General features: G+C 60.0%; 54 protein-coding genes and 1 pseudogene (2 of these 55 only partly in view). 22 read left to right on the top strand and 33 right to left on the bottom strand.

The window, feature by feature from the left end:
- Positions 1–1,264, bottom strand: partial view of an MFS transporter gene (locus tag L0U82_RS35580; protein WP_233838395.1) — the 5' portion only. It extends 74 nt beyond the left edge of the window; the window shows 1,264 of its 1,338 coding nt (coding positions 1–1,264); the start codon lies at positions 1,262–1,264; its stop codon lies beyond the left edge, outside the window.
- 55 nt (positions 1,265–1,319) lie between these two features.
- Between L0U82_RS35580 and L0U82_RS35575 the strand changes: the two genes are divergently transcribed.
- On the top strand, positions 1,320–2,240 hold the full coding sequence (locus L0U82_RS35575; RefSeq protein ID WP_233838393.1) for a LysR family transcriptional regulator: 921 nt from the start codon (positions 1,320–1,322) through the stop codon (positions 2,238–2,240).
- 17 nt (positions 2,241–2,257) lie between these two features.
- On the opposite strand, the gene L0U82_RS35570 is transcribed toward L0U82_RS35575, so the two are convergent.
- From L0U82_RS35570 to L0U82_RS35560, 3 genes are read right to left on the bottom strand one after another with little or no spacing between them, the layout of a single operon-like run.
- Complete coding sequence (locus L0U82_RS35570; RefSeq protein ID WP_233838391.1) at positions 2,258–3,784, bottom strand: efflux transporter outer membrane subunit; 1,527 nt, start codon at positions 3,782–3,784, stop codon at positions 2,258–2,260.
- A complete protein-coding gene (locus L0U82_RS35565; protein WP_233838389.1) occupies positions 3,781–4,869 on the bottom strand; it encodes an HlyD family secretion protein in 1,089 nt (362 codons plus the stop codon). Before L0U82_RS35565 ends, L0U82_RS35570 begins: the two co-directional genes overlap by 4 nt.
- A gap of 10 nt (positions 4,870–4,879) precedes the next feature.
- Positions 4,880–6,499: an MFS transporter gene (locus tag L0U82_RS35560; protein ID WP_233838387.1), complete on the bottom strand. Its 1,620-nt coding sequence runs from the start codon at positions 6,497–6,499 to the stop codon at positions 4,880–4,882.
- A gap of 442 nt (positions 6,500–6,941) precedes the next feature.
- Between L0U82_RS35560 and L0U82_RS35555 the strand changes: the two genes are divergently transcribed.
- Positions 6,942–7,997, top strand: a complete 1,056-nt coding sequence (locus L0U82_RS35555) for a LysR family transcriptional regulator (RefSeq protein ID WP_233838385.1) — start codon at positions 6,942–6,944, stop codon at positions 7,995–7,997.
- Here L0U82_RS35555 and mug read toward each other — a convergent pair.
- Both mug and L0U82_RS35545 read right to left on the bottom strand, forming a co-directional pair.
- On the bottom strand, positions 7,926–8,459 hold the full coding sequence (mug, locus tag L0U82_RS35550) for a G/U mismatch-specific DNA glycosylase (RefSeq protein WP_233838384.1): 534 nt from the start codon (positions 8,457–8,459) through the stop codon (positions 7,926–7,928). The genes L0U82_RS35555 and mug overlap by 72 nt on opposite strands.
- Before the next feature lie 40 nt (positions 8,460–8,499).
- Positions 8,500–9,471, bottom strand: a complete 972-nt coding sequence (locus L0U82_RS35545) for a GlxA family transcriptional regulator (protein ID WP_233838383.1) — start codon at positions 9,469–9,471, stop codon at positions 8,500–8,502.
- A 305-nt stretch (positions 9,472–9,776) separates the two neighbouring features.
- Here L0U82_RS35545 and L0U82_RS35540 point away from each other — a divergent pair, with 305 nt between their 5' ends.
- Positions 9,777–10,412, top strand: a complete 636-nt coding sequence (locus L0U82_RS35540; RefSeq protein WP_233838382.1) for a GlxA family transcriptional regulator — start codon at positions 9,777–9,779, stop codon at positions 10,410–10,412.
- Complete coding sequence (locus L0U82_RS35535) at positions 10,409–10,708, top strand: ArsR/SmtB family transcription factor (RefSeq protein WP_233838381.1); 300 nt, start codon at positions 10,409–10,411, stop codon at positions 10,706–10,708. The genes L0U82_RS35540 and L0U82_RS35535 overlap by 4 nt, the downstream gene beginning before the upstream one ends.
- Positions 10,709–10,744: 36 nt before the next feature.
- On the opposite strand, the gene L0U82_RS35530 is transcribed toward L0U82_RS35535, so the two are convergent.
- Positions 10,745–11,674, bottom strand: a complete 930-nt coding sequence (locus L0U82_RS35530; protein WP_233838380.1) for an AraC family transcriptional regulator — start codon at positions 11,672–11,674, stop codon at positions 10,745–10,747.
- Between the two features lie 542 nt (positions 11,675–12,216).
- Between L0U82_RS35530 and L0U82_RS35525 the strand changes: the two are divergent.
- A pseudogene (locus L0U82_RS35525) lies at positions 12,217–13,040 on the top strand (alpha/beta fold hydrolase).
- A 245-nt stretch (positions 13,041–13,285) separates the two neighbouring features.
- Positions 13,286–13,945: an isochorismatase family protein gene (locus tag L0U82_RS35520; RefSeq protein ID WP_233839338.1), complete on the top strand. Its 660-nt coding sequence runs from the start codon at positions 13,286–13,288 to the stop codon at positions 13,943–13,945.
- 203 nt (positions 13,946–14,148) lie between these two features.
- Here the strand turns inward: L0U82_RS35520 and L0U82_RS35515 are convergent, their stop codons facing one another.
- Positions 14,149–15,015, bottom strand: coding sequence for a putative protein N(5)-glutamine methyltransferase (locus L0U82_RS35515; RefSeq protein ID WP_233838379.1), 867 nt, complete (start codon positions 15,013–15,015; stop codon positions 14,149–14,151).
- 251 nt (positions 15,016–15,266) lie between these two features.
- Between L0U82_RS35515 and L0U82_RS35510 the strand changes: the two genes are divergently transcribed.
- Positions 15,267–16,568, top strand: coding sequence for an MFS transporter (locus L0U82_RS35510; RefSeq protein WP_233838377.1), 1,302 nt, complete (start codon positions 15,267–15,269; stop codon positions 16,566–16,568).
- 84 nt (positions 16,569–16,652) lie between these two features.
- Here L0U82_RS35510 and L0U82_RS35505 read toward each other — a convergent pair whose 3' ends face one another.
- From L0U82_RS35505 to L0U82_RS35485, 5 genes are all read right to left on the bottom strand, one after another.
- On the bottom strand, positions 16,653–17,789 hold the full coding sequence (locus L0U82_RS35505; protein ID WP_233838375.1) for a porin: 1,137 nt from the start codon (positions 17,787–17,789) through the stop codon (positions 16,653–16,655).
- 99 nt (positions 17,790–17,888) lie between these two features.
- Positions 17,889–19,133, bottom strand: coding sequence for an MFS transporter (locus L0U82_RS35500; RefSeq protein ID WP_233838373.1), 1,245 nt, complete (start codon positions 19,131–19,133; stop codon positions 17,889–17,891).
- Between the two features lie 130 nt (positions 19,134–19,263).
- Positions 19,264–20,280, bottom strand: a complete 1,017-nt coding sequence (locus tag L0U82_RS35495; protein WP_233838372.1) for a 2Fe-2S iron-sulfur cluster-binding protein — start codon at positions 20,278–20,280, stop codon at positions 19,264–19,266.
- A gap of 53 nt (positions 20,281–20,333) precedes the next feature.
- A complete protein-coding gene (locus L0U82_RS35490; RefSeq protein ID WP_233838371.1) occupies positions 20,334–20,807 on the bottom strand; it encodes an aromatic-ring-hydroxylating dioxygenase subunit beta in 474 nt (157 codons plus the stop codon).
- Positions 20,808–20,810: 3 nt separating this feature from the next.
- On the bottom strand, positions 20,811–22,064 hold the full coding sequence (locus L0U82_RS35485) for an aromatic ring-hydroxylating dioxygenase subunit alpha (RefSeq protein ID WP_233838370.1): 1,254 nt from the start codon (positions 22,062–22,064) through the stop codon (positions 20,811–20,813).
- A gap of 312 nt (positions 22,065–22,376) precedes the next feature.
- Here L0U82_RS35485 and L0U82_RS35480 point away from each other — a divergent pair, with 312 nt between their 5' ends.
- Positions 22,377–23,162 (top strand): IclR family transcriptional regulator domain-containing protein, encoded by a 786-nt coding sequence (locus L0U82_RS35480; protein ID WP_233838368.1) that lies wholly within the window; start codon positions 22,377–22,379, stop codon positions 23,160–23,162.
- 132 nt (positions 23,163–23,294) lie between these two features.
- Here the strand turns inward: L0U82_RS35480 and L0U82_RS35475 are convergent, their stop codons facing one another.
- From L0U82_RS35475 to L0U82_RS35450, 6 genes are all read right to left on the bottom strand, one after another.
- Positions 23,295–24,437, bottom strand: a complete 1,143-nt coding sequence (locus L0U82_RS35475; RefSeq protein WP_233838366.1) for a transposase — start codon at positions 24,435–24,437, stop codon at positions 23,295–23,297.
- 185 nt (positions 24,438–24,622) lie between these two features.
- Positions 24,623–25,351, bottom strand: coding sequence for an amino acid ABC transporter ATP-binding protein (locus tag L0U82_RS35470; protein WP_233838365.1), 729 nt, complete (start codon positions 25,349–25,351; stop codon positions 24,623–24,625).
- A 91-nt stretch (positions 25,352–25,442) separates the two neighbouring features.
- Positions 25,443–26,093 (bottom strand): amino acid ABC transporter permease, encoded by a 651-nt coding sequence (locus tag L0U82_RS35465; protein ID WP_233838363.1) that lies wholly within the window; start codon positions 26,091–26,093, stop codon positions 25,443–25,445.
- On the bottom strand, positions 26,086–26,787 hold the full coding sequence (locus tag L0U82_RS35460) for an amino acid ABC transporter permease (RefSeq protein WP_233838362.1): 702 nt from the start codon (positions 26,785–26,787) through the stop codon (positions 26,086–26,088). The genes L0U82_RS35465 and L0U82_RS35460 overlap by 8 nt, the downstream gene beginning before the upstream one ends.
- A 59-nt stretch (positions 26,788–26,846) precedes the next feature.
- Positions 26,847–27,668 carry a transporter substrate-binding domain-containing protein gene (locus L0U82_RS35455; RefSeq protein ID WP_233838361.1) on the bottom strand — a complete coding sequence of 274 codons (822 nt, stop codon included), beginning with the start codon at positions 27,666–27,668 and terminating at the stop codon, positions 26,847–26,849.
- Positions 27,669–27,837: 169 nt separating this feature from the next.
- Positions 27,838–28,992 carry a pyridoxal phosphate-dependent aminotransferase gene (locus L0U82_RS35450; RefSeq protein WP_233838360.1) on the bottom strand — a complete coding sequence of 385 codons (1,155 nt, stop codon included), beginning with the start codon at positions 28,990–28,992 and terminating at the stop codon, positions 27,838–27,840.
- Between the two features lie 706 nt (positions 28,993–29,698).
- Here L0U82_RS35450 and L0U82_RS35445 point away from each other — a divergent pair.
- Positions 29,699–29,926 (top strand): hypothetical protein, encoded by a 228-nt coding sequence (locus L0U82_RS35445; protein ID WP_233838359.1) that lies wholly within the window; start codon positions 29,699–29,701, stop codon positions 29,924–29,926.
- A gap of 449 nt (positions 29,927–30,375) precedes the next feature.
- On the top strand, positions 30,376–31,368 hold the full coding sequence (locus L0U82_RS35440) for a GlxA family transcriptional regulator (protein WP_233838358.1): 993 nt from the start codon (positions 30,376–30,378) through the stop codon (positions 31,366–31,368).
- Positions 31,369–31,404: 36 nt separating this feature from the next.
- Here L0U82_RS35440 and rfbD read toward each other — a convergent pair whose 3' ends face one another.
- The 12 genes from rfbD to L0U82_RS35380 form a co-directional block, all read right to left on the bottom strand.
- Entirely contained in the window at positions 31,405–32,307 is a 903-nt protein-coding gene (gene rfbD / locus L0U82_RS35435) for a dTDP-4-dehydrorhamnose reductase (protein WP_233838357.1), read from the bottom strand.
- Entirely contained in the window at positions 32,307–32,855 is a 549-nt protein-coding gene (gene rfbC, locus L0U82_RS35430; RefSeq protein WP_233838354.1) for a dTDP-4-dehydrorhamnose 3,5-epimerase, read from the bottom strand. The genes rfbD and rfbC overlap by 1 nt, the downstream gene beginning before the upstream one ends.
- Positions 32,852–33,739, bottom strand: a complete 888-nt coding sequence (gene rfbA / locus L0U82_RS35425) for a glucose-1-phosphate thymidylyltransferase RfbA (protein ID WP_233838346.1) — start codon at positions 33,737–33,739, stop codon at positions 32,852–32,854. The genes rfbC and rfbA overlap by 4 nt, the downstream gene beginning before the upstream one ends.
- A 3-nt stretch (positions 33,740–33,742) precedes the next feature.
- A complete protein-coding gene (gene rfbB, locus L0U82_RS35420; protein WP_233838344.1) occupies positions 33,743–34,804 on the bottom strand; it encodes a dTDP-glucose 4,6-dehydratase in 1,062 nt (353 codons plus the stop codon).
- A 110-nt stretch (positions 34,805–34,914) separates the two neighbouring features.
- Complete coding sequence (locus L0U82_RS35415; protein WP_233838343.1) at positions 34,915–35,850, bottom strand: KpsF/GutQ family sugar-phosphate isomerase; 936 nt, start codon at positions 35,848–35,850, stop codon at positions 34,915–34,917.
- A complete protein-coding gene (gene kdsB, locus L0U82_RS35410) occupies positions 35,847–36,638 on the bottom strand; it encodes a 3-deoxy-manno-octulosonate cytidylyltransferase (protein WP_233838342.1) in 792 nt (263 codons plus the stop codon). The genes L0U82_RS35415 and kdsB overlap by 4 nt, the downstream gene beginning before the upstream one ends.
- The gene (locus tag L0U82_RS35405; RefSeq protein ID WP_233838341.1) at positions 36,622–37,176 is read right to left on the bottom strand and encodes a KdsC family phosphatase; all 555 of its coding nucleotides are present in this window, start codon (positions 37,174–37,176) and stop codon (positions 36,622–36,624) included. Before L0U82_RS35405 ends, kdsB begins: the two co-directional genes overlap by 17 nt.
- Positions 37,173–38,033, bottom strand: coding sequence for a 3-deoxy-8-phosphooctulonate synthase (gene kdsA, locus L0U82_RS35400; RefSeq protein ID WP_233838340.1), 861 nt, complete (start codon positions 38,031–38,033; stop codon positions 37,173–37,175). The genes L0U82_RS35405 and kdsA overlap by 4 nt, the downstream gene beginning before the upstream one ends.
- A 77-nt stretch (positions 38,034–38,110) precedes the next feature.
- Entirely contained in the window at positions 38,111–40,351 is a 2,241-nt protein-coding gene (locus tag L0U82_RS35395) for a polysaccharide biosynthesis tyrosine autokinase (RefSeq protein WP_233838335.1), read from the bottom strand.
- Positions 40,352–40,406: 55 nt separating this feature from the next.
- Positions 40,407–40,844 (bottom strand): low molecular weight protein-tyrosine-phosphatase, encoded by a 438-nt coding sequence (locus L0U82_RS35390; RefSeq protein WP_233838328.1) that lies wholly within the window; start codon positions 40,842–40,844, stop codon positions 40,407–40,409.
- A 2-nt stretch (positions 40,845–40,846) separates the two neighbouring features.
- Positions 40,847–41,920 carry a polysaccharide biosynthesis/export family protein gene (locus L0U82_RS35385; RefSeq protein ID WP_233838326.1) on the bottom strand — a complete coding sequence of 358 codons (1,074 nt, stop codon included), beginning with the start codon at positions 41,918–41,920 and terminating at the stop codon, positions 40,847–40,849.
- 256 nt (positions 41,921–42,176) lie between these two features.
- The gene (locus tag L0U82_RS35380; RefSeq protein ID WP_233838325.1) at positions 42,177–42,404 is read right to left on the bottom strand and encodes a hypothetical protein; all 228 of its coding nucleotides are present in this window, start codon (positions 42,402–42,404) and stop codon (positions 42,177–42,179) included.
- 99 nt (positions 42,405–42,503) lie between these two features.
- On the opposite strand from L0U82_RS35380, the gene L0U82_RS35375 reads away from it, so the two are divergent.
- From L0U82_RS35375 to L0U82_RS35325, 11 genes are all read left to right on the top strand, one after another.
- A complete protein-coding gene (locus tag L0U82_RS35375) occupies positions 42,504–43,919 on the top strand; it encodes an undecaprenyl-phosphate glucose phosphotransferase (RefSeq protein ID WP_267929927.1) in 1,416 nt (471 codons plus the stop codon).
- 45 nt (positions 43,920–43,964) lie between these two features.
- Positions 43,965–45,104: an NAD-dependent epimerase/dehydratase family protein gene (locus L0U82_RS35370; RefSeq protein WP_233838320.1), complete on the top strand. Its 1,140-nt coding sequence runs from the start codon at positions 43,965–43,967 to the stop codon at positions 45,102–45,104.
- Positions 45,105–45,135: 31 nt separating this feature from the next.
- On the top strand, positions 45,136–46,002 hold the full coding sequence (locus tag L0U82_RS35365) for a glycosyltransferase family 2 protein (RefSeq protein ID WP_233838318.1): 867 nt from the start codon (positions 45,136–45,138) through the stop codon (positions 46,000–46,002).
- Between the two features lie 351 nt (positions 46,003–46,353).
- Complete coding sequence (locus tag L0U82_RS35360) at positions 46,354–47,325, top strand: capsular polysaccharide export protein, LipB/KpsS family (protein ID WP_233838316.1); 972 nt, start codon at positions 46,354–46,356, stop codon at positions 47,323–47,325.
- A gap of 6 nt (positions 47,326–47,331) precedes the next feature.
- Positions 47,332–48,696 (top strand): lipopolysaccharide biosynthesis protein, encoded by a 1,365-nt coding sequence (locus L0U82_RS35355; RefSeq protein WP_233838314.1) that lies wholly within the window; start codon positions 47,332–47,334, stop codon positions 48,694–48,696.
- Between the two features lie 4 nt (positions 48,697–48,700).
- Positions 48,701–49,342 carry an acyltransferase gene (locus L0U82_RS35350; RefSeq protein ID WP_233838312.1) on the top strand — a complete coding sequence of 214 codons (642 nt, stop codon included), beginning with the start codon at positions 48,701–48,703 and terminating at the stop codon, positions 49,340–49,342.
- A gap of 34 nt (positions 49,343–49,376) precedes the next feature.
- Positions 49,377–50,516: a hypothetical protein gene (locus L0U82_RS35345; protein WP_233838310.1), complete on the top strand. Its 1,140-nt coding sequence runs from the start codon at positions 49,377–49,379 to the stop codon at positions 50,514–50,516.
- Positions 50,517–50,663: 147 nt separating this feature from the next.
- Complete coding sequence (locus tag L0U82_RS35340) at positions 50,664–52,097, top strand: mannose-1-phosphate guanylyltransferase/mannose-6-phosphate isomerase (protein ID WP_233838308.1); 1,434 nt, start codon at positions 50,664–50,666, stop codon at positions 52,095–52,097.
- Positions 52,098–52,279: 182 nt separating this feature from the next.
- Entirely contained in the window at positions 52,280–53,059 is a 780-nt protein-coding gene (locus L0U82_RS35335) for a WecB/TagA/CpsF family glycosyltransferase (protein ID WP_233838307.1), read from the top strand.
- Between the two features lie 19 nt (positions 53,060–53,078).
- Entirely contained in the window at positions 53,079–54,596 is a 1,518-nt protein-coding gene (locus L0U82_RS35330; protein ID WP_233838306.1) for a glycosyl hydrolase family 28-related protein, read from the top strand.
- Between the two features lie 278 nt (positions 54,597–54,874).
- Positions 54,875–55,072, top strand: a complete 198-nt coding sequence (locus tag L0U82_RS35325) for a hypothetical protein (RefSeq protein WP_233838305.1) — start codon at positions 54,875–54,877, stop codon at positions 55,070–55,072.
- An 81-nt stretch (positions 55,073–55,153) separates the two neighbouring features.
- Here the strand turns inward: L0U82_RS35325 and L0U82_RS35320 are convergent, their stop codons facing one another.
- On the bottom strand, positions 55,154–55,339 hold the full coding sequence (locus L0U82_RS35320; protein ID WP_233838304.1) for a hypothetical protein: 186 nt from the start codon (positions 55,337–55,339) through the stop codon (positions 55,154–55,156).
- Between the two features lie 555 nt (positions 55,340–55,894).
- Here L0U82_RS35320 and L0U82_RS35315 point away from each other — a divergent pair.
- Positions 55,895–56,884 (top strand): helix-turn-helix domain-containing protein, encoded by a 990-nt coding sequence (locus tag L0U82_RS35315; RefSeq protein ID WP_233838303.1) that lies wholly within the window; start codon positions 55,895–55,897, stop codon positions 56,882–56,884.
- 134 nt (positions 56,885–57,018) lie between these two features.
- Here L0U82_RS35315 and L0U82_RS35310 read toward each other — a convergent pair whose 3' ends face one another.
- Positions 57,019–57,520: the 3' portion of a porin gene (locus tag L0U82_RS35310; protein WP_233838302.1), read on the bottom strand. Its footprint extends 668 nt past the window's final position; 502 of the gene's 1,170 nt are visible here — the last part of the coding sequence; its start codon lies off the right edge, out of view; it ends in the stop codon at positions 57,019–57,021.

Here is a 57,520-nt window from a genome sequence, read left to right as displayed (position 1 = left end):
CGAGAACACCGATCGCGATACCAAACGCGACGATGCCGTTCCAGCCGAAGCGCGTCATCAACCAGCCACTGAGCGTCGCACCCACCGCGCCGCCGAAAAATGTCGCCGTCATATAGAGGCTATTGATGCGGCCCTGCGCGGTCGGATCGACGGCGAATGCGCGCGTCTGATTCGATACGAGACCGGATTGCACGCCGATATCGAGCACGATCACACCGGCAATCAACAGCACCAGCGAACTCGCCGCGCCGGAAAGAAGCAGATAAGCCAGCGTGACGATGCCGATACTCGCGCCGATCACTTTGCGAAAGCCGATCCGATCGGTTGCATTGCCGCCCAGCGACGCGGCAAACGCGCCGGCCGCGCCGATGATGCCGAAGCCGCCCGCCCACGCGCTGCCGAGATGCCACGGACCGCTCGCGAGAAGCGCGGCGAGATTGACCCAGAACGCGTTGAAACATGCCCACAGCAACGCCTGAATCACCATCGATTCACGTATCGGGCGGTGATCCCGCATCAGCGGCCACAGCGAAGCCAACAACCGCCCATACGACAGATCCGTCGACGGCACGCCGCGCGGCAGCAGCGACGCGGCGACAATCCAGACCGGCACCATGAAGGCCGCTTCGACGCCGTACACCGCACGCCATCCATACTTCGCGCCGATCACACCGGCAACCGTACGGCCGGCCAGGATGCCGACCATGATGCCGCTCACCACGGTGCCGACGTTACGCCCGCGTTCGTGAGGCAACGACATCACGGCAGCGAACGGCACCAGTTGCTGTGGAACGCAACTGACGATGCCAAGCCCAAACGACGCCGCGACCAGCGCCCAGATGCCGGGCGCGAACGCGGCCGCGAGGCCGAACCCGCAGGCGAGCACGATCTGGATCAACACGAGCAGGCGGCGATCGAACCGGTCGCCAAGTGGCAGCAGCAATGCGAGGCCGGTCGAAAAACCCAGCAGCGATGCCGCCGCGACGAGATCGACCGTCGTCAGGTTGACGTGCAGGCCCGCGGCGATCAACGGCAGGATCGGCTGCGTGCAATACACGTTGGTAATCACTGCGCCGGCAATGATCGCCATCATCAGGATCTTGCCGCGCGACGCGACCGTGGGCGTCGCGGGACCGGCGCTGGAGGTAGTAGAGCTGTTAGGGGTAGTTGAGCCGCGCACGGCAATCTCCTGGTTCGTTTGCTTGGGGCATCGACATCGACATGCCGCTATCGGGGTGCATGTATGAACGGTACGCGCTTGCATTCACAAAGAGAATCCATCAGGATCAAGATTCATCCTTCCACCAATTGAGAGGATCATGAATCGTCTCGAAGCCATGTCGATCCTGATCGCGGTCGTCGATGCGGGCAGTCTGTCGGCGGCCGCGCGTCATCTCGACATGCCGCTGCCCACGGTCAGCCGCAAGGTTGGAGAACTGGAATCGCACCTGAAAACGCGTCTGCTGCATCGCACGACGCGCACGCTTTCGCTGACCGAAGCCGGCGCCGCATACGTCGCTGCATGCCGGCGCATTCTCGAAGAGATCGGCGAAGCCGAGCGCGCCGCGACCGGCGAATACGCGACGCCGAAGGGTGAACTCGCGGTGACCGCGTCGGTCGCTTTTGGCCGTCTGCACGTGGTGCCGGTGATCGCCGACTTTCTCGCGCAATACCCGGAAATCGACGTCAATCTGATGCTGACCGACCGGGTCGTGCATCTGATGGACGAGCACGCGGACGTCGCCATCCGCATCGGCGAGTTGCCGGATAGCACGCTGGTCGCGAGGAAAGTCGGCGCGGTGCGACGGGTCATCTGCGCGAGTCCTGCATATCTCGACGCGCAGGGCGTGCCGGCCAAACCAACCGATCTCGGCGCGCATCGCTGCGTCTCGTTCGAAGCGCTCGAGTCGATGCGCGCGTGGACGTTCGGGTCCGGCAAGTCGGAGCAGTCGGTGCCCGTGCGGGCGCGGCTCGCCGTCAATACGGCGGACGCCGCAATCGCAGCCGCCATTCGCGGCGTCGGCTTGATACGCGTGCTGTCCTACCAGGTGGCGGACGCGATTCGCGCCCAACAACTTCGCATCGTGCTGGAGGCATTCGAAGCCGCGCCGCTGCCGGTTCATCTGGTGCATGCGGGGCAACTGCCGCTGCCTTTGAAGCTGCGGGCGTTCCTCGACTTCGCGACGCCGCGGCTAGCCGAGCGGATAGCGGGCGAATCGGGCACGGCTGGAAGAAGATGAACGCCACGCATCGCGCGTTACCCGCCATAGGTGGACTCCCAACCTCCTCCCAGCGCCTTGCAGAGCGTGATGAGATTCGTCGCGGCCGCCGCCTTACTCTTTTGCAGATTGCTCTGCGCATCGAGCAATTGCCGCTGCACGTTCAGCACGTCGAGATAGTCGAGCGCGCCGCCCTTGTAACGCTCGCGCGCAACCGCGAGCGCGCGCTCGTTCATGCTGACCGCGGCGGCAAGCCGATCGCGGCGACGTTGCTCGGCATCGTAGGTGACGAGCGCATCGTCGACTTCGCGCCATGCGCGCAGCACCGTCTGCTTGTAGACGATGGCGGCCTCCTGCTGTTGCGCCTCGCGTAATTGCAGCGTGCCCTTCAGGCGACCCCCTTCGAATATCGGCAACGTCAGCGACGGGCCGACGACGAATTGCCCCGACGCCCAACTGCCGAGATTCGACAATTGCAGACTCTGCAAGCCCGCGCTGCCGTTCAGCGTGATGCGCGGATAGAAGTCGGCCTTGGCGACGCCGATTTCCGCCGTCGCCGCATGCAACTGCGCGTCGGCCCGGCGGATATCGGGCCGGCGCTGCACGAGTTCGGACGGAAAGCCGATCGGCACCTTCGCGGGCAGCACCGGCACTTCACGCGATTCACCCAGCGTCTGTCGCAGCGCGCCGGGTTGCTGGCCGAGCAGCAGGCCAATCGCGTTGATCGTCGTTTCGCACTGCGCTTCGAGCGTCGGAATCAGACTTTCGATGTTCTCGACCTGGGCCGACGCATTCGACACGTCGAGATCGGTCGTCACGCCTTCATGCGCGCGAACCCGGGTGAGCTTCAGGACGTCGTTGGCGATCTCGAGATTTTCGTTCGCGATCCGTAACAGATCCTGCGTGTCGCGCAACTCGACATAGTCCCGCGCCAGCTCGGCGCGCGCGCTGAGCAACACCGCGTTACGGTCCTCGTACGACGCATCGGACAGCGCGCTCGCCGCTTCGACGCTGCGTCGCACGTGCCCCCACAGATCGACCTCCCACGACGCGTCGAAACCCGCCTGATACAGGTTATAGGCCGGCGAGCCCGCTGAGCCCGGCAGCGGCGCCACGCCGAGCGGCGCGCTGCCGGACGCCGATTGCGGCGTGCTTTGAGCCGGCGTGACGCCCAGCAATGACAGGATGCCGTTTGGGCTGCCGCGTTCGCGGTTGTACGAGACCGCGCCGTCGAGCGTCGGATATTCGGCCGCGCCGGCCACCCGGCGTTGCGCCCGGCTCTGCAGCAGGCGCGCGGAAGCCGCGGCCACGTCCAGATTGGCGTCGGCCAATTGCTTTTCCAGATCGTTCAACACCGGATCGTTGAACAGCATCCACCAGTCCGGACCGAACTGTGCCTGCACGGCCTTGCTCGGCGACTGCGCGGTCTGGGTGCGCTCGAAGACGTCCGGCGTCGCCGATTGCGGATGCTCGAAGTTCGGGCCCACCGTGCAGCCTGTCAGCGCGGCGCAAGCCACGACCGTCGCCGCGACGAACGCGCGTAGGGAGTATTGGGTGCCGTTCATTTTCTTTGCGCTCCGTCAGCTATCGCCTCGTTACCGTGAGCCACCGCAACCGCCGCTTCGACCGACAGCCCGACGCTCAGTGCGGACGCCGCGGACTGCCCGCGATCGATCGTGATCTTGACCGGCACACGCTGTACGACCTTCGTGAAGTTGCCGGTCGCGTTGTCGGGCGCGATCGGCGCGAAGCTCACCCCGGTCGCCGGCGCGAGACTATCGATGCGACCGCGAATCACCACGCCAGGCAGACTATCGACCGTCACGCGCACGCTTTCACCCGGTCGCATGTTGGTGATCTGGCTCTCCTGGAAGTTGGCGAGCACATACGCATCGGACAGCGGCACGATCGCCAGAACCGGCGCGCCGGGCGCGACGATCGCGCCGACTCGCGCCGAGCGGCGGCCCACCTTGCCGTCGACCGGCGCGCGAATCTGCGTGTAGGACAGATTGAGCTGCGCCTGCTCCAGCATCGCCTGCGCGTGCTCCAACGCGCCCGCGGCCTTGTCGCGTTGCGCGCGCAGCACGTCGAGGTTCTGCTCGATGGCCATCAACGCGGCCTCGTCATGCGACTGTTGCGCGAGTTGCTGCGCGAGCGTGCTGGAAGCGCGCTGTTGTTCCTGCGCGGTCCCCGCGCCGACATCGGACAGATTCTGGTAGCGCGACGCATTGGCCCGCGCAAAGCCAATCGACGCATCATCGGAGCGCAACGTTGCGCGTGCCTGCGCGACCAGCGACGGCTGCCGCGCGATCTCCGCGTCGAAGTTCGCCACCGACGCTTTCGCCACCGCGACCTCCGCCTCGGCGCTCGCCAGCGCGGCGCGATAGTCGCGGTCATCGATGCGTACCAGCAGTTGGCCCGCTTTCACGTCCTCGTTATCGTTGACGAGTACGTCCGTGATTTGCCCCGCGACGCGCGGAGCGACCAGCGTGAAATCCGCGGTGACGTAGGCGTCGTTCGTGGATTCCGAGTTCGGGCTCGACAACAGTTTCGTAGCAGCCCATGCCGCGAGACCGGCAACGATGATGGCCGCGGCAATACGAAGGAGCGTGAGCGGTGACTTTAACGGCGAATGCGTGATCGATGACATGGTTTGTCTCTCAATGCGAAGAAGGCGGCGTCGTGCTCCACGGCGGAAAGATCCGCACCGGCAACACGGGAACCAGCAGAAGAAGAGCAACGGCAACGCACGCCATCACCCGGTAGAGATCGGCCGAAGTCAGGACCAACGCCTGCTCGTGAATCCGGTGCGCCAGCTGACCGATACCGTAGGCCGTATCGGCACCCGGGTACGCGATCGGCGCGCGATTGCCCAACTGATCGACCAGCACGTTCGAATGGAAACGCTCGCGCGCGGTGCCCAGACCTTCGATGAGCCCGGTCGCCACGGCGGCGGAAAACGTCTTGACGGTATTGAACATCGCCGAAGCGAATGGCCCTTCGGTGGGCGGCAGCCCGGTCGTCACGCCCATCAGGATCGACATGATCACCAGCGGCTGCGCGACGATCTGCAATGCCTGCAGCAGGTAGAAGTTGTCGCGGATCCACTCGGAGGTCATCAAGCTGCCCATCGCGCACGTGATGAACATCAGCATCAGCCCGATGGCGATCACCCAGCGATGATCGGCGCGGCGTGTGTTCAGCAACGCGGCCGTCAACGGCAGCGTGATCAGCAGCGGAACGGCGAGCAACAACGACAGCGGCGCGGTCTGCAGCGGCCTGTACATATGGACTTTCGCCAGATATTGGCCGGGTATCGCCGCGAGACCGACCAGCAGGATTACGTTGCCGAGCAACGTGAAAAGGCCGTGCGTGAAATTCCTGCGCACCAGCAGTTGCAGCTTGAAAAACGGCACGGGCCGATACCATTCGTTGACCAGAAACACGACGAGCAGCAACCCGCCCGCGCAGAACATCACGCGGATAAACGCCGAGTCGAGCCAGTCGAGCCGATCGCCTTGCAACAGGCCGGCCACCAGCATCGCGACAGCGGGAAACCCGGTCAGCAGCCCGAGCCAGTTGAACGAACGGAATCGCTCGAGTTTTATGGGGTCCGCGGGAAGTCCTTGCTGAATCGCGATGCAGCACAACACGCCGAGCGGAATGATCTGCCAGAACGCCATGCGCCAATTGACGAACTCGGTCCACAACGCGGCGAGCGGCGTTCCCAGCGCCGGCCCGAACGTCGCCGTCAGCGCATAGCCGGCGAGACCATAAAGCTTCAGATTGGGCGGCAGATACCGCAGCGCCACGATGATCAGCATCGGCGGAAGACATCCGCCCGCGATGCCCTGAAGAATCCGCAATACGTATAGCGCCGGCAGATTCGGCGCCAACGGACACAGCAGACCGAAGAACATCGTCGCGAGTACCGCGCCGACCGTAAATCGCTTCAGCGTGAACGTGATGCCGAACCACGGCGCGAATACCATCGTCGCGACGTTCGCCGCTTCGAACAGCGCGGTGAGCCAACTGCCGTCGTCATACCCGATCGACAACGCGCCGCGGATATCGGTCATCGCAGCCGCGGTCACCTGCTCGTTGAGGATCGCCAGCAACGACGCGAACAACATACCGACGAGCCCGAGCGCAATACGCGCCGTGAACTGCACCTGCGCGGCAGCCGGCGGCGGCGCGGACACGACGCGTGCGGGGCTCGCTTCCAGCGCTTGCGGAACAGTTACCGCGTCGGATCCAATTGTCACAGGGTTCGCATTCATATGATTCGCTATTCAGTTAGCCCACGCACTGCTTGCACACAACGTTTGAACGCCTCGTTTCGTTAGCGTTACTGTCGATGTCGACGTGGATGTCGATACTCAGCTATCCGATCCGTTCGTCGCGCGTTCACGTTGTTCATCGATTGCTTCATTGTCAGATATCGACCACATTAGTTAAAGCGCCGGCTTGTCCGCTTTTGGGCCATCTATTGCGAAAATCCGGCCAGGGCGTCGCGCATTGGTCAGCGGATCGATACGAGTGGCAGGCCGTACGGGAATACGAAAAATGCGACGCACCGAGCTGGATTCGTCGGCGGTGGGACATTTATGCGCTGTTTTGAGTCAACTGAAGCGCGGACCGGCGATCCACCGGTTTGGGGCGCCTACAATCCGTGGATGGGTGTCGTGGCCGAAGCGGCCGACCCGGCTTACGGAGAGCAGCATGGACAGACTGCGCGAAATGGAATTGTTTGTAGCCGTCATCGAACAAGGCAGCTTTAGTGCCGCGTCCGAGAAATGCAGCCTGTCGCGCCCGGCGGTGTCGCACGCGATCAAGTCGCTCGAAAACCGCTTGGGCGTGCAATTGCTCGCGCGCACGACTCGCGCCGTCCGGCCGACGGATGCGGGCATCGCGTATCTGGAGGCATGCCGCAAGCTGCTTGATGGCATCGCCGATACGGAGTCGAGTATCGCCGGCAATCCTCGCAACCCGGTCGGCACGCTGACGATCACTGCCCCGGTGCAGTTCGGCCAGCGCTTCGTTGCGCCGCTCGTCAACGCTTACACGCTGCGCTACCCCGACGTCAGCGTCAATGCGATCTACGTCGACCGTCCTGTTCGTCTGCTCGAAGAAGGCGTGGATGTCGCGATTCGCATCGGCCACCTCGAAGACTCTTCCACGTTTGCGATTCGCCTCGGTTCCGTGCGGCGGCAAACTTTTGCGTCGCCCGCGTATCTCGCTGCGCACGGCGAGCCGGTCCATCCGCGCGAGCTGACACACCACCATTGCGTATCATTCACCGGCGTGTCCCAGCCATTCGACTGGGTATTCTTCGAGCACGGCGCGAAGATGCCGGTGCGCCTCAGGCCGCGCATGATCGTCAATCTGGCGCCTACCGCCATTTCGGCCGCGAAGGATGGCGTGGGGATTACGCAGCTGCTGTCGTATCAGGCGGCGCCTGAGGTGTCATCAGGGGCGCTGGTGCCGATCCTGCGAGCCTTCGAACCGGAGTCGACACCGGTCAGCCTGCTTCATATCGAACGGCGTGGCACGAGCGCGAAGATTCGATCCTTCGTGGACTTCGTGACGGAAACGCTGCAACAGAATCCGCACCTTCAGTGTGGAAACGGCTTGATGTCTGACGCGACGTGCGCGACGAGCTCTGGCCGCGATACGGCAACGGCTGCGGCCGTTCGGGACCAGGGTCTAGTCCCGCATCGAGTCAGCCGCGATACGCAGTTCACGATAAGCGCTGACCAGCGCATCGAGGCTGAATGAACGGTTCAGACCGCTAGGGTTCGGCAGCACCCATGCGCGCGCGCCGCCAAAATTGTCCGCTTGCAAACCCCATTCGATATCGCGCCGGCCAGAAATTTCGGCAAGCGCCATCTTGCCGAGAAAGGCGATGAATCGCGGCGCGTACTGTCGAACCTTCTGTTCCAACTGCGCGGCAGCGGCCTGGATTTCGGCTCTCGACAACTGGCTTGCGCTGGCGGTCGGGCGCGCAACGGCGGCAGTCAGCCCGTAGCCGAAGGTCAATAACTGGCGGTCGTTTTCGGGGCGAAATTCCTCGCTCGTATAACCGGCGCGATGCAGAACCTTCCAGAACCGGTTACCTCGGCCCGCAAAGTGATGACCCGTCGATGCCGCGCTCAAGCCAGGATTAATGCCGCAAAAAAGTATCGACAGGCCCGGCGCGATGACGTCGCGCAACGTCTGCGCCGAATCGGCATTCGTCATGGATGTCATCGTATGCATGCTCGCGGCCCGCGCATCGGCGTCACTGGCGCGCATCGGCTTCCGCCCTGAAGCGCATCCGATACTGCTTCGGCGTCACATTGAGCCGCCGCGAAAAGGTCGTGCGCATATGCGTGGCATTGTGAAAGCCGCATTTGAATGCGACCGTCTTCAACGGCGCGTCGGTATCCTCCAGCAGCTTCCTTGCTGTGTCGACGCGAACCTGCTCGACAAACACCGACGGCGTCACCTTTGCGTGCTTCGCGAACATTCGCGACAAGGTGCGCCGACTCACCGCGGCCGCGTTCGCGAGGTCCTCGATGGAAAGCGTATCGGTTATATGTTCGCTCACGTATCGATAGACCTTGCTGAGTATCGGATCCTCGCCCTTGCCCGCGCCGAGATACGGGCTGTACTGGGACTGCCCGCCTTCGCGCTGGATATAGACGACCAGGCGTTTTGCGACCCGCACCGCCAGCTCGCGCCCCCAGTCCTCCGCGACCAGCGCCAGACATAGATCGATGCCCGCCGTCACGCCGGCCGATGTGAAGAGCCGTCCATCACGAACGAAGATCCGGTTGGACTGCACGTTGGCTTGCGGAAATTCGTTGGAGAGCCGGTTTGCGTCCGACCAATGGGTCGTGACCTCCTTGCCATCGAGGAGCCCCGCGTGCGCGAGTACGAATGCGCCATTACAGATGGAGCCAAAGCGCTTCGCGTCGCGCGCCTGACTCTTCAACCACGCGAGGAATTCGTTCGATGGGCGTGCTTCGGGCAGTTGCGGCCCTCCGGCTATCAGCAGCAGATCCCATTGAATGTCACGATCGGCATAGCCGGAGGAAACGGCCAGTTGCATGCCGTTCGAGCACGTCACGGTACCGGGCTCGCGCGCGACGAGTGTCACTTCGTAGCGTTGCTGCTCGGACAGGAATGTATTCGCCTCCGCGAACACATCGAGCGGACCTGCCACATCCAGTGCCTGCACACCATCGAATACAACAATGGCGACTTTCATACCGTGACCTTCATGGTGGTAACTATGTTTTCCGTTAGCGCGCCCGGACATACCGGATCGATACGAAACAACCGGCACGCCGCGTTTCAACGAAGCCGTGCCGCAGCTTACCGCATCCGCCGTGGTCCTGGCCGTCAGTGTTTAGAAACAGTCTTGTATCCCGGCATAACGAATCCTTCGTTAGAAGCCTGCGCACCCGTCAGCATCACAAAACATGCTCGCATGGCCCAAAACGTTCGCTAATTGGCAAGCAAGCGCACCATTCGTGCATTTGCCCGGCGGCATCGACTAGCTAGACTGTGTGCATGGTCACCTTACTGGCTAACCAGCACATGCGTGTCGCGATGCTGCTCTATGCGGGGTTTCAGATGCTGGAAGTCAGCGGTCCGATGGATGTGTTTCATCAGGCCAACCGCCTGTACGGCGAAGTACTTTATGAACCGCATCTGCTCGGGCCTTCACCGGGGCCGGTCCGCTCGTCGAATGGTATTGCGGTCAACGCGACCGGGAGTCTGCTTGAAACGAGCACGCCGTTCGACACTATCGTGGTCCCCGGTTCGCCGGTGATCGGTTCGGTGCGCGAGCATCGCGAGCTGGTTGCGTGGCTAGGCGATGCCGGGGCCAAAACTCGCAGACTGGTGTGCATTTCCAGCGGCGCGTTTCTCGTTGCGCGCGCGGGTTTGGCCAACCATCGCTTGTTGGCCGCGCATTGGCGCGATGCTCATCGCCTCGCGGCAGAAAATCCACTGGTGCACGTAATGCCGAATCCGGGCTGTCTGAAGGATGGCAACCTGTATTCGTCGGGCGGCGCAAGCGCCGGCATTCACGTGGCACTGTCGTTGGTTCGGGAAGATCTTGGCGATCACGCGGTTAAAACGATTTCCGCGGCGCTGCTTGCGCCGCCGGATCAAAGTGCGGGACCTGAGAAAACAGCACCATGATAGACACGAACCTGATTCACAAGGCTCTCGCCAATCCTCTGCGACGAGACATCCTCGCATGGTTGAGGACGCCAGCCGAGGCCTTTCCGACATGCGATATCCACCTGGGGCAAGGTGTGCCCGCGCATGCGATCCACGCACGCAGCGCTCTTTCCCAGTCGACGGTCTCAGTGCATATCAGCGTACTCGTCGCGGCGGGGCTGCTGGTTTCGATGCAAGTGGGCCAATGGACTTTCCTTTCGCGCAATGAAGAGGTGATACGTGCGTTCGTGGAACAGATTCGTCAGCACCTGTAGGACCATTGCCATACAACGCTGCTTTCTCCAGCTCGCTCACTCTTTCGAACGCATCAAGCCCGGGCGAATGCCGAAGCGCCGCACCATCGCGCGGCTGAATGCATGTTCCGATTGATAGCCAGCTTGCGCGGCGATCGCAGCGATCGAATCTTTGGTGCGAAGAAGATTCATGCGGGCAAAATCGAGCCGCAAATCGGTGGCGAACGCGAGCGGGGTCTGCCCGGAAACACGACGAAAACTTCTGACCAGCGTTGCGCGCGAAGTGTCCGCGACCGCGGCGAGTTCGTCGAGCGTCCAGTTGCGCGCAAAGTCGTTGATCAAGGCCGTCACCACTCTCGACGTGACTTGATCGCCGAGCAGTCTGACGAGGCCGATCGTGGGCGGACTCTCTTCCAGGTGCAGACGTAGCAGCATCAGAAAAAGCACACTGGCAAGTTCGGTCGCAATCAATCTTCCGCCCACACGTCCTTCATCGAGTTCGTCGCGGATTGCGGTGAGCAACACACTTAAGCGGTCAACGACACCGTCGCCGGAATGCATCACGAGAAGATCGGGCAACACGGCCAGCACCGGATTGCCGGGCGTGTCGAATTCCAGACGCCCACAGATGATTTCGGTGTCGGGCGCGTGATCATGTGGGCCCGGCTGCCTGAGCGCATTCGGAATCCCGGCGGCAAGAGCGTCGGTTGTCGACGACTTTGCGGACCCGATCACATGCGCATTGCCGTGCGGCAAAAGGAGAACGTCACCCGTTTCAATCGTGAGCGGGCCGGCACTCACCTGTTCCACCACGCAACTGCCGCGCACGACGATATGGAACCATGCCTGACCGACCGATGCATGCCCGTTCGATCGGGCCCATTCGCTATCGAAGCGACACAGTTCGTCGATGATCGGCCGCGCGCGCAGTAGCGGCGCAATGCCCTCGAAGATGTCGATGGATCGAGCGATGGAGTCTGCCTTCATTTTGATCCTGTCGGATATAACAATGATTCTTTCGGTCATTTACATCTCCGGTCGCGCCTCCTAAGCTCCAGTCATCGAGATTCGCTCCGCCATTCAGATTTACCGCTTACGCCCTCCCTATTTAACATCAAAAGCGGGGACAGGCAACCCGAATAAATATTATAAAACCCATAGTAAATAACAGCATAAAACGGGAATGGCGATATGTCGAACGGAAATTGATCGCGACGAAATAATAGAGTGCGACAGTTCGGTGATTTCGTATTATTAATTGAAATCAACTGGCCTTTTTCGATTCGCGACAATTCACTGAAAAACCAGCAACTGACTTTCATGGGACCGGAGTAAGCGCTTTGCATGGGACCGGAGTAAGCGCTGAAGCGCCAACTCCGGATCGACAGCTAAAGCGCTAAGTCCGGTCGACCGCGATAAACGCATGGGACCGGACTAAGAGCTTTGCATGGGACCGGAGTAAGCGCTGAAGCGCCAACTCCGGATCGACAGCTAAAGCGCTAAGTCCGGTCGACACAGGAGATGATGCGATGCCCTCTATTACGGTACAAGATGGGACCCAGATCTTTTATAAGGATTGGGGTCGCGGTCAGCCCATTGTCTTTCATCATGGCTGGCCGCTAAGCGCGGACGACTGGGACACCCAGATGCTGTTTTCCTGCAGCACGGTTATCGGGTTATCGCGCACGACCGTCGCGGACATGGACGCTCGACCCAGACATCGGTCGGCAATGACATGGATACCTACGCGCGCGACGTCGCCGAACTCGTCACGGCGCTGGACCTGCGCGACGCGATCCATATCGGCCATTCAACGGGCGGCGGCGAGGCCACCCGCTACGTTGCGCGACACGGCAAAGGCCGTGTAGCCAAGGCCGTGCTCGTCAGTGCGATCCCGCCGGTGATGTTGAAGAGCGAGCGCAATCCCGGCGGCCTGCCGATCGAAGTATTCGACGATCTGCGCCAGCAGTTTGCCGCCAGCCGCACGCAGTTCTATCTGGATGTACCCGGTGGTCCGTTCTACGGGTTCAATCGCCCCGGCGTCAAAACAATCGACGGTGTGGTTCACAACTGGTGGCGCCAGGGAATGATGGGCGGCGCGCTGGCCCAGTACGAGTGCATCAAGGTCTTTTCGGAAACGGATCTGACCGAAGATCTGGAAATGATCGACGTGCCGACGTTGGTACTTCATGGCGACGACGACCAGATCGTTCCTTATCAGGATGCCGCGCTGCTCTCTTCCAAAATCCTCAAGAATGCGACGCTAAAGATATATCCCGGTTATCCGCACGGAATGCTGACCACTCACGCCGACGTGCTCAATCCGGATATCCTCGATTTCATTAAAAGCTGATACTGCGTTTCGCACACACATTCGCAGAAGTGCCATGACTATTTGTTGAATCAAGGGGATGCAAAATGTCTAAAGATGATTCGCCGCCGGATAATGCGTCGCGGCGCGGTTTTGTAGTCGGCACGAGTATTCTTGCCACAGGGGCGGTCATGGGATTAGCCGGGTCCGCGAGAGCGGCTGGCGCAACCGCAGCGGGTTCGCAAGACTCAACAAGCGGTCGTTCGGCCGAGTCGTCGGGTCAGGGAATGGGCGACATCCGCAACACGAATACCGCCGTGGTCTTCATCGATCCACAGAACGATGTTCTCAGCGACAAAGGCGTCAACTGGGGCGCGGTCGGCGCCAGCGTCACCGAAAATCACACCGTCGAGAACATGACGAAGATATTCGTGGCGGCCAAGCAGTTGGGATACAACGTTTTCATCTCGCCACACTTCTTCTATCCGACCGACTACGGCTGGCAATACTACGATCCGCTGGAAACGGAAGAAGTCAGGAATAAGTCTTTTGCGCGCCAGGGGCCGCTCAATCTGACTGGACTGAAGGGGTCCGGTGCCGACTGGCTCGATCAGTTCAAACCGTACATCGAGGACGGCAAGACCATCGTGGTCAGCCCTCACAAGGTGTGGGGACCGGAAACCAACGATCTCGTGCTGCAACTGCGCAAGCGTGGGGTTCAGAAAGTGATCCTCGGCGGCATGCTCGCGAACATGTGCGTCGAATCACATTTGCGGGAGCTGCTGGAACAGGGATTTCAGGTTGCGGTCATCAAGGATGCAACGGCAGGCCCGCGTCATCCCGTCTGGGGTGATGGCTATAAAGCCGCACTCGTCAATTACAACTTTCTCGCCCACGCGGTGTGGACCACGGATGACGTCGTCGGGAAGATGCGCGCGCGGGGGTAACTGATCCGGCAAACGCTGCAGTGGCTGCCATTCGCGGCGAGGGGCAAAGGGGCACAGGTCATGCTTCGCGACATCTCGCGAAGCATGACCTGCTCCGCTGACGAAACGCAGCGCTATAACCTGAAACTTCAAGACCTGGAACCTGGCAGCCCCCGCAACATCAAGGCCCCTGGTTCCAGGTCAACGCACGTAAAGCACAAGCATCACGGCACACCATCACCACCAACACGAGTCCCGATCACCACGGTCGCATCCCACGTTTCCGAGCGAACCACACGCGCCGCCAAACCCGCAGCTTCGATAATCGCTTTCGTGCAGTCGGCCGCGGCTTCGGACGTCTCCATCAGCAGACTGCCGCCTCGCGCGAGCCACGCCGGCGCCTCCCGCGCGACACGGCGCTGCACCGACAGACCGTCGGGCCCTCCCGCAAAGCTACGATGCGGTTCATAAAGCCGAGCCTCGCGAGGCAGCAGCTCTATTTCCAGCGTCGGCACGTAGGGCGCGTTAGACACAATCACATGGACCCGTCCCTTCAGATCGACGGGCAACGCTTCGTACAAGTCGCCTTGCACGACTAGCCCGCCCAACGATGCGAGGTTCTTCGTCGCACATCGCACAGCGTTGGTGTCGATATCGGATGCCCACACGGTGACAGCTTCGTCCGCGGCAAAGGATGCCGCAATCACGACGGCAAGCGCGCCCGATCCACAGCACAGATCCAGCAGCACACCGCCGGGCCGGAGCAAATCGATGGCTTGTGACGCAAGAAATTCGCTGCGGCGGCGCGGAATGAATACGCCCTCATCGAGCGCAATACGATGGCCGAGGAACTCCGCCCAACCCAGCACGTACTCAAGCGGAGTACCCGATACCCGTTGCTGCACGCTGTCGTGGAGCGCCGCCATCGGCACGGAAGAAACCAGCAACCGGGCTTCTTCTTCCGCATAGACACACCCGGCGGCGCGCAGCTTGTCGACTACAAAAAGATAGAGCGCTTCAGTCGCGCAAGAAAGTTCGTTGTAAATGTCGGTAGTCAATGGACAGGTCTTCAGTGGCGTTGAGGCGCCCACACCCGCTGTCCCGCATTAACGCCCGATGCATCAGGCCGACAGGAAGGAGCGCCGAATCAGACTGGGTATTCACAGCAGCCTCCTTCTTTCACGATGACGATGCCGCGCATGCTAGCACGATGACGTGGCATGCAGATTCCAGCAGGTAGTGCCGATACCAGTATGAAAGCTTGACTGCCTGACCACACGGCGGCGCGTTACCATGCGTCGGATATTTCAACGGGTGCCCGTCCCCCCCGAAAATCCCGACCATGAACCGCAAGCTCAACGTCCCGTCCGCCGAACCCGCGCCGCCGCGGGCGCAGGCCGCATCGGCCGCCCAGCCCGCGCCGCCTGCCGACGACGATGCCACCGCGCACTGGCAGCGCAATCTCTGCGTGTGCGTGTTCGGCTCGTTCACGACCATCGTCGCGATGACGCTGCTGCTGCCGTTCCTGCCGCTCTACGTCGAACAGCTCGGCGTGAAGGAGCATGCGGCGATCGTGCAGTGGTCCGGCGCCGCGTTCGGCGCGACCTTCTTCAGCGCGGCGCTCGTCGCGCCGCTGTGGGGCAAGCTCGCGGATCTGTACGGCCGCAAGCTGATGCTGATCCGTTCGAGCCTCGGCATGGCGATCGCGATGTCGCTGATCGGCATGGCGCATTCGGTATGGCAACTGGTCGCGCTGCGGCTGCTCGCGGGGCTGCTCGGCGGCTATGCGTCGGGCTCGATGATCCTGATTGCGACGCAAACGCCGAAGGAGCGTTCAGGCTGGGCGCTGGGCATCCTGTCGTCGGGGATCATGGCGGGCAATCTGGTCGGGCCGCTGGCGGGCGGTTTCCTGCCGCCGCTGATCGGCATCCGCGCGACCTTCTGGGCCTCCGGCGCGGCAATCTTCGTCGCTTTTCTCGCGACGCTCACGCTGATCCGCGAAAAGCCGGTGCGCAAGCGCACGGACGGCGCGCGCAAACAGGGCGCGTGGGCATCGGTGGACGACAAGGCGCCGGCCATCGCAATGCTGGCCACCGGCCTGCTGCTGATGGTCGCGAACATGTCGATCGAACCGATCATCACCGTCTACGTCGCCCAGCTGACGAAACCTCAAAGCGTGACGATGATCGCCGGCTTCGTGATGTCGGGCGCGGCGCTCGGCAGCGTGATCTCGTCGTCGCGGCTCGGCAAGCTCGCCGATCTCGTCGGACACTGGAACGTGATCGTCGCGTGTCTCGCCGTGTCGGCGGTACTGCTCGTGCCGCAGGCATTCGTCACCGCGAGCTGGCAGTTGATCGCGCTGCGTTTCCTGATGGGGATGGCGCTCGGCGGCCTGTTGCCCTGTATCGCGAGCGTGATCCGTCATAACGTGCCGGTGAGCGTGGCCGGCGCGATTCTGGGCTACTCCGTGTCGTCGCAGTACGCGGGCCAGGTGGCCGGCCCGCTGCTCGGCGGCTTCGTCGGTGGACATATCGGCATGCGCGCGGTGTTTCTCGGCACCAGCATGCTGATGGCGCTCGGCGCGCTGGCGAACTGGCGGGTGAAAACCGGCATTGCGCGAAGAGGGGCGGAGCCGCGTCACTGAGCGCCACCCATCCTCATTCGATCGCCTGCCGGCGTCGGCAAGCAACAAGCAACAACACAACGCCCCCCTCGCGCTTCGCTCGCGTCAGAACCGATGTCGCAGCGACAGCCTGACCGCAACCTGGTCTGGCCTCGTCGACGGCGAAATCGACGAAATCGCCGCGACAGCCGGCTTGCCCGTCGAATCGATGCCGCTGGCGTGCTGCCATACCGTGACGAAGTTCACGTCGGTGCGCTTGCTGATCACGTAGTCCGCGCCGGCATTCACCTGATCGTAGTGTGCCGAATCCGCATCCGTGTAGTCGTAAGAAGCCGCCAGCATCAGCGAAGGTGACAGGTCGTAGCGGACATTCGCCTCATAGCTGTTGAACGCGATGCTTCCGCCGCGAAACGGCGTGGTCGCCGTCGGCAGCACGTCGATGAAGTGCGTGTTGGTATAAACGAGGCCGAGGTGCGCATTACCGAGTGCATACGTCGCGCCGGTGGCGAGGATGTGAACGACGCTCGCGGATGCATAGCCGCTATAAACCGGGTTGGTCACCGGCGACGTATAGCCTGCAGAGCCCGGCGAAATAGTGCCGTCGTAGCCCGACACCGACGGATTGTTCAGATTCATGAACGCGACGGCCAGCGCGAACGGGCCGTGGTTGTAGTCGCCGCCGATGCTATAGACGCGGTTCGAGCCGAAATTCCCCGGTGTCCCGCCGAGGCCAAGCACGCCTTCCAGCTTGAGCCCATGGATAGACGGACTCGCATACTTGATCGAGTTGTTGACCCGCGCGGTCGAGTTCATGTTGTCGAAGTCGCCGGGATGCGTGCCGAACCAGCTCCATTGCGCCACCGCGGATTTCGTTCCGACGAATTCATACACGGGTTCGTACTGACGCCCCATCGTCACGGTGCCGTAGTAGCTGTCGATGCCGACGAATGCCTGACGCCCGAACAGCCGGCCGCCTTGCAGCAGCTTGCCCGAGCTGGTGTCGAATCCGTTCTCCAGCGTGAAGATAGCCTTGAGGCCGCCGCCGAGATCTTCCGAGCCGCGAAATCCGAGCCGGCTCGTGTTGTTCTGTCCCGTCACCGTTTGAACGACCGAGCCGCCGTGCTGATTGTTGGTATAGATCAAACCTTCATCGACGAAGCCATACAGCGTGACCGAACTCTGTGCGTGTGCGTAGCCTGCTGCCGCGCAACACATGAACATGCCTACGTTCTTCAGTTTCATGAAATCTCCTCCAGCGACTGATATTGATTTTTCAGAAAGTCCGGACGACAACGGGCAGCGGCGCATGCGCCGCCCATCAACGTGCCGTTACGAGTTTTTTCAGAGACGCGCCGATTGATCGACGGAGAATCCGTCCTTCACCCACAGCAGTGCGAACGCCGAAACCACGGGCCCGGCTGCGAGCAGATAGAACGGAGCGTGAAACGCATGGGTCCACTGGAAGATCAGCCCGGCGGCGGCCGGCGACCATGCGCCCGCGAATTGCCAGAGCCCGTTGGCGATGCCGGTCGACAGACCCGCGCCTGTCTTGCCGCCCGCTTCCGCGATCGTCGCGGTCATCAACGGCGACCATGCGAGCGACACGAAACCGACTGCCGCAGCGCCGATCATCAGTTCATGCTCGGTCTGCAGAAAGCCGAACGTGATCATCAACGCCGCGAAAATAACCATGATGATCAGCATGATCGATCTTCGAATCCCGCCCAGAAAGTCCGAAATGAAACCGACCACGGGTTTGGAAATCAGCGACGTCACGCCGAACCACACGACGATGGACCCCGCGACAGCGGGAGAAAGACCATAGCGTTTGACGATCAACGCATTGACCAGAAACGTGAAGCCCCACATGCCCCAGTAGCCGCCGAAGCCGGCGACGAGCAGCAGCACGTACTGCGGGTGGCGAATCAGCGAACCCGCGCGCACCGTCGAAATGACCCGCGACAGTTCGCGATTCGGGCCATCGCGTACGGCCCACAAACAGACGACGCCGAACAGCACGGCCGCGACGCCGATGATCTGATAGACCGCCTGCCAGCCAAAGTTATGCATCAGCGCCGGCACGAACGCATTGGTAATCACCACGCTCGCCGGCAGCGCCGTCAGCAGAAAGCCGATGGCCTTGCCGCGCTCCTTGACGTCGAACCACGCGGTGATCAGCTTGACGGCAGCCGCCACATCGCCGCCCGCCGCGAGCCCCATGACCGCCTGCAACACCATCCCCACGGCGATGCCCGGTGTCATGCTGAAGCCGAAGGTCGCGCATCCGAGCGCGATCATCGTTCCCGACAGCATCAATCGACTGCCGATGCGATCGGTCAGAAAACCGCCGAGCCAGTTGGCGATCACATAGCCGCAAAAGAACGCGGTCACGAAGACGCCCAGCGACAGCACCGGTAATCCAAGCGATGACGACGCAACGACCGCGACCGAACCCCACGCGAGCCGCGCAATCATCGTAAAGTCCAACGCGATCCAGCCAAGCAGAACGGCCATCCATTTATAGGTTCCCGACACCCGCACGGAACTCGATACGTCTGCGCGTACGGAATCCGATCGACTACTCATTTTTTGTCTCCTCCAAATCGGCATGCAGTTGCGGCACACGTCACGCGTCGCGACGTCCCCCGCTTTGCAAGCCCTCGATAAACGCCGCCGGCGATTACATTTGAACGACCACGCGAATCAATTCGCCGGATCAGTTCGCCGGTCCGGCAACAAATGCGTCGCAGAAAAACTCGTCCGACGGCAATGCGCGCAAAGACGTGAAGTCTTCGCGAGCGGCGCTGGTCATTGCCGGCGCGCCGCATGCGTACACCTGCATGTTCTCCAGCGATGGATGGTCGTCCATCACGGCCTGATGCACGAAGCCCGTTCTGCCGGTCCAACCGTCCTCGTCTTGCGGCGCCGACAACACCGGTATGAAGCGAAAGCCCGCACTTCTTTCGAGCCATTTCTTCGGTACATCCAGCGCATACAGATCCACCGCTCGACGTGCGCCCCAGTACAGGGACATAGGCCGTTGCACGTTGCGCGACAACGCGTATTCGACAATCGAATGGATCGGTGCAAAGCCGGTGCCGCTGGCGACGAAGATGATCGGCTTGTCGCTGTCCTCTCTCAGATAGAAATCGCCATAAGGCAACTCGACGTTGAGCACATCACCCGGCTGCAGTGTCGGCAGCACATTCCCGCTAAAACTGCCGCCTTCCACGTTGCGGATATGCAATAGCGCGCCGTCGGATGCGGACGGCGGATTCGCCATCGAGAAACTGCGGCGCTCGTTCTCGCCGAATACGACCTGCAAATACTGGCCCGCGCGAAACTTGACCTTTACGCCCGCCGGAAACCGCAACTGCAATTGCGTGACGTCGGGCGCGGGCCTGCTGATGCGGAATACTTTCGCCTTCACCACGCGACGCGCCGACGGATCGGCTTTGCTGATCGATGCCGGCGCAATGACCAGATCGCCCTGCGGCTTCGCGCGGCAATACAGAACCATGCCGCGCGCCCGATCGGCTTCGCTCAAACCTTCGTGAGCACCCGCGCAATCCACCTGCCCGTCGACGACACCGCCGCGGCAACTTCCGCAAATACCCTTCTTGCACGAATAAGGCATCTCGAAGCCGGCTCGCTGCGCCGCGTCGAGCAAGGTCTCCCCTTCGGCACAGTCGAATTGATGCGCTGTGCCGGCCACCTGAATCCGATAACTCATGACTTGCTTATCCTGTACTCAAACCTTTTCGCCAACCGGAGCGACAGGACGATTCAAAGAGGAATGACGAGCAGCGTATCGATGGTCGAACTGTCGCAGACGACCACGCGCTCCAGAAACTTCAGCTCGGAGCCGACGAAGATCACGCGATCCATATAGCAGCCCGTCACGAACAGATCGGTGCGTCCGTCGCGCATGATCCGATACGTCGCGAACGGCGTTTCCGTGCGCACTTCCTCCTGGTCGCGGCCGAGCATCGCCGACATACCGAGCAGATGGCGATAGCGATGCCCTTCGAAAATATTCGCCTCGCGCAATGCCGAGATGCGGTCCTTCAGCATGCCGCGCGAGTCGGCGAAGAAAATGCCTGCCGGCAAGCCCGCGCGATAGTTGTCGTGCGACGTGATGTTGTAAAGGCAGTTCTCGGTAAAGTAAGCCGGCCAGGACTCCAGATCGTCCGAATCGATAGTCCGGACATACGCCGCGTTGAGCGTGTTGATCTGCCACATCAGTTCGAGGTCGTTCATGCGTCAAATTCCCATGTGTTGACGATAGGCCTTCCAGAAGCCGCGCACCGCGGCTTCCGTGGCGCGCGTATCGGTCGTGGCCGTCTCGCCGCCACCCATTTCCAGTACGCCGTATTCATTCGTCGCGCTGACGACGCCGCGCTGCACGAATCCGCCCACCGCGCCGTCTTCGAGCGACACGAGACCCGCCGGGCCGATCAGATTCGACTGGCGGATGCGCATCCTCGTCATTTCGGGTGTGTCGTCTTCGAATCCCAGATAGGTCCAGTTCAACTGGGTGGCTTCAAGACCCTTCGGCAAGATCTGGCGCACGACGATGCTGTTGTTGACCTGGCCGAGCACGAAGCCCGGAAAGACCGAAAGGATCTGCAGCGTGATGCCGTCACCGAACTCGTCCACGCCTTCGAGAAAGCTCGGATCTTCGAGCCGGTAGGTTTCGCTGTCGGCGCGCAGCCCCTGGTCGCGATATTCGTCTCCGCCCGCGATCGACTTGTCGATCATCGAAAAGCTCACGTGATTGCCGCCATCGGGCGACACGATCAGACCGCCCTTCTGCGTCAGACGGTTGATCTCGAACGTCGTCAGAAACAAATGCAGCAGACTCGCGTGGTACGAGTCCTTCACGTTCTCGAAATAGAGCTTCCAGTTGTTCGGCAGCGCCTGGTTGTAGCGGCCGAGAATCCGCAGCGGCTTGCGCAGCACGCGCCGGATGCGCGCGAGCACCTCGTCGCCGATGTATTCCTCGATCGACGGAACATCGTCGGACAGGCTGCCGAATACGATGCCGCACAGCGTCGACACGCGCAGCTTGCGCGGACCGTGATCCTCCATGCAGAACGACTCCGGCATCCCACCTTTGCCATTGACGCCGTTCTGAAACGACACGCCCTTCAGGTTGCCTTCCAGGTCGTAAGCCCAGCCGTGATACACGCAGGAAAAGCTAGTGGTATTGCCTGAGTTCTCGAGACAGATCAGTGCGCCGCGATGCGTGCAGCGATTCTCGAACGCGTAGATTTCGCCGTCCTGGCCGCGCGCCACGACCACCGGCATGTCACCGGCGAACGTCGAAACGTAGTCACCCGGCTTGCGCAGGTCGGCTTCGAGGCAAAGGAAATTCCATACCGGACCTTCGTAAATTCGACGTTGCTCCTGAGCATATACGCCGGCATCGCCATAGACCCAGAAGGGCACGCGCGTCAGCTGATCCGTCGGCCATTCCGAGCGTACCGACGGGAACGGCAAGCTTTGCTCTTTCATTTCTCATCCTCGCTTGTTACGCATTTGAACCTTGCGCCGACAGGTCGAGCCGTTCGATCCGTGGCGCGATTTTTCGCAACTATGCGCCGCCGCCTTGATCAACGTCAATCAATTTCTATACTTTTGTGCGCTTTACGTTTTGTTTGTGCGCATTGAGTATCGATGTGCGTATTGATGATCAAAACAGAGTGCGTTATGATTCGTCCCACAGCGGAATTCGAGGGAGTGGCGAAGCGTTGCGGCAACGCATGCAGCACCGCCACTTCGTACTGTCAGCCGGTCTAGGCGTGGGAAATTCAGGCGCGGGAAAACATGAATACAGGCGAAGAACAAGAGGACGTACGTGACACCGACCGGGATTTCATCGGCGCTTTCGAAAAGGGGCTCGCGGTCATCGAGGCGTTCAACGCTTCCGACGTCGCATTGACGCCCGCCGATGTCGCGGTCAAGACCGGGCTCACGCGGGCGGGCGCGCGCCGCTATTTGCTGACGCTCGCCAAGCTCGGCTACGCGGATTTCGACGGAAAATTCTTCCGCCTCACGCCGCGCATTTTGCGGCTCGGTTATGCGTACCTTTCCGGCGCGTCGCTGACCAAGCTCGCGCAGCCGATTCTCGAAATGATCGGCGAGCGCATGAACGAGGTCGCGTCCCTGACGCTGCTCGACGGTAACGACGTGATGTTCGTCGGGCGCTCGTCGGCTACGCGCATCGCCTCTGTTTCCATCGGCATCGGCACGCGCCTGCCGGCGTACTGCACCGCATCGGGCCGGGTTTTACTGATGCATCGCACCGACGCGCAGATTCGCCAGTACCTCGAAGGCGCCGAGATCCAGCAGTACACCGAGAAGACGATCACCGACCGCGAACAGATCCTGGCGCAGTTCCAGCAATCGCGCAGCGACCGCTACTCGGTGATCGACGAGGAGTATGAGATTGGTTTGCGCTCGATCGCCGTGCCGGTGCTGAACGCGCGCAACCAGCTGGTCTGCGCGTTGACCGTCAGCGTGCATTCGAGCCGGATGACACCCGCCCAGATGGTCGACGAAATTCTGCCGGTTCTGGAAAGCGGTGCGCGCACGTTGGCGTCGATCGTTTAAGCGAGGGGCGCGGGGCGAACAGCAGACGGGCGCGACGTCTGATCGAGCTTGGCGCGATGTGCGACCAGGCGAGGGCCGCGTACGCTGCTTTTCGAAGTCAATTCCAGGCGGTGAATCGCAGATCGATCACGATCACGTTTCATGCGGGCGTTCGACGATCGCGAAATCGAGTTCCCGCCCATCGGGTAGTTGCTCGCGCAACACACCGGCAATCTGCTGCCAGACGCCGTTTGCTTCCCACTCGCGCAGCCGTCGCCAACAACTCGCACCGGAGCGAAACCCGGCGACGACCGACAGGTCACGCCAGCGCAACCGGTGACGCATCACATAGACGATGCCGCTCAATGCCTCGCGATCCGAGATCGGCTTGCGGCCACGCGACGGTTCCACGCGGGCCGGTCTGGCGTTCAGCAACGACGCGATGGCCGACCACGCCGCGTCGCTGATCTGCGCGTCAGCGGTATGCACGGCGGACCCGTACGCTATCTGTGCTTGTCGCGGGATCTGTGGGGATTTTCCGGCCGCTTTTATATCCGTTTCCACATCCCGTTTCTCTGCCCCCTTCCCGATGCGAGCGTCATGCTGTTGCTGCGCAGACTGTGTGACACGCGTCCCACGCGTGCGCCTGCGCGGCTTTGGCGATGACGCTCGAAATCCGGCCGCGACAAACGCAACCAGCTCATCGAGCGCCGACTGCAGATCGCTCGCATCGCACGATCCCGCCGACAGACTTTCTATCCGGCCGGGGTTGCTCAACGTGTAGTACTGCGCGCCGAGCAGGAAATGAAAGCGCCACAGCAACGCTGGATGCGACAGGTGCGGCAGTGCTCGTCGCAATGCCGCGATGAAATAACCGCTCGTTTCGTTGAAGTGGCGGCTGACCAGTTGCTGCGACAGTTCGGCATTCTCGTGCGCGATAACGGAACGCAGGCGGGTAAAGCGCCGCACACCCTCATCACCATCCGGCAATGAAAAAGCCGGGCTTAAAAACGCATGCAGAATCAACTCGAGATGCTCGCCGCTATCCGCGCTTTCGCTCTGCATGCAGCTATCGAGAAGCCGCAGACGAGCGGAATTGAGCGCACCGGCGCGCCGCACGAAGATCTCTTCGAGCAACGCTTCTTTCGAACCGAAATGATAGTGAATGGCGGCCGCGTTCACGCCGCACTCACGCATGACCGCGCGTAACGACACGCCCCGGTAGCCGTACTCGGCAAACATTTTTTCCGCCACGGCAACTATCCGGTCGACAGTCGCGGCTTCAGGTTTGCGCATGGGAAGAACCATCCTGGCTAAGGACCGTTGACAATCATCGAACAAAGGGCTGCTGCCCAATAAGAAAATCCGGTTATATCCAGTCTGTGACGAAACAACAGGATGCCGGGACTATTGCGCGCGTGATGTTATTGGCAGTGACCGACTGTCGGCAAGTTTCAATGGAGTGTTCCGCCGATCCGGCTTCAGTGAGCCAGAATCCTGGCCAGGAACTCTCTCGCGCGCGGGCTCGCGGGCGCGGCAAAAAATGCCTCCTTCGGCGCATCTTCGACCACGCGCCCGTGATCCATGAAGATCACCCGATCGGCGACACGGCGCGCGAATCCCATTTCGTGCGTGACGACCATCATCGTCATGCCGTCGCGAGCGAGCGCGGTAATCACGTCCAGTACTTCGCTGACCATCTCGGGATCGAGCGCGGATGTCGGCTCGTCGAGCAGCATCGCGTCCGGATCGAGCGCAAGCGTACGTGCAATTGCTACCCGTTGCTGCTGACCGCCGGACAAATCCACCGGCATTCTGTGCGCGCGCTCGGCCAGCCCGACCCGCGTCAACAGCGCCATCGCACGATTGCGTGCTTCTTCGCGCGAGCGGCGCAGTACATGGATTTGCGCCAGCATCACGTTATCGAGTACCGACAGGTGCGGATAAAGCTCGAAGCTCTGGAACACCATGCCGACTTTGGCGCGCAGTTTGGGCAAGTTCGTATTCCGCGCACCGACTTCCGTGCCGGCCACTTTGATACTGCCCGACTGATACGGCTCCAACCCGTTCACACACTTTATCAACGTGCTTTTGCCGGAACCGGACGGCCCGCAAATCACGACCACTTCACCGCGTTTAACCGACAGCGAGCAATCCTGCAGGATGGGTATGTCGCCATACGATTTCGATACGTTGCGAATCTCGATCATAGTGGGCGCGGCGGAGGTTTCCGCTGGAGCAGAAGGATTCACCAAGGGTTCTTCGTGGTTCAACGCGTCATTGCACATCATATTCAATCGCTCAGGTCCGTACCGCGAAACGCGCACTCAGCCAGCGACCGAACAACGAGACCGCCTGGCAGACAACCAGATAGACAACGGCGACGAAGCCGAGAATCAGCGCGGGCTCGAACACGCGCGCATTGACGAGCAGCGCATTGCCGGTCAATTCCTGCACATTGATGATCGACGCCACCGACGTGAACTTGATCAGCCGCACGTATTGGCTAATGATCGGCGGAATCACCGAACGTACGCCGATAGGCAACACGATCAGGCGCAGCACCTGCAAATACGTGAGACCACTGGCGAGCCCCGCCTGAATGAGTTTGGGGTTGACCGATCTCAAGCCGGAACGAATGTCCTCGGACAGATAAGCGCCGATAAAGATCGAGAACGACAGCACACTCGCCCAGTACGCGGAAGTCTTGTAGGCGAGCAGCGCGGGCAGCGCGAAATAGCAGAACAGCAACACGACCAGCAGCGGCGCGCCTTGCATCAATTCGACATATAGCGCGCAAACCCGCGCGACGACCGGCACGTGCAAATAGCGCAGCAGCGCCACGACTACGCCGATCGCCGTGCCGCATACGATCGAAATAGCCGAGATTTGCAGTGTCGCCAGCAGTCCCGCGGCAAAGAAATGACTATTCGTGACGAGCACGCTATGCATCGCGCAGCCCCTTCGAAGGTTTTGCCGTCGACGCAGACGCCGATGAGCGTATCGACGCACCGACCAGCATGCCGAGCAAGCGATTGACGATGCTGACCAGCACCAGATAAAGCACGAGCGTCATCGTATAGACCTCGAAGGTGCGAAACGTCAGACCATCGAGCGCGCCAGCCTGGTACGTGATGTCGGCGACCGCAATCACGGAAGCCAACGACGAGTCCTTGATCAGTTGCGAAAAAACGCTCGCCAGCGACGGCAGAATGCGGCGCAACACCTGCGGATAAACGATCAGACGTAGCGTCTGGAACTCCGTGAGGCCGCAGGCCAATCCCGCTTTCGCCTGACCGGCCGGCAAACCGAGAATGCCGGCTCGCACGACTTCGGCAACATAGGCGGACGAATAGATCGAAAGCGCAAGCGTCGCGCACGCAAAGGCCGGTAACTTCAGCATCGCGAGCGCCATGTACCAGATGTACATGTGGATCAGCAGCGGTATGCTGCGTATCAGCTCGACCCAGCCGATGGCCAGCGCACGCAAACCGCGAGCGCCAGTGGCACCGCAAGTACCGATCACTACACCAATCAGCGTCGCCAGTATCAGCGAGATCGACGCCAGTTCGACCGTGGTGACGAAACCGCTGACGATCAGGTCACGGTGCTCCCACAGCGCGCTCCAATCGAACGAATAATTCACGGGTGGCCCATTTCTTCGAACGATGCGAAATAACCGCCGGCTGTGCGCACGATCACGGGTTAATTATCCGAACCCACGGCAACGGTCGGCGCGAATCCAAACCACTTCTGGTAGATCTTCTGATATTCGCCGCTCTTCCACGCATCGTTCAATGCGCCGTTGATCTGCGTCAGCAGCGCGGTATTACCCTTGCGCACACCGATCGCAAACGGCTCGGAGCTGAACGGCTGCCCGACGATCTTGAAGTTCGGATTGTTCTTCATGAAGGCGCGCAAGATGTATTCGCTGCCGGTCAGCGCATCCGCGCGGCCTTGTGCAAGTGCCAGCCACGCGCTGTTGTAATCCTTGAAGCTCATCGCCTGCGCGCCCGGTGCGACTTTGGCGATCGTCTGTTCGAGCGTGGTGGCCTGCTGCACGGTCACGCGCTTGCCCTGCAAATCCTGCGGTCCCTTGATCGTACTGTCCTTCGGGACCAGCAGCGATTGATGACCGACATAGTAGGTGATACTGAAATCGATCACCTTCGCGCGCTCGGGCGTGCGCGTCATCGACGCGGCGACGAGGTCGACATTGCCGCTTACCAGTACCGGAATGCGCGTGGGCGACGTCACTTTGACGAATTCGACCGGCACACCCAGACGCTTTGCAACGAGCCGCACGATGTCGAGATCGAAACCGGTCGGCTGATTGTTGTCGTCGAGAAAGCCGAATGGCGGCGTGTCGTATTTGACGCCCGCCAGTAGTTTTCCGCGCTGCTTGACCAGCGCGACGCCATCCGTCACCTGCGCATGAGCCGTCGACAACGGCGCCGCGCTCACCAGCATCGCCAGACTCAACATCAGGATTCGCGCGGCCCTCGGCCATACATGGCTCAAATTCATCGTGTTCCTCGACGAGAAATCAATCAGGTCAGTAGGCTGGCTGACCAAACCAGGTAGATGAATCAGTGTAAGCGAGCCGGATTGGCCTCTTGTATTTCCCTTATCGGCGCGTTATTGGCCGCGCCCTGCTTCGATGAACTGCTTGAATGAACTGCGTCAGTCGGACCGGTTATAAGCCGCAGCCGAATCTCGCGATTCGTTCGAGCGCTTCATCGATGTCCGCGTCGCTCGACGACACCGATAAGCGAAGATGTCCCGCACCCGCCGCGCCAAATGCGGAACCCGGCAGCGACGACACGTCGAGCTTGTCGAGCCACGCACTGGCAAGCGCGCTGTCATCGATGGCTACGCGCGGAAACAGGTAAAAGCTGGCGCGCGGCGCGCTGCATTCGATACCGTCGATACGATCGAGACTCGCGGCCACACGCAACTGCCGCGCGCGAAAGCGCTCGCGATAGACAGGCACCAGTTCATCATAGAGTCCGAGTGCCTCGAGTCCGGCCGCCTGGATAAAACCCGGCACGCAATAGATCGAGTGCTGGATAAAGCGCTGAATCGTTTTTGCCATGCCCGTTGGCGTGGCCAGATAACCGAGTCGCCAGCCGGTCATGCCGAATGTCTTCGAGAAACTGTCGACCACGAACGTACGCGCGCGGCCCATTTCGGTAGCCTGCGGATAGGCGAAATCGCCCTCATGCAGCAAATCCGAATACACCTGATCGAATACCACCGCGAGGTTGTGCCGCTCGGCCAGTTCCAGCACGGTGTCGATCTCGTCCTGCGGCAGTACGCGGCCGCTAGGATTAACCGGTGAATTGACAATGATCGCCTTGGTGCGCGGCGTGATGGCGCGTTCGATCACCGCGCGGTCGATCCGGTCGAGCATCGGTACGATCACCGGGGTACCGCCGCACAGTTTGACGCAGGGTCCGTAGCTGACCCAGCCCGGCTCTGGAACGATGACCTCGTCGCCCGGCGAAACAGTGCCCATCAGCGCCGCCAGCAGCGCGAACTTGCCGCCCGGCGTAATCAGAATGTCGCTCTCTTTATAAAGCGCGCCCGAGCTGCGCCGTTCTCGCTCGACGATGGCCTCGCGCAGCGCGGGCATTCCAGCCGCGGGACCATAGTGCGTGTCGCCGGCCCGCATCGCGCGTTCAGCGGCATCGATAATCCGCTCGTCGGTTTCTATATTAGGATCGCCGCTCGACAGGCTCAGTATTCTGCGTCCCGCGGCGCGCGCGGCACGCAGGCGCTCCGTCATTTCGACGGTGGCCGACGGCTTCAATTCGGTGACACGTGCTGCGAGCGAGAGGGAAAGAGCCATCGTTAGTCCTGAATCCACAGTCAAATCTGGCGATTGGAAAAAACGGCAAGCTACGGCATCAGCACGGTTTAATTAGAAACCGGAACAATCAACTGATTGCATCACGTGGGATACTAGCAAGCCAATTTCGTAAACTCAATGGCTGTTGTGCGGATATTGAACTGAAGGACGATTGATATGGATTTGTCAGGTTGACGGGCGATGGGTATGTCGTTATCGCGTGCTGATGATGTCGTGCGCCGCGCAGGCGAGCCGAAATGGAGCGCCATCTTTGTTTGCCCGTGGGCAAGCTGAGGATGGACTTCTTTCTGACAGTGCAACGATCGCTGGGATAACGAAATGGCTTTTCCACAGCGCGGCCGAGTGCTTTGATCCCTTCACCCATGATTTGCAGTTCGCTTATTACCCGAGCGCTGCCGCTCGATTCATACCGCGAGACAGCCTGCAAAACAGGCCGCAAAACAGGCGCAATTCATCTCGTGTCATGTTCGGTCAACAGCTTGACCGAATCCGCCGCCCTCCTTCGGCATTCCGCTTAAGCGACTACACTCCGCTTGGCCTTTCGAGGGGCGCGTCTCTCCGACACCCCGAACCCCCCTCGATTTTTAACCTGCCGCTCCTTCGGAGCGGCAGGATCTTTTTTTTCCTTCATCGCAAACGGGTTCCAGTCACGCGGCTAAACGGAATACGCATCAGCGGAGCGCACATGAACGAAGAAGTGACCTATGTGTTCGAGTACACCACTGGCTTCGGCACGTACCGCACCACCGGCAAGAGCGCCGCTCAATACCTTCCGCTGGTCGGCGACAACGTGACCATGAAGATCGACGATCTGGGATTCGACGGCGTTCTGAGAGTGAAATCGCGTCTATTCGAATACGACAAAACCGGACTTGTGACGATCAGGCTGGGGCTGTCTCACACCATCGCTTAAGCTCACCGTTCATCTCTACGGACGAATATCGCTCGCTTCTTCGCGACATTCGCAACATGCTGGAATCCGCCTGCCGCGCGCGGCATTTCCCATTCAATCCGATGACAACCGTTTTGTCATTAAAGACAAATATCCTGATTTTTTACGCTGAAATTTTCAACTCAAAGATATGCCAATTTTTATTTAATTAACAACCAATTATTAATTCCAAAAAAAATATGGAAATAACGATTCAAATAAAAATCCACCATATCGATATTTAATCGAAAATCATCTATCACTTAATAGCGCCCCGCTTGGCACGACAGCACCAATTTGGTGATTTTAGCCAACACCTTGGCAAATTCGGCCAGTAATTAATGCATTGCAGCAACCTTATGTAGCATTCGTTCAAACAATAATAGCGGCCTAGAGATAGCCGGCAAGCCACTCATTACCGGGGAAGTACGATGGAGATTCTTTGCAACGTGAAGCATAAGAATGTACCTCAAACATCCGCTTTGCCAGAAACCCCTTATATAAAGCATATCGGCATAGCCTTGTTTAATGGATTTGCTCTGCCGGATGTTGCTTCCGTCATTGAAATATTCCAGTCGGCAAATGCACTGGATGACACGCGCGCGTCGCGTCGAACACGCTATGAAGTATCGCTGCTATCTGCTTCCGGCGGACGTGTCGCCAGTTCATCCTCGGTATTCATATGGACCGAAAGCGTCGAGTCGCGTGCGCGCGACGATCACTTTCACGCGCTATTCATTGCCGGCGGCGCCGGCGCAACGCACGCATTCCGCGACGCCCGCCTGACCGTATGGCTTCGCTACGTGTTTCCAAAAAGCGGCATTGTCCATCCGATCGCGGAGGGACGCCTTCTGCTCGAAGCATCGGGTTATTCAAACGTCAACGGCACTCGCGCTGACGACAGCCGCGCGGCCAGTACATTTCCGACGCGCCCCTTCGTCGATTGGCCCAATCCGCTGCGTACCGCATTGCGTATCGTCGGCGACGATCTCGGGCAGGAAGTCGCTCAACAGGTGGCCGACTGGGTCGCGCCCCAGGGCGATACGCAATTCAGCGCGACGTTGCGCACCAAAACCGCTTCGCACGTCAGCGACAAGATTCAGGCCTCCGCGCAGTGGCTGGAGGCGAACTGCGCGCGCGCCATTTCGATCGACGACGCCGCGCAGGTCGCGGTAATGAGCGAGCGGAATTTTCTGCGGCGCTTCAAGAGCGAGATGGGCGTAACGCCATCCGAGTACCTGCTCCATTCGCGACTCGACATGAGTTGCCGTCTTCTCGCGAAGACAAGCCTGCCCGTCGATAAGATTGCCCGTCGTTGTGGCATTGGCAGTGGTGGTCGGCTCGCCAAGCTGTTCCGCAAACATCTGCTTACCACGCCGACCGAATACAGGATCAGCAAACAGGGTTCACGTACGAACTCTTAACGCATGCCGCAGTGGTCGAGCAATCCCGAAGAATGATCAGGCGCGACGCTCGAACCGCTCATCCAGCGTTTGAGCAAGCGCGTCCCACCAGTGCGGACGCATCAGTCCAAAGCGCTCGCCAAAGCGATCGTTATTGAGCGCGGAATTGCGCGGCCGGGCCGCTCGCGTCGGAAACGCTTCGCTGGGCACGGCCTCGATGTGTTTGACGCGAACGCGGCCCGACGGCGCCAGATTGCGCGCATAGTCGATGATCGCGGACGCGTAGCCGTGCCAGCTCGTTACGCCGTGCGCGGTCAAATGAAACAGTCCGCTTTTGAAACGTCCTTCGCGACGCTCGCACATCGCTTGCGAAATGGCATGAGCGGTCGAATTGGCCAACATCGTGGCCGGCGTCGGTGCACCAATCTGATCGTCGACGATCTTTAGCAGTTCGCGCTCTTGCGCAAGCCGCAGCATCGTCAGCATGAAGTTGGCGCCGCGTGTCGCATACACCCAGGAAGTGCGGAAAATCAGGTGATCGCATTCGGACGCGATGACCGCGAGTTCGCCGTCGCGCTTGGTTGCGCCGTACACATTCAACGGCGACGTGTCGCAATCTTCCGAATACGGTTCCGCCGACTTTCCGTCGAATACGTAGTCGGTAGAGAAATGAATCAGCAATGCACCGGTTCGTTTCGCCGCGCGAGCCATCACGTCGACCGACTCGGTATTGACGAGCCGCGCGGTGACACGATCGTCTTCCGCTTTATCCACCGCCGTGTAGGCCGCGGCGTTGACGATCACGTCCGGCTGGTAATACCTGAGCAAGCCGTCGAGCAACACGGGCCTGCTGAGATCCGCAATCTCGCGGTCCCAGCGGATCACTTCTCCCAGTGGTGAAAGCGAACGTACCAGCTCCCAGCCGAGCTGTCCGCGCACACCGGTGATTGCGATTCTCATCAGAAAACCTCGGCCTCGTTAAAGCGGCTACCCACGGCATCTTTCGATGAGACCAGCGGTTCGCCACTGAATTCCCACTCGACGGCCACGTCTGGATCGTTCCACAGCAGCGTGCGCTCGTGTTCGGGGTGCCAGAGAGCCGTGGTTTTATAAAGGAACTCGGCGACATCCGACAAAACCACGAAGCCATGCGCAAAACCCGGCGGAATCCATAACTGCCGGCGGTTCGCCGCGGACAACCGCACACCTACCCAGCGCCCGAAAGTAGGAGACCAGCGCCGCAAATCGACTGCAACATCGAACACCTCGCCCACGACTACCCGCACCAGTTTTCCCTGCGGATGCTGGATCTGATAGTGCAGACCGCGCAGCACATTGCGCATCGACACCGAGTGGTTGTCCTGCACGAACGTATAGCCGCGCGCCACCTTCGCTTCGAATTCGGTCTGGTTGAATGTTTCCAGGAACGCGCCACGCGCATCGCCGAACACGCGCGGCTCGATGATTTTTACATCGGCAATCGCGGTATGTTGAACTTGAATGGTCATGAATCGATCGTCGAAATAAGCGAAGACAGATACCGGCCATAGCCGGTCTTTTGCAGCGGCGCGGCGAGGCGAGCCAGTTGTCCCCCATCGATCCAGCCGCGCCGGAATGCGATTTCCTCGGGGCTGGCAACGAGCAGGCCCTGCCTCTGCTGCAGCGTTGCAATAAAAGTCGCCGCGTTGATCAGCGATTCGTGCGTGCCCGTATCGAACCAAGCGAAGCCTCTGCCCAACGTCTCCAGATGAAGTGCTTCGCGTTCGAGGTAATGCTGGTTCACATCGGTGATTTCCAGTTCGCCGCGTGCGGACGGTCGGATATCGGCGGCAATATCGCAGACGTCGCCGTCATAGAAATAGAGACCTGTTACCGCAAAGTTCGAACGCGGCTTCGCAGGCTTCTCTTCGATCGACAATACCCTTCCCCACGTATCGGTCTCCACGACGCCATAACGCTGTGGGTCGTGTACGTGATAACCGAAGATCGTCGCGCCCTTCGCTCTCGAATGCGCATTGCCCAGATGCGCGCCCAGGTCGGCGCCGTAGAAAATGTTATCGCCCAGAATCAGCGCCGATGGCTTTCCACCGACGAATTCCCGGCCGATGACGAATGCCTGCGCAAGCCCGTCAGGCGACTGCTGCACAGCATACGAAATCTGCATGCCCCATTGCGCGCCGTCGCCGAGCATCGCCGCGAACCGCGGCGTGTCGTCCGGCGTCGAGATCAGCAGTACCTCGCGGATGCCCGACATCATCAACGTGGACAGCGGATAGTAAATCATCGGCTTGTCGTAAATCGGCAGCATCTGCTTGGAGATCACGCGCGTAATCGGGTACAGCCGCGTACCGGATCCGCCCGCGAGAATAATGCCCTTTCGGCTTGCGTCCATCGTTCATGCTCTCTTCAGTGCGCTTTGCGGATTCCAGCGGCGATATGCGCCGGAACGAATGTCTTCCAGCCATGCGCCGTTTTCGATGTACCACCGAACCGTTTTCTCCAAACCACTCGGGAAGGTTTCGCGAGGTACCCAGCCGAATTCACGGCGCAATTTCATTGCGTTGATCGCATAACGCCGGTCATGCCCTTTACGGTCGGTGACGAACCTGATCTGCTCGCGGTAGCTGCCGTTCTCGCGCGGCTTTATCGCATCGAGAAGATCGCAGATGAAATGCACGACTTCGACATTGGTCTTTTCGTTGTTGCCGCCAACGTTATAGGTCTGCCCCGGTACGCCGCGCGCCAATACAGTGCGGATTGCGTCGCAATGATCGCCCACATACAACCAGTCGCGCACGTTGCGGCCATCGCCGTACACAGGTAGTTCGTCACCCGTCAGTGCGCGCTGAATCATCAACGGAATCAGCTTTTCCGGGAACTGGTAGGGCCCGTAGTTATTCGAGCAATTCGTCGTTAGCGTGGGTAGACCATAGGTGTGGTGATACGCACGCACGATATGGTCCGAACTGGCTTTAGATGCTGCGTAGGGACTATTCGGCGCGTACGGCGTGGTCTCCGTAAATGCGGGATCGACGACTGACAGGGAGCCGTACACCTCGTCGGTGGACACATGCAGAAAGCGAAACTCCCGATGCTCGGCGCCACTCAAGCGCTCCCAATAGAGCCGAGCAACATCGACCAGCTCGCTGGTGCCGGTCACGTTGGCATCGATAAATTCGCGCGGCTCGTCGATCGAACGATCGACATGGCTTTCCGCCGCGAAATGCACGACGGCACGCGGCCGATATCGCTCGAAGATAGCGCTCATCGCCGCGCGATTGCCGATATCTTCGCACACGAACACATGACGAGGATCGTCGCGCAGTGCCTGCAACGTGCCGTAGTTGCCGGCATAGGTCAGCTTGTCGACGTTGAGTACCGGCTCATCGTGACCGGCAAGCCAGTCGATGACAAAATTTGCGCCGATAAAGCCAGCACCACCCGTTACCAGGATCATTGAAGTTCTCTTGGTTAATGATTCTTACGCGCTGCATCGTAAAAGGACGACTATTTGCCCGTCAGCCATATCGTTGGCGCATTCAGACATTCGCCAACTGCTTGCGGAAACTACTTTTTGAAAACGCCGACGATGCGACCGCTCTCTGCTACCAGCAACGACGTAATGCGCCGTTCATCGAGTAAGGCCAACGCATCGCCGACGCGCGTCGCGGGCGAAACCATCGTGGGATCTTTCGACATGAAGTCGCGCGCGCTCTTATCGAACGCATGCGGGCCGTGAGCCTCGATCAGGCGGCGCACGTCGCCGTCCGTAATCAGACCCGTGCAGGTTTCATCACAAACGATCGCAATCCCAAGACTGCCGCGCGTCATCTCGCTGACGATTTCCATGACCTTCGCGCCGGGAGTGACGAACGGCAGTTCGCTGCTCGCCATTTCGTCGCCCACGGTGCTCAGCAAACGCCGTCCAAGCGATCCGCCAGGATGAAAGCGCGCGAATCCCTCCGGCTTGAAATCGCGCGCTTCCATCAACGTGACGGCGAGCGCATCACCCATTGCCAGCGTCGCCGTGGTCGACGCGGTGGGTGCAAGCTGAAGCGGACACGCCTCTTTCTCGACACCGATATCCAGATGACAATGCGCGGCGCGCGCCAGCGTCGAGCCACGATTGCCGGTCATTGCGATGACGAAGTTCAGGTTGCCGCGCAGAAACGGCAGCAGTTGCACGACCTCGTGTGTTTCACCCGAATTCGAAATGGCCAGAAACACATCGTCGCTGGTGACCATGCCTAGATCACCGTGATAGGCCTCACCCGGATGCATAAAGAAAGCAGGCGTGCCGGTACTCGCGAGCGTCGCCGCAATTTTTCTGCCGACGATGCCCGACTTGCCCATTCCACACACAATCACGCGCCCGCGTGTGTCGAGAATGCGCGCGACGGCTTGCCCGTAATCATCGTCGAGACGTGCGGCGAGCGCGGCGACCGCATTCGACTCCAACGCGAAAACCCGCTTCGCCGATGACATGTAATCGACAGACGTCATGATCTTCCCAAGGTATTCACGAAGAGTATTTCCCTGACCCGCGCCACGTCCTCCTGCGTATCGACACCGGGCGGCGGCGACTCCGGCCACCTGAATACCCGGATCGGCATGCCCAGCCAGATCGCGCGCAGTTGTTCGAGCCGTTCGATCTCCTCCAACTCGCACGCGGGTGCGGCAGTCAGCCGGAATAACGCCGAGCATCGATATGCGTAGATACCGACATGCCTCAAGTACGCGAACAACGGCCAAGCATCTCGCGGCACATCCCGGTAAAACGGAATCGCCGAACGCGAAAACACGATCGCGTGCCCCGTGGCAGCCACCGTCAATTTGACGACGCTCGGATCGGTCAAATGAGCCGCGTCAGTCAGCGGCACTGCAACGGTCGCCATATCGAGCGGCTGCGTGTCCATGCAAAACTGCACGAACGACGCGAGCAACGCCTGCGGCACCAGCGGCTCGTCACCCTGCACATTGACGATCAGATCCGTGGGACTCCAACCAAGCTCGCGCGCGACTTGCGCGCACCGCTCGGTTCCCGACTGATGGCCGGGATCGGTCAGCCGAACGGGGATTCCATCGGCTTCGAGACGTTCGACGATCCGCTCGTCGTCGGTCGCAACGACGATGTTCACCGTCGCGCTCAATGCCGCCCGCACAACCTGATAGACGCGCACGATCATCGGCACGCCGGCCAGATCGATCAGCGGCTTGCCGGGCAAGCGGCTCGACCCGAAGCGCGCCGGAATCACGACGTGAATCGAGCCTCGCTTACTGAACGATTGCACTGCGCACCTCCCCGCTCGAAAACGCCCTGTAGATCTCGTCGAGTGTCATTCCATCGGCGAGCAGCACGTTTTCCGCCACTTCCCGGGCCACGCCGTGACCACCGCGTGCGCGCGTGACGTGATCGGCATAACGCAACGCAAGCACGTGCGCGTCGCCGGGCGCGAATGCGCGCCCCACGCGCAACATCACCGGCAGATCGATGACATCGTCGCCAACGTAGGCAATCTGCTCGTCGATCAGTCCTCGCTGCTGTTTGATCGCTTCATACGCGGACAGCTTGTCGCTGCTGCCTGTCACCACCACGTCGAAGCCGAGTTCCTTGGCGCGCCGCGTCAGCGACGCACTCGATCTGCCAGACAGGATGCCGCTCGCTATGCCGTATTCGTGCAGCAGGCCGATTGCCACACCATCGCGCACATTGAATGACTTGATGAACTCGCCGTCGCTAGTGAAATGCAGTGAGCCATCGGTGAGTACACCGTCGACGTCGAATAGCACGAGGCGGACATTTCCCCGATACGTTCTTCGCGGGCTCATTGAATATCCAATGTGGGGAAGCTTTTGATCAGATCGTCGAGATCCTTCATTTGCCGCAGAAATGGCTCGAGCATCGCGAGCGGAAGCGCGCTCGGGCCATCGCAGCGCGCGCGATCCGGGTCTTCATGCGCTTCGAGAAACAGACCGCCGAGCCCGATCGCGAGACCGGCGCGCGCAAGCTCGACAACCTGGTGGCGCCGGCCAGCCGACGCTGCACCGCCTGGATCACGGTATTGCAGACTATGCGTGACATCGAAGATCACCGGTGCGCCATCCGACGCGTCGATCATCTGCCGGAAGCCGAGCATGTCGACCACCAGGTTGTCGTAGCCAAACGAACTGCCGCGTTCGCACAGAATGACGTTGTCGTTACCCGCTTCACGGCATTTGCCGACGATGTGCGCGACCTGCGTGGGACTCGTGAATTGCGGCTTCTTGATGTTGATGACGCGCCCCGTCTTCGCAATCGCGACCACGAGGTCTGTCTGCCGCGCCAGAAATGCCGGTACCTGCAGCACGTCGACGACTTCCGCAACACGAGCGGCCTGCTCGGGCTCGTGCACGTCGGTAATGACCGGCACGCCGAACTCCCGTTTGACCGCTTCGAAAATCCTCAAACCTTCTTCGATACCGACTCCACGATAGGAGTGGATCGACGAACGATTCGCCTTATCGAACGACGCCTTGAACACGAATGGAATGTTCAGCTTCGTCGTCGTATTCACATAGTGGCGGCAAGCATGCAATGTCGAGTCGAGATCTTCGAGAACATTGATGCCGCCGAACAGTACAAACGGCAAGCGGTTCGACACCGTCACCGAGCCGGCAATTTCGACTACCCGATCCTGCTTGTTCATCATTCACATCCACGTCAGAAAGAGTTAGGCCGGTCGACACCGACCGCCATGCACGCAATACCCGAACACCGTTCGCGCTAGCCGCGTACCTCGTCGCCATATTCATAGGCGGAGTAGCGATATGAGCCATATTTGGAACCATAGCCATACCGCGCGTGCGCCAGATTCAGGCCGTTGAACAGCACGCCGTTCGCCTCGACGCCGTTCTGCGCAAGGCGCTTGATCGCCTCGGTGATCTCGCCCGCTTTCGTAACCGCCGCACGAGCGACGAGGAACACGGTGCCCGCATTCGGCGCGAGAATGCCAGCGTCCGCTGCCGCGAGTACCGGCGCCGTGTCGATCAGCACGACGTCGTATCGCTTCGACAGTTCGTCGAAACACGTCCCCACTCGTTCGCCCAACAACAGTTCCGCGGGATTTTTCGGCAGCGTTCCAGTCGAAACGAAATCCAGTTGCGGAACCAGGTCGCGGCGTAGTACCTGATCGAGCGTCGCCAATCCCGACACCAGTTCCGAAAAGCCAAATCCGCGTTCATGTCCGAACGATTGGTGCAAATGCCCCTTGCGCAAGTCGCCGTCGATCAGCAGCACTTTCTTGCCGCCTGCTGCGAGCACTGCCGCGAAATTGACCGACACGAAAGACTTGCCGACGCCCGGCGCTGGTCCGGTCAACAGCACGACGTTGTTGCGCGCATTGACCATGGCAAACTGCAACGCGGTACGCAGGCTGCGCAGGCTCTCGATAGACGGATCGCGAGGTGAATCCGCAGCCAGCACATGGATGCCCGCTTTCTTGTCATTCGCGGCGCGACTCAGCTCCAGTTGGCGTTTGCTCAGCGGCACCGTCGCGTACACATGCAAGCCCGTGCGGCGCTCCATTTCGGTCGGATCGCTGACGCCGCGGAACAGCATGTTGCGGATGAACGCGACTACCGCACCGCTAAACAGGCCGACAACCAGCGAACCGCCAAGAATGATGATCTTCTTCGGCTTGACAGGCTTCTCCGGAATGGCCGCCGTATCGACGAGGCGCACATTGCCCGTTTTGCCTGCCTTGACGAGCTGCAATTGCTGGAAGTTGTTCAGCAGCGACGTGTACAGATCCGTATTCACCTGAACGTCGAGTTGCAATTGCACGATCTGCTGCTGAACATCGGGCAACTGCTTGATCCTCGACGTTGCCGCGTCGCTGTATTGGCGCAATGTCGCAATCTGCGAGTCAATGGTGCGAATGGCCGGGTGATGAGCATTGAAACGCGCTGCCAGACCTTCGCGTTGCTCTTCGAGTTCGAGCAACTTCGTCTTGGCATCGACGGACTGCTGCAATACGACCTTCGCCTCTTCGGTCAGGTCGATGCTGCCGAGTTTATTGCGTGCCGCCGTATAGCGTTCCTGCGCTACGTCGAGCCGCTGTTTGATCACAGGCAGTTGCGAGTTCAGAAACTCCAGAGACTGCGCGGCTTCCGCGGACTTCCGGTCAACGTTCTGCCGGATGTACTGGTCACCGACGGCATTCAACTCCGCCGCGACGCGCACCGGGTCGGTATCTAGCAGACTCGCGATCAATACACCCGACTGCTTCACCTTCTCTTCGACGTCGAGATTGGTCTGCAAGTCGGTAATGCTCTTCATCCGCGAATGGCGTCGAAGCACGAATTGCGTCCCCGGCTCGGCATGAACGGATTTCACCCACAACGATATGGCGCCGCAACACGACGGTATCGATTCGAGTTTGCCCACCCGGCCGATAAACGGCTCGTTGAGATCGTCGCCGCTCAGACGGTAGCGCGCCGCATCGATCAAGGTCAGGCGGAACTTGTCATCTTCGATCGACGCCGGCACATCGAACTGCGCGACGTCGATACGTTCATCCCCCCACGCATAGCCACCCATACCGAACAGGCCTGGCGTAGAGAGCTGATGGTTGCGACGCGCTATCCAGTTTCCGATCAACGGGAAATAGCGTGGCTGAGCGTCGATATACAGTTTGAGATTGTCGACCGCGCGCGTGACGACGAGGCGCGACGCGAGAATCTGGCTTTCGGCGGCGGCCGTCGATTTCACGTCGAACAACGACGACACATCGCCCAGCAAGCCCTTTTCCGCGGAGCTTTCCGGGCTGTCCTCCACCTGGATCAGCAGATCGGCTTCATACACCGGATTGCTCAGAAACGCGTAAAGCGCGCCGGCCACCACGAAGAAGACCGCGACCATGCCGATCAGCCAGCGGCTTTCGATCAGCACGTCGAGGATCGTCACGAAATCCAGCTCTTCCTCGCTATCGGGTGCGCCCGCAGGAGGCAAATTAGTTTGCGTCATCAAATAGCTGCCAAGGTAGCGAAGGGACGAACATGCGGCACAGACATCCGCTCGGTTAAGCCACGACTTTGAGCCGCTCGATCCAGTCTTCGATCGCGCGGTCGATCAGGCCGAGACACGCCTGAAAATCCGCACGATCGCCTCCGTACGGATCGAAAATATCCTGATCGACGAATTCGCCCAACCGGAAAACTTTCCCTCGCGTGACCGGATAGCGATTGACCACACTCTGCTTCTGCTTTGCGTCCATCACGAAGATCACATCCGAGCGCGTGCACAGCGGCGCCGTGAGCGGCCGCGCGCGGTGATCGTCGATCGTGATGCCGCGCTCGCGCATCAACTCGCAAGCGTGTGCATCGGCGGGGTGGCCGATAAGCGCGCCGAGCCCGGCCGACTCCACCCGAACATCGCGCAAGCGCGCGCGCAAAATTCCCTCGGCCATCGGACTTCGACAGATGTTGCCGATGCAGACCACCAGTAGCGACTGGACCATATTCAGTTACCCGATGCCGTACGTTGCAGGTAATACGCGCCGGTCGCGCTGCCCACCAGCGGCGTCACGACCCGATACCATCGGATCACGCCAGGCGCATCGACATACACAACGTCGTCCGGCTTCATTTCAAAGTCTGCGGCAAGTACCATTCCCGCCGGTGATTTGCTGTCGAGGTGGAAAATTTTCGGCATTCCGTCGTCCGACTTGGCGCGCACCACATAGATTTCACTTGCGTCCGCACTCAACTGACTCACTCCACCCGCGTCGCCGAGCGCGTCACTCAACGTCAGGCGACCGTTCGTCCTGAACACGACAGGCCCCGGCTTGACGACTTCGCCGGACACCACGACCCGATGCTCGGCCAGCGGCGGAACGCGAATCGAGTCCTGATCGTGAATTGCAATGTCCTTGGGATTGAGCCCGCGACTGAGCATTTCAGGAATGTCGATCAGATGCGTGACGCCACCGCGGGTCAATTCGATTCGGCTCAGATCACCCGTCGCCGCTACGCCGCTTGCCTGATTCAGCATCTCCGCGAGCGTCATCGGCACGTCGGTGATCTGCTTGACGCCCGGTAGGCGAACCTCGCCATCGATATACGCTTTCTGACTCCGATAGCCGACCACACGCACGGTGATCTGCGGATCATTGATGTCCTGTTTCAGGCGATCGATCAGTTCCTGCTGAAGCTGAAGTTCGGTAAGTCCACTCGCCCTGATCTTCTTCACATACGGGAACTGCACATAGCCGTCTTTACTGACGACGAAGCCCGGCAGACTTTGCGCGGTCATTCCGACATTCGGCGGCGAAGCACTGGAATCCGTACCGATCGCGTAACTCAGATTCGGCATCACGAGTTCGGGGTGATCCCAGACGATGATCGACAGCACGTCCTGCGGTCCGATCCGGTATGCGGGAGCCGGTCCGATCAACGACGCGTAGCTGGTGTCCGCCGCGATCGCTTGCTTGCGCGCCGACGATTCCTGCTCGATCAGCTTGAACGTAATCGGCGTAATCACCGGCACCGATGACGGGTTGTCCGGGTCGATCGGCCTGTGCGGGTCGAAACTCATCCCCGGCGCAAATGCACAAGCGCCAAGCGAGAGCACCGAACAAAGGGACAAGCGTCGAATAAGTAACGAAAAGCGATTTCTCATTGGCAGTGCGCTAAAGGCGGAGTCGATCTGCAGACTTCAAATGACTGGGTTGAAGAGCGATGACCTACGCTCCGTTCAGATGCCTCGATACCCGTCTCGCTTGACGGGCATCAGGCCGCATTGCACAGTCCGCCGTCGCTTTCCCGGCGGCTTGTCTTACCGCGATCGGATATTACTGATGCTGCAGCGCGGCGATTCGCGTTGACGGAAAACGCCATACATTTGGCGAAATAGGGAAAGCGCCCGACTTCTCCACGACTGCTTCGCACCAGCTTCCTTCGCAACCCAATTCAATGACGGCGCCGGCGACACAGCCAAGCTGGACATCGTTTTCAGCGTCATCTTCTCTTCTTCTCAAGGCTCTTTCGATACGTTGATTGATTCGATTCGGACGATTCATTGCCGTTTTCCGTCATCGGAATTAACGCAGCTAACCCCGTGGATATGATGCGACGCAAAGACGGCTAGCACCCGCAAACACTTCGCTGGGGGAATGCAAATGCAATCAGTCAGAGCACTCGGGAATCGACCGCGCACACGAGCACCGGCATTTCTTTTCGCGTTACTGGATGCATGTTCCGTGCTGGCGGGCGCCGCCGTTGCGTATGTATTCCGCTTCAATGACCTGAGCGCCTGGAGTGAGCCGACACTGCTTCTCGTCGCGTTCAATACAGCGATGGCTGTCCTGCTGTTTCCGACGCTTGGCATCTATCAATCGTGGCGCGGGCGCAATGCGCTGGAAATGGTCACGCTCGTCACGCTCGGATGGGGTGCGGTGTTCGTGCTCGGATTGGCACTGGTTTTCACGACGCATCAGACTCATGCGTTGTCGCGTCTATGGTCCGGCACCTGGTTCGTTACGTCGCTTGCGCTACTCGTCGTCTCGCGGATCACCGGATATCAATTGTCGAAGCAGTTGTGGCGACACGGCATCGACGTGCAACCGGTGGCGATCGTCGGCGCGAATCCGCTCAGCCTTACGCTGATCGAGCGCTTGCGCAAGAACGCTCAATCGGGCTTCTATCCGGAATGTGTGTTCGATGAAGACCCCACGGCGTCGACATATGCCGGCGGTCTGCCGGTTCTTGCATCCGTCGACGCGCTTGCCGACATCGTGCGCACTCGCGGCATCAAGGAAATCTGGCTGGTGCTGCCGCTTCGCGAAGAAGCACGCGTACATACGGTCCTCAATGCGTTTCGCCACGACTTTGTGAATGTCCGCTTCATTCCGAATGTACGTGACATCGCGCTGTTCAATCATTCGGTTTCGGAAATCGCCGGCTTGTCGTCGATCAACCTGCTGGCATCGCCATCGGCGGATCCGCGCTTTGTCGCCAAGCAGATCTTTGATCGCTCGTTTGCCGCGCTCGCACTACTCGGCATATCGCCGCTGATGCTCGTCGTTGCCGTGCTGGTGAAGCTGTCGTCGCCGGGGCCGGTGTTCTTCCGCCAATGGCGCAAAGGCGCGAATGGCACTGAATTCCAGATCTACAAGTTCAGGACGATGGTCGTCCACGCCGAAAGTGCCGGCCAGCTGACTCAGGCCAAACGGCGCGATCCACGCGTCACACCGATTGGCGCGCTGCTGCGCAAAACCAGTCTCGACGAGTTGCCGCAGTTCATCAATGTACTGCGCGGTGAGATGTCCGTGGTCGGTCCACGCCCGCATGCGTTGCAACACGACGAACTCTATAAGGACCTCGTGCACGGCTACATGTTTCGCTACCGGATCAAACCCGGCATTACCGGCTGGGCACAAATCAACGGCTATCGCGGCGAGACGGACAAGATCGAGAAGATGCAAGGACGCATCGCGTTCGATCTCTATTACATCGAAAACTGGACCTTCGGTCTTGACCTGAAGATCGTTTTGAAGACCTTTATTCACGGCTTCGGCGGCGCCCACGCGTATTGACGGTCTCCGCGCCCTTCCGAATGTAATTTCAACCTTCGAGTTCGTATGAATATCCTGATCACCGGCGGTGCCGGTTTTATCGGCAGTGCACTCGCGCGCGCGCTCGTCCTGCGCGGCGACACTGTCACCGTACTGGATAATCTGTCCGCGCAGATTCACGGCGTCAGTCCCGCCGAGTCACCGCTATTCAGATCGTTGCCGGAATCCGTGCGGTTTATCAAAGGTGATGTGCGGCGTCGTGAAGACTGGCAAGCAGCACTCGAAAATCAGCACGCTGTGATTCATCTGGCTGCCGAAACCGGTACTGGGCAATCCATGTACCAGGTCGATCATTACGTCGAGACCAATATCCGCGGCACATCGTTGATGCTCGATCTACTCGCGCAAGCGCGCGACGCTGGGCACAACACCGTGCGGCGCGTCGTCGTTGCATCGTCACGCTCGATTTACGGCGAAGGCAAATATCGGAATCAGCGCGGCTTCGTCTACCCGGACGCACGCGATATCGCCGACATGCGGCTGGGCATGTTCGATTGCCTGTGTCCTGATACGGGCGAACGTCTCGAACTGCTGCCAACGGACGAAACCTCGCGGGCTCATCCCAGCTCTGTTTATGGGGTGACGAAACTGTTCCAGGAGCAACTGGTGCTGACCGTCTGCGAGACGCTCGGCATCGGCGCGATCGCGCTGCGATTCCAGAACGTTTATGGGCCTGGCCAGTCGCTACGCAATCCGTACACCGGCATTCTGTCGATCTTCTCGACGCTGCTGCTGCAGGGCAAGGACGTCAATATTTTCGAAGACGGCCTGGAAAGTCGCGACTTCGTCTATATCGACGACATCGTCGAATCCATCGCGCTGGCGCTCGATGCAACGAATACCGCGGGCATCGCCTATAACGTCGGCTCCGGTAAGGCAACCAGCGTGCTTCAGGTCGCACAGACGCTCAAGCGCTTCTACGGCGCAAACGGCGCGCTCAATATCACCGGCAATTTCCGTCTCGGCGACATCCGCCATAACTACGCGGACCTGACGAAGATTCGCAAGGATCTCGACTTCGAACCGAAGGTGTCGTTCGCCGAAGGGGCGATGCAATTCTGCAAATGGGTCGAAGCGCAGACCATCTCCGATGCGGGCTACGACCAGTCGGTCGCCGAAATGCGCAGCCGCGGCCTGTTGAACTGATCGGCGCGCTTACTTCTGAAGGAATTCCGTGATGAAAATCGGCATTGTGACCGTCCTTTTCAAGTCGGACCGGGTGATCGACGGATTTATTGCCAGCATGAACGCGCAACGATTCGTCGATTTCCATATCCTGTGTATCGAGAACGATGTCGAAAGCCACGTCTGCGAGAAAACGCTCCGTGCGGATCTGAAGGTGCCGTTCACGTTCATTCGCAACAGCGCGAACGTCGGCGTCGCCGCCGCGAACAATCAGGGGCTGGACTTCTTTCTCGCCGATGAAAGCTATACGCATGTGCTGTTCCTGAACAACGACATCGAAGTCGACGCGGATTTTCTGCAGCGGCAAGTCGACATTCTGACCGCGAATCCGCATGTGGACGCGCTCGCGCCAAAGAGCTTTTACTACGGCACGCCCGGCAAGACATGGTATGCCGGCGGTAAATTGAGCTACCTGAAGGGCGGTTGCCGTCATTTCGGCCATAACAAACCGGATCGGCTGACAGCGAATCTGCTGTACCGGGTCGACTATGCGCCGACCTGTTCACTGATCGTCAAATCCCGGCCGCTAAAAGCTTCTGGAATTCGGATGTGGGAAGAGCTGTTCGTCTACTACGACGACACGATTTTCTGCCTCGAATTAAAGAAGGCGGGAATCAGCATGTATTACACGCCAACCATTCATCTGCAGCACAAGATCAGTTCGTCGACGGGCGGCAGCCGCTCCGACTTCTCGCGCTATTACCTCACTCGCAACTGGCTCTACTGTGGACTGAAGACACGCAATCTGGCCGTTGCGCTCTCCGCAATCGCGTTGACCGCCTTTCATGCGGCGGCACGCCACAAGATCGAGCTTCGCGCGCTGCGCGACGCATTTCTGCTGAAGCGGACCGTTGGATAACCGGGCATCGTCTCCGCCCGGCGGCTGGCTCGTTCACATACCATGAAAACTAAAGTTGTCACGCTGGTTTACTACCATCCAATGGCGCGCTTTTTCTGTGCAATAGAAGATGCATGGAAACAGTTGGACCCTCAGGTCGAGTTTCTGCATCTCGCTGTATTTCCCAGCGCGTGGGCCTACTTCAAGCTGCACGGACGCGCGACCAGCGCACTGTCGTGGAAGGCATTCCTGACGACGGCCAAACGTGCGCCGATCGAGGCTGACACCGTATCGGCATTGACTCGCTTTCATTCGTCCGACCCCGGTATTACCGATGCACAGCGGAACGCGCTCGACCGTCAGGCGCGCACGATGCTCGAAGTCAGCCGCTCGATTATCGAGCGCTTCAATCCGGATGTCGCGATTCTCAGCGGCGACACGCGTCTGCCCGCTGAAGCGCTGATGCGCGCGCTAGCAGGCTCGCGCGCGACGACCTGGTTCTTCGAGCAGGGTCCGTATCGCACAACGCTACTGGATCGCCAGGGGGTCAACGCAAATTGCTCGTTCCGCAAGACGCTTGCCGAGCTTCCCGCGACAGGACCGGAGTTGGTCGTACCGGCTCGGCGGCCGAGATGGAACAATCGTTTTTACTCGATGCTCGACAAGCTCGCGGTGCGTCAGGCGGCCCTTACCGGCTTGCTGCCGCCCGATCTCCGTCCATACCAGCTCGAAAAATATCCGGCATTGCGCTACAACGCATTGGCGCGCCAGCAGGCCCCCGGGTCCGACAAACAGACCACATTGCTGCTTGCGATGCAGGTCCCGGAAGACGCCAACAATATCTATCACAATCCCCTGCACCTCAGCGACGCCGGGCTGGTTGAATTCGTCACGGCGGGCATTCCTCCGCATTGGAAAGTCGTCGTACGTGAACATCCACTGTACCGGCGCAAATACAGCGCAGCATTCTATGCGCTGATTACCCGGCTAGAAGAAGTAGAACTCAGCGGAATGTCGCTATCCGACGATATCGCCCGGACGTCTACGACGGTTACGGTCAATTCAATGACCGGACTCGACGCTTTCGTGGCAGGTCACAAAGTGATCGTGCTCGGCGAGTCGTTTTACGACCATCTCGATGGCATTCTGCGGGCTCGCAGTACTGTTGAACTCAGGCGCCTGCTCAACCAGTCATCCAGCACACCGAAGCCCTCGCCCAATCTGTTGCTGGGCGCGCTGGTTGAGCGCCACTTCTTCCCCGGCCACTTCACCGACGTCGACCTCGGCTATACGCGCGATATCGCCGCGCGCGTCATCGAATCGCTCGACCTCCAGGCGCGATAAGCCGATATGACATCAGTGGGTCCCGCACGGTTACCGCCCTTCGTCAGGCGCATCGCGTCGAGCTTCGTATTCCGGCTATCAGGCGCGGTTGCGAACTTCTCGTTCGTGATTTTTCTCGGCCGCTATCTCGGCGCATCGCAGACCGGCCTTTATATGATCGGCCTCGGGTTCCTGTCGGTACTGTCGACCTTTTGCCGCCTCGGTCTCGAACAGATCGTGATTCGCGAAGGCGGCCCGATGGTGCGCGACCGCCAATGGCCCGAACTGAAGCGCCTGTACCGTCAGACCATGCTGCTTGCCGCCGTCGCGAGTGTCGTGCTCACGCTCGCGGTAGTGCTTCTTTCCAAACCGCTTGCGAACCACGTGTTTCATAAGCAGGAACTCGCCCCGGTATTGGTGTGGTTCGCGGCAGCGCTGCTGCCGACATCGATTGCGATGATGCACGTACCGTTTCTGCAAATCGCCGGAAAGCCGGAGAGAAGCATCGCGGTGTTCAGCGTCTGGGTGCCGTTGTTCTCGCTGCTCGCGCTGGTTTGCGTCCCACCTTCAAGTGCCGTGACCGCGACTTGTATCTTCCTGCTCGCCTCCGTTGCGAACCTCGCAATTGCGTATCTTCCGGTCCGCGCGTTCGTGCGCGGCGCCGATAGTCGCTCCCGCCCGCCCGGCCCGTTGTGGAACGTCAGCCTGCTGCGGCCCGCGCTGCCGCTGCTGATCGGTAACACGTGTCAGATGGCGTTGCTGTGGATTGCCGTGTTCGCGGTGGGCATCTATGCGTCACCTGCAGAGGTGGGTGGCTATTCGGTCGCTCAGCGCGTTGCGCTGACGCTTTCCGGGTTCCTCGTGCCGCCTATCGACGCATTGGTCGGCCCCAAGCTCGCGATGATGCGTGGTGTTGCCAGCAAGCGCGATATCGAGTGGATCGTTCACCGCGTGTCGGCGGCATTGCTGCTCTTCGTGTCGGCGCTCTTCGTCGTATTAGTGATAGCGGGGCATCAACTGTTACGCGTGTTCGGTAACGATTTTGGCGCCGGCTACGGCCCGCTGATATTCCTCAGCGCGGGGCAACTCGCCGTCGTTGCGAGCGGTTCTATCCGCCCTTTGCTGGTCGTTCACGGACTCGAAAAAGTCATCCGTAATGCGATGGTCATTGCGACGCTCGCGTGCATCATCCTCGCCGCGATTCTGGTGCCGACGCTCGGTGGAACCGGCGCGGCACTCGCGACGGCACTCACGCTGGCCGGCGAAAAACTCGCGGAGGGATTCGTGGCCTGGAAGACTCTGGGGATTTGCGTCTACCCGTCGCTATCGTTTTATCGACGTCAAATTGCAATCGTGCTGAAGCCGCGCGCCAAACGCACTCAAACGGAATAGCCTCGTGAATATAGGCATCTTCTTCAAGATTCGCAATCGCTTGAGCACATCGCTGCAAGGTCTCGCGTATCCGTTTTTCTTCGCGCGCTTTGGTGCTCGTTCACGCATTCTCAGGCCGATCCGGATCGACGGTTCGAACCGCATGGAAATCGGCAACGGTGTTTTTATCAACAACTTTGCGTGGATCGAAACGATTCATACGGCCCCGGCGCTGCCGCGACTCGCGATTCAGGACGGCGTTTATATCGGCAACAGCGCGCATATCATCGCCACGCAATCGATCGAAATCGGCCGGGACGTACTGATCGCCGACCGCGTCTATATCGCCGACTACATTCACGGATACCAGGACATCAAGCTCCCGATCAAGACGCAGGAGCTTGTTTTGCGTCGGCCCGTCGAGATCGGAAGCGGTTCGTGGATCGGAGAGAACGTCGTGATACTTGGGGCGAAAATCGGCCGCAACTGCGTGATAGGCGCTAACGCGGTGGTGTCGAGCGATATCCCCGATTTCTGCGTCGCTGTCGGCGCACCGGCGCGCGTGGTTCGGCACTGGAATCCGGATAGCAGGCAATGGGAGAAAGGCGCGCCTACGGCACAGGCGGGCGCCCCGGTTGGCATCGCAAGCGGATTCGATCATGTTTAACGCACTATTGCGACGTGATGTTCGAGCCTCGCTGTTGCTGACGGCGATCCTGCTGGTAAGCGGCGGTTGGATCGTCGTCGTGCGCGTCGGCAATTCAGCGGCGATCGCAGCAATCGTCGTCGTGCTGTTTTGCAGCTTTCTGGTGTCGACGCGCTTTCCCCGTGCAATTCGCGGTAGCTACAGCTTGCTGGTTATCGCGCTCATCGTCGCAAGCTACGCGCAAGACTTTCAGATAGACGACAAGGAATTCTTCGTCATCTTGAAAGCGTTGATAGCGGGCATTGCATGTATCTATTTCAAGCGAACGCGCTACGACTTTCGCGAGCTCTTTGTCGACGTGCTGTACTACATGGCCATCGTCTCGCTGGTTCTGTACCCACTCGCCTACGTTGCCCCCGGCATCGCACGTCATATCGATGACGAATACAGCACGGTCTTCGGTCTTCTCTATGTTCGTGCAACCGATTTACAGCGCTTCAATCACTATCGCAATCAGGGCATCTTCTGGGAAGCCGGTGTGTATGGCGTGATGCTGACGATGGCCTTCGCTTACAACTGTCTGAAGTACAAAAAGCGACCGAACTGGGTATTTCTTTTGGCGGCTCTTTCGACTCAATCGATGGGTGCGCTGTCGATCCTGATGCCGTTCGCCGGCTATTGCTACCTGCATCAACGCCAGCCGAGACTCGCGAACCTGGCGGCCATCGTCGCGGGTGCAATGGTCGCGCTCGTATTGGCGGCCCCCGGTGCGATCGACGACGCATTCTCGACGCTATTCGGCCGTTCGCTACAGGGCGACTCGAGTATTACCGTGCGAATCAACGACCTGACACTCGGCGCGCGCGCCGCCGCAGACAGTCTATTGCTGGGCCGCCCTAGCGGCGACCTGGATGCCTATAACGCGCTCGCGCTGGATGAGTACGGGTACATCAAGGAAAACGACGCCGGCATATCGAATTCGATCACCGGCATGATCTACAAGTACGGCGTGCCCGTCACAGTCATCTATTGCTGGCTTCTCTGGCTTCGCGTGCGCAGAGATTTCGGCAGCATGGCGCCACTCGTCTTTGCGATATTCGCGGGCCTGCTGATGCTCGAACCACTAGGCCTATCGATCTTCATGTTCATGCTGCTGGCCTACCGGGACTATCCCTACGTAACCGGCAGACGATAGAACGATGTGTGCTCCGGACGTCATCATCCATGCGCGTAGATCGATTATCCGGAGTTGCCAAAAGCGTGGCCAATTAAGACATCCGCCGCACAGTCCATCGGATGCTCAGTAGAGTCACGTGCAACGACGCATACAGGATCGATGCAAATGAGTATTTTCCCGGTGGTGCTGTGCGGCGGCAGCGGAACGCGGTTGTGGCCAATGTCTCGCGGTGGTCAGCCGAAACAGTTCCTTGCACTCGCGGGCGATCAATCGCTTTTGCAGACTACGCTCACGCGCGTCGATGCGCTTGAGAACATCCGACCTGCTGTTCTGGTTTCGAATGCCGCATATCGCTTTCAATTAGTCGATCAGTTAGCGGAAATCGGGCTCACTGCTTCCGCGATCATTCTTGAACCGGTTTCGAAAAATACCGCCGTGGCAATTGCGGCGGCCGCGCATTTTGCCATTCAGAACGATCCCAATGCACTGTTGCTCGTGCTGCCGTCCGATCACGTCATTCAGAACGCTGCCGCGTTTCATGAGGCCGTCGAAACCGGTACGACGCTCGCGCGCGATGGGCGACTCGTTACGTTCGGCGTTGTGCCGACCGCGCCTCACACCGGCTTTGGCTACATCCGCAAAGGTGCGCTTCTGGCAAACGGCCAACACGATGCCTACGATGTCGACGCTTTCATCGAGAAGCCCGATACCGCGCTCGCGATCGAATTGCTCGCCAGCGGCGATTACCTGTGGAACAGCGGCATGTTCCTGTTTCGCGCATCTACGTACCTCGATGAACTGAAGCGTTATGAACCCGAGGTCGCCCGGCTGGCGCAGCAGGCCTATACCGACGCCAGCTCCGATGCGCAGTTTCTCGCGCTCAGCGCCGATGCGTTCGCCGAATGCCCGAGCATCTCGGTGGACTATGCGGTGTTCGAGCGCACGGACCGCGCGGCGGTGATCGCGGTAGACGATCTTGGCTGGAACGATATCGGCTCATGGTCCGCGCTGCACGAGATTGCACAGCAAGACCCACAGCGTAATGCGCTGATCGGCGACGTGCTGCAGGACAGCGTGTCGAATTCCTATATTCGCGCCGAGCACCGCATGGTCGCGGCGATCGGCGTCAGCGATCTCGTAATCGTCGAGACCGCCGATGCAGTACTCGTCGCGCATCGCGATCTCGCCAAAGACGTCAAGCGTGTTGTCGAAAGTCTCTCGGCATCGGGACGGCGCGAGTCGGTCACGCATCGGCGCGTGATGCGCCCGTGGGGCTCGTATGAATCGATCGATCAGGGCGAACGCTTTCAGGTGAAGCGGATCGTCGTGAACCCCGGCGCGCAATTGAGTCTGCAACTGCACCATCATCGCGCCGAGCATTGGATTGTCGTCAAAGGCACGGCACTCGTCACGAATGGCAATCGGGAAGACCTGCTGACGGAAAACCAGTCCACCTATATTCCGGTCGGCGTATCGCACCGCCTGTTCAACCCCGGAAAGATTCCACTCGAACTGATCGAAGTGCAGTCCGGCGCGTATCTCGGCGAGGACGACATCGTGCGGCTCGAAGATCGCTATGGCAGGGCCGGCACCGCATAGCGCGCGACATACCGATCTCGCGCTTCGACGAGATCGGCGCAACACATTGCCGGCATCTGGCTAAGACAGGCCACTGAACCGGCTAGCGCAACAGAACTTCCACCTATTCCGCTTTCCAGTGCATCCGACTGATTCGTCATTCGGATCGCTTCGTCACGTCGTATCGATTTGGGGCAGATCAAATGAACACGAAATGCACGATGTTCGGCATCGAGCTGGACGCTATTTCAATGGACCTCGCCGCACAGACGCTGGCGAGGTGGCTTGAAACACCGCATGCCGGCTGCCGCTACGTCGTCACGCCGAACGTCGACCATATCGTCAAGCTGCGCAACTCCGTCGCATTCCAGGCCGCCTATGCGGGCGCGTCGATGGTGCTCGCGGACGGCAAGCCGCTCGTTCTCGCCTCCCGGCTGATGGGGCGCGCGCTGAAGGAAACGGTACCGGGCAGCGATCTCGTACCGTGCCTATTTCAACAGGCGCGCTCGATGCAAAAGCCCATGCGCGTATACCTGCTCGGCGCCGGTCCCGGCGTCGCGGAATGTGCAGCGCGGATCATTACGCAACGCTGGAGCAATGTTCAGATCGTCGGTACATACTCGCCGCCTTTCGGGTTCGAAACATTACCGCACGAATGCGATCGCATTCTCGATGGCATCGCCGCGGCAGAGCCCGATTTGTTGATCGTCGGACTTGGCGCGCCGAAGCAGGAGCTATGGGTCCACGAACACCGCGCAAGAATCAGTGCGAATGTGGCGATCTGCGCCGGTGCGACGATCGATTTCATCGCCGGAGAAAAGGCGCGCGCGCCAATGTGGATGCGCAAGAACGGCCTCGAATGGCTACACCGGATTGGTTGCGAACCGCGGCGCCTGTTACGCCGCTATGTGCACGATGCGATCGTGTTCCCGACGGTGCTGCTCAGGGAACTGCTTGGCAACGCGCTCGCGCGCGACGAATAACCGACGTAGGCGAGTGAGCGTGACTAATCGACGGCAGGCAATCAAGGGCGCCCTCGCGGGCACGATTCTCAGTGCAACTGCAACCGCAACGTTCAATGGACAAGCGCAACCGGCTGGATCCTCCGCTGATACAGGCACCACGAAAGACGCCGCAGCGGCAACCGGTAACGCTCAAACGGTCGCATTCAGGGCAGCGGCGCCGGCCAGTGTCGTCCGATCGGTAGCAGACGAGCTGAACGACGCCGATGCCAATCCCAAACGATTCGGCGCGAAGGGTGACGGCCGCGCGGATGACAGCATCGCGATCCAGACCGCGATCGATCTGCTGGAGGCGCGAGGGGGCGGCGTGGTTCGCTTTCCCGCGGGCCGCTATCGCTGCAACGTGATCCTGAAGAACGGCGTATCGCTGGTATCGAGCAGCACGATGTTCGGCTATCTGCCGGGCCATGTGTCCGGCGTGACATTGATACAGGCGGAGCCTGGCTTCGTGGTCGATACGCCGGAGACATTGATACGCGGAATCGGCATTAGCGGGATCAATTTCGAAGGACGCGGCGCGCAGTGCAAAGGGGGCGCGGTCCGCTTTCAACTGGTCAAGTGGGCGGCGATACGCCGGTGCACGGCGAATAACTTTGCCGACCAGGGCTTTCAACATCTCGCCGGCTTCGGCGTGGTGTTCGAAGATATCCTGACCACCAATGTTCTGCTCGATCGACAGCGCAGCCGGATTTCCGGATGTATCGAAACCTTCGGCACCGACGACTTCCTCAACCGTATCGAAGCGAATCCTTCTCTGATCGCGGGGCAAGGCCTGGTGACACCAGACCTATTGCTGTGCGGCATCGTGGTCGGCGGCGCGAATAACTTTCTGTCCAACTGCATCGGCGAAGACGCCGAGCGCGGTATCTACATCGCACCGCTCAGGGGATCGCAACACCGCATCTCACAGTGCCGCGGCGACTCCAACATTGGCCACGGCTTCTACGTCGACGGCAGCGCGATATGGAGTACCTGCTTCGGCTATAACAATAGCTCCGCCGAAGTCGGTACTTACAGCGGCTTCTATATGTCGTCCAGGTCGCAAGCGAACATCTTGACCGCTTGCCGCTCAGAAGGTCGCAAGGAGCGGCTGCAAAAGTACGGCTTCGAAGACTATGTGAGTGAATCCGATCCGGATGCGCGCAATCAATACTTTGCCTGCGGCGGCAGCTTCAATCAGGCTGGGTTGTTCCTGATGCAGGACCACGATGGATCGAGCGTATCGGGTACGCCGTTCACGAGCAGGCCGGCGCCTGGCACACGCATCGTCAACGTCACCGGTTCGAGTCTCGTCGTGATCGATGACGACGTCACGCCGACCCATCTGTCGAACTTCTCCGGCGCCGCCGATGGGCAAACGATCCGTCTACTGGGCAACGCGAACGTAACGGTCATCCACGGCTCCGGCATCGTGACGCGCTCGCGTCAGGACATGCCACTCATCGCGGACACGATCTACGCGTTCACCCGGCATGCGGGCAAGTGGTATATGAACTGAATCGCACCGGTCATGCCGGGCCAATGAGTGTTGCGCGTTTTTGACCCATTCCGCCAATAGCTTGCCTCTGGGCGCAATGCATCGCATCGCTGCCCATTGTCCGCGTACAGTGTCTGTTACCTCGGACCATTTGAGGAATCGCTGGGAATCGCGCTTTCCCTCAAAAGTCTCTCGGCCAGCCGGATTGCTTCGGCTGGCTTTTTTTTGCCGATGAGTCGCGTCCGCGAGCAACGCTCGGTGATGACCGGACAATCGACGCATTGCCTTGCGAGGAAATCATGCAATTGCCGAACGTCGACAATTTCATCAAGGACCGGCAGCACGGTGTGACCTACAACATCTGCGCGTACCGGAAACTATCCCAGGACGAGATGACGCGCGCGGTGCAAATCTTCGTTCAACAACAGGAAGGCCGCAAACCCGCGCGCGGGACCACGGTCAAGATATTCTCGCTGGCCGGATTCGACGACGTCTGACCGGCGGCTTGCCGATCCCGCCGACATGCACTCGGCGCCGGATGAACCGTGACGCCTACCAGCCGCCATCTCGCCGCGCGACTATTCCAGAATCGACAGCAACTCGGCCATGCTGATATCGGGCAATTGCTTGGCAAGCATGTCCCAGAAGATCAGATCGCGCATTGCGTTAGCATCTTCGACCGTATTCCATGCACGCGCACCGACTATGGAGTCGGCGGTCTCCCGTGCGGCACTAACGATGGTCCGAATTTCGTGTATATGCATGAACGCGTTAACGGCCAAACCCGATGGTTATTTAGCCTGCGCAATCGTTTGCCGGGGATATAGAAAACCCCGAAGAAATTAGCCTCGAATCCGTTTCCGGTAAGAAAACGACACTCGAATTGCTACACGCGAATGAAATTTTCGATGCACACTGACCTCTAAAAAGTCCCTGTACTGAAAGGCAGCAATTGTACGGCATACGGCGCACCGCCCGCCAGGCATGGATCGGCGCGCTGTCATCCACTGTTATATTGTACCTCTGCATAAGCTATTTCTGAACGATGCTTATGCATCCCGTGCCAATTTCGTATTTTATTTTTATTGAAATTTTTTGAAAAATTCGCAAATTTGTTGTTCGAAATATTGGGAATATCTTTGCGATTTTTCACCGAAATCGTGCAAATTTTTACCCTTATGTCGCGAGCAGCCAATATGTTGGCCAAATCAGACATGCAATAATGACGCCCGAATCATATAGATAGCATGAGTAAAAAGAAGAAACGCAGAGTCCAAGGGAAGGGATTTTGAAGGCCAAAATATTCCGGGGAAAAGCAAATGGAGCTGGTAGATGCTCTGCCGCGCGGCTCGCGGCAAAGTGCTGTGCGGACGCAAACAGGCGGCATAACTCGCGTCGACATCGCGTTGTTCAATGGATTTGCATTGCCGAAAGTCGCCGCAATTATTGAAATCTTCCAGAAAGCAAACGCATTGAGCGTTTCGCGGCAATCCTCGCGCGCACGCTACGACGTCTCACTACTATCGGCCGCGGGCGGCCGTATCGCAAGCTCATCCTCGGTATTCGTCTGGACCGAAAGCGTCGAAACGCACGACGTCACCGGCGACCGGCATCTGCTGTTTATCGCGGGCGGCGCCGGCGCCCCGCATGCATGCCGCGACGAACGTCTGGGCAACTGGCTGCGCCGCCGGCACCCGCTCAGCGAAATCGTTCATCCGATCGCCGAGGGGCGCCTGCTGCTGGAAGCCGCGAGGCTGCCGAGCCGTTATTCGCCGCTGCTCCACGGCGACAACGACGCGCGCGACTACTACAAAGCGCGGCCGCTGAGCGAAGCGCCAACGGAGGTCGCGACGGCGCTGCGCATCGTGGAAGAGGATATGGGACCGGACGTGGTGCGGCATGTCGCGGAATCGGTCGCGCCGCAGCAGAATGTGCCGTTCGACACGTCCTTTTCTCGCGGCGGCGCGCCGCAGGTTAGCGAGCAGATCATGGCGTCCGCGCGCTGGCTGGAATCCAACGTCGATCGTCCGGTTTCCATCGATGCGGCCGCGCAGGTCGCGGCGATGAGCGAGCGCAATTTCCTGCGGCGCTTCAAGAGCGAAATCGGCATGACGCCGTCGGATTATCTGCTTCGCGCGCGTCTGAACATGAGTTGCCGGATGCTCGTCGAGTCGCGTTTGCCGGTCGACAAGATTGCGCGCCGCTGCGGTATCGGCAGCGGCGGTCAGTTGGCCAAGCTGTTCAGGAAATATCTTGCGACGACGCCCACCGATTACCGGATGGGTAAGGGAGTGCCTTCGGCGGAGTGAATCGTTCGTTACGGCAGTGCGCACACGCGCCGCTTTCCAGATTTCCGGATAGATGCCGCCCGTCCCGGGCTCATGTGGTTCGGGACGGGCAACGCAAACGCAGGCATGCATCCTTCAACAGCACGCCCCCACAATCAGAACTTCTGACGCAACCCAACCCGCACGACCGCCTGCGAATTCGACGTCGACGGCGTCAACAGATTGATCGCGGCCACCGCCTGCTTGCCGGTGGAATCGGTGCCGGACGCATGTTGATACACACCGATCACATACACGGTCGTGCGCTTGGACAGGAAGTATTGCGCGCTCAGTTGCCCCTGATGATATTTCGCGCCGGGGTTCGCATTCACGCCACCGCCGTCGGTATAGTCATACGCGGCGCCGAGCAGGATCGCGGGCGTCGGACGGTAGCGCAGGCTGACTTCCGCGTTGTTGAAGACCGCCGTCCCCGTGTAGTGATTCGGATTCGGTCCTGACGTCAGATCGCCGAGATTACTGAAGCGCACATTCGAATAAGTCAGCGCAACCGTCGCTTCGCCGATCGTATAGGACGCCGCGGCGCCCGCGCTCTGATAGCTGCGCGCCGACATGAAGCCGCTGTACACCGGCGTCACCGTACCGTTGGCCGTCGCGGCG

Source organism: Paraburkholderia sp. ZP32-5, from assembly GCF_021390495.1.
Classification (GTDB): Bacteria; Pseudomonadota; Gammaproteobacteria; order Burkholderiales; family Burkholderiaceae; genus Paraburkholderia.
This window is presented reverse-complemented; position numbering and strand designations above follow the sequence as displayed.

What these genes read in the sequence shown, in the direction of transcription:
- L0U82_RS35575 (WP_233838393.1), top strand. Translation starts at nt 1,320, where the DNA reads ATGAATCGTCTCGAAGCCATGTCGATCCTGATCGCGGTCGTCGATGCG.
- L0U82_RS35570 (WP_233838391.1), bottom strand. Translation starts at nt 3,784, where the DNA reads ATGAACGGCACCCAATACTCCCTACGCGCGTTCGTCGCGGCGACGGTC.
- L0U82_RS35565 (WP_233838389.1), bottom strand. Translation starts at nt 4,869, where the DNA reads ATGTCATCGATCACGCATTCGCCGTTAAAGTCACCGCTCACGCTCCTT.
- L0U82_RS35560 (WP_233838387.1), bottom strand. Translation starts at nt 6,499, where the DNA reads ATGAATGCGAACCCTGTGACAATTGGATCCGACGCGGTAACTGTTCCG.
- L0U82_RS35555 (WP_233838385.1), top strand. Translation starts at nt 6,942, where the DNA reads ATGGACAGACTGCGCGAAATGGAATTGTTTGTAGCCGTCATCGAACAA.
- mug (WP_233838384.1), bottom strand. Translation starts at nt 8,459, where the DNA reads ATGACGAATGCCGATTCGGCGCAGACGTTGCGCGACGTCATCGCGCCG.
- L0U82_RS35545 (WP_233838383.1), bottom strand. Translation starts at nt 9,471, where the DNA reads ATGAAAGTCGCCATTGTTGTATTCGATGGTGTGCAGGCACTGGATGTG.
- L0U82_RS35540 (WP_233838382.1), top strand. Translation starts at nt 9,777, where the DNA reads ATGGTCACCTTACTGGCTAACCAGCACATGCGTGTCGCGATGCTGCTC.
- L0U82_RS35535 (WP_233838381.1), top strand. Translation starts at nt 10,409, where the DNA reads ATGATAGACACGAACCTGATTCACAAGGCTCTCGCCAATCCTCTGCGA.
- L0U82_RS35530 (WP_233838380.1), bottom strand. Translation starts at nt 11,674, where the DNA reads ATGAAGGCAGACTCCATCGCTCGATCCATCGACATCTTCGAGGGCATT.
- L0U82_RS35520 (WP_233839338.1), top strand. Translation starts at nt 13,286, where the DNA reads ATGGGCGACATCCGCAACACGAATACCGCCGTGGTCTTCATCGATCCA.
- L0U82_RS35510 (WP_233838377.1), top strand. Translation starts at nt 15,267, where the DNA reads ATGAACCGCAAGCTCAACGTCCCGTCCGCCGAACCCGCGCCGCCGCGG.
- L0U82_RS35505 (WP_233838375.1), bottom strand. Translation starts at nt 17,789, where the DNA reads ATGAAACTGAAGAACGTAGGCATGTTCATGTGTTGCGCGGCAGCAGGC.
- L0U82_RS35500 (WP_233838373.1), bottom strand. Translation starts at nt 19,133, where the DNA reads ATGAGTAGTCGATCGGATTCCGTACGCGCAGACGTATCGAGTTCCGTG.
- L0U82_RS35495 (WP_233838372.1), bottom strand. Translation starts at nt 20,280, where the DNA reads ATGAGTTATCGGATTCAGGTGGCCGGCACAGCGCATCAATTCGACTGT.
- L0U82_RS35490 (WP_233838371.1), bottom strand. Translation starts at nt 20,807, where the DNA reads ATGAACGACCTCGAACTGATGTGGCAGATCAACACGCTCAACGCGGCG.
- L0U82_RS35485 (WP_233838370.1), bottom strand. Translation starts at nt 22,064, where the DNA reads ATGAAAGAGCAAAGCTTGCCGTTCCCGTCGGTACGCTCGGAATGGCCG.
- L0U82_RS35480 (WP_233838368.1), top strand. Translation starts at nt 22,377, where the DNA reads ATGAATACAGGCGAAGAACAAGAGGACGTACGTGACACCGACCGGGAT.
- L0U82_RS35475 (WP_233838366.1), bottom strand. Translation starts at nt 24,437, where the DNA reads ATGCGCAAACCTGAAGCCGCGACTGTCGACCGGATAGTTGCCGTGGCG.
- L0U82_RS35470 (WP_233838365.1), bottom strand. Translation starts at nt 25,351, where the DNA reads ATGATCGAGATTCGCAACGTATCGAAATCGTATGGCGACATACCCATC.
- L0U82_RS35465 (WP_233838363.1), bottom strand. Translation starts at nt 26,093, where the DNA reads ATGCATAGCGTGCTCGTCACGAATAGTCATTTCTTTGCCGCGGGACTG.
- L0U82_RS35455 (WP_233838361.1), bottom strand. Translation starts at nt 27,668, where the DNA reads ATGAATTTGAGCCATGTATGGCCGAGGGCCGCGCGAATCCTGATGTTG.
- L0U82_RS35450 (WP_233838360.1), bottom strand. Translation starts at nt 28,992, where the DNA reads ATGGCTCTTTCCCTCTCGCTCGCAGCACGTGTCACCGAATTGAAGCCG.
- L0U82_RS35445 (WP_233838359.1), top strand. Translation starts at nt 29,699, where the DNA reads ATGAACGAAGAAGTGACCTATGTGTTCGAGTACACCACTGGCTTCGGC.
- L0U82_RS35440 (WP_233838358.1), top strand. Translation starts at nt 30,376, where the DNA reads ATGGAGATTCTTTGCAACGTGAAGCATAAGAATGTACCTCAAACATCC.
- rfbD (WP_233838357.1), bottom strand. Translation starts at nt 32,307, where the DNA reads ATGAGAATCGCAATCACCGGTGTGCGCGGACAGCTCGGCTGGGAGCTG.
- rfbC (WP_233838354.1), bottom strand. Translation starts at nt 32,855, where the DNA reads ATGACCATTCAAGTTCAACATACCGCGATTGCCGATGTAAAAATCATC.
- rfbA (WP_233838346.1), bottom strand. Translation starts at nt 33,739, where the DNA reads ATGGACGCAAGCCGAAAGGGCATTATTCTCGCGGGCGGATCCGGTACG.
- rfbB (WP_233838344.1), bottom strand. Translation starts at nt 34,804, where the DNA reads ATGATCCTGGTAACGGGTGGTGCTGGCTTTATCGGCGCAAATTTTGTC.
- L0U82_RS35415 (WP_233838343.1), bottom strand. Translation starts at nt 35,850, where the DNA reads ATGACGTCTGTCGATTACATGTCATCGGCGAAGCGGGTTTTCGCGTTG.
- L0U82_RS35405 (WP_233838341.1), bottom strand. Translation starts at nt 37,176, where the DNA reads ATGAGCCCGCGAAGAACGTATCGGGGAAATGTCCGCCTCGTGCTATTC.
- kdsA (WP_233838340.1), bottom strand. Translation starts at nt 38,033, where the DNA reads ATGAACAAGCAGGATCGGGTAGTCGAAATTGCCGGCTCGGTGACGGTG.
- L0U82_RS35395 (WP_233838335.1), bottom strand. Translation starts at nt 40,351, where the DNA reads ATGACGCAAACTAATTTGCCTCCTGCGGGCGCACCCGATAGCGAGGAA.
- L0U82_RS35390 (WP_233838328.1), bottom strand. Translation starts at nt 40,844, where the DNA reads ATGGTCCAGTCGCTACTGGTGGTCTGCATCGGCAACATCTGTCGAAGT.
- L0U82_RS35385 (WP_233838326.1), bottom strand. Translation starts at nt 41,920, where the DNA reads ATGAGTTTCGACCCGCACAGGCCGATCGACCCGGACAACCCGTCATCG.
- L0U82_RS35380 (WP_233838325.1), bottom strand. Translation starts at nt 42,404, where the DNA reads ATGAATCGTCCGAATCGAATCAATCAACGTATCGAAAGAGCCTTGAGA.
- L0U82_RS35375 (WP_267929927.1), top strand. Translation starts at nt 42,504, where the DNA reads ATGCAATCAGTCAGAGCACTCGGGAATCGACCGCGCACACGAGCACCG.
- L0U82_RS35370 (WP_233838320.1), top strand. Translation starts at nt 43,965, where the DNA reads ATGAATATCCTGATCACCGGCGGTGCCGGTTTTATCGGCAGTGCACTC.
- L0U82_RS35365 (WP_233838318.1), top strand. Translation starts at nt 45,136, where the DNA reads ATGAAAATCGGCATTGTGACCGTCCTTTTCAAGTCGGACCGGGTGATC.
- L0U82_RS35360 (WP_233838316.1), top strand. Translation starts at nt 46,354, where the DNA reads ATGCTCGAAGTCAGCCGCTCGATTATCGAGCGCTTCAATCCGGATGTC.
- L0U82_RS35355 (WP_233838314.1), top strand. Translation starts at nt 47,332, where the DNA reads ATGACATCAGTGGGTCCCGCACGGTTACCGCCCTTCGTCAGGCGCATC.
- L0U82_RS35340 (WP_233838308.1), top strand. Translation starts at nt 50,664, where the DNA reads ATGAGTATTTTCCCGGTGGTGCTGTGCGGCGGCAGCGGAACGCGGTTG.
- L0U82_RS35335 (WP_233838307.1), top strand. Translation starts at nt 52,280, where the DNA reads ATGAACACGAAATGCACGATGTTCGGCATCGAGCTGGACGCTATTTCA.
- L0U82_RS35325 (WP_233838305.1), top strand. Translation starts at nt 54,875, where the DNA reads ATGCAATTGCCGAACGTCGACAATTTCATCAAGGACCGGCAGCACGGT.
- L0U82_RS35320 (WP_233838304.1), bottom strand. Translation starts at nt 55,339, where the DNA reads ATGCATATACACGAAATTCGGACCATCGTTAGTGCCGCACGGGAGACC.
- L0U82_RS35315 (WP_233838303.1), top strand. Translation starts at nt 55,895, where the DNA reads ATGGAGCTGGTAGATGCTCTGCCGCGCGGCTCGCGGCAAAGTGCTGTG.